Below are 55,187 nucleotides of genomic sequence, written 5' to 3' on the forward strand. Positions count from 1 at the left end.
ACCAAAACCAGTGGAAATAACACCAGCAAAAGCTGCACAAAATTTGAAACCAGCCAAAAACACCAAACCAATGCCACAGGGGCGGCACGATCCGGCAAATTCAACCAATTACATACATAATCGGTATCAACAAACTTGGCACACTATTGAGTTCTCAAACAACAGACACACCCGGCACCACCCAAACCAAACATTCAGGATCGCTCCGGAGCAACTTTTCAAACTTACCGGCGTTCAAAGAACTTTGCAAATCAGCGTTTCCGCGACCCGCGTCCCTCTCAACCACCCCCACCCGTTTCCGGCACCCAAACGAGCCACCAGATTTTGGTCTTTGTTTTAGGGGTTTGGCCGCCCGCGGTAACCAGCTCTTCGCTGTCTCCCTCGCGGCGACTCGGAAAACAATACACCCCCACCCACCCCACCGCAACCCGGCCCCACCACCCCACCAAAACCCCGGAAACACGCGCCAAAACCACCCACCAACCCACCCAGACACCCACCCGCCGTCGTAAATACTTCCTGTGTCCTGCAGCACAGGCAGAAGCCGGCCGTTCCGGCTGTGGGTTAACGCAAGAAAGGGCCGGCAACCGTGATGGTTGCCGGCCCTTTCCAAGCAGCTGGTATCAGCCTTGCGGGATTACCAGGAAGACTTGGTGATGCCCGGAAGTTCGCCCTTGTGGGCCATGTCGCGGAAGCGGACACGGGAGATGCCGAACTTCTGGAAGGTGCCACGGGGACGGCCGTCGATGATGTCGCGGTTACGCAGACGGATCGGGGACGCGTTGCGGGGCAGCTTCTGCAGGCCCAGGCGGGCTGCTTCGCGTGCTTCGTCGGTTGCGTTTTCGTCAACCAGGGTCTTCTTCAGTTCGAGGCGCTTGGCAGCGTAACGCTCAACGATGACCTTGCGCTGCTCGTTGCGAGCAATCTTGGACTTCTTAGCCATGTTTAGCGCTCCTCTCGGAATTCAACGTGCTGGCGGATCTTGGGGTCGTACTTCTTCAGGACCAGGCGGTCCGGGTCGTTACGACGGTTCTTGCGGGTTACGTAGGTGTAACCCGTGCCCGCGGTCGACTTGAGCTTGATGATCGGACGTACGTCCTTGTCCTTTGCCATTAGAGCTTCACCCCACGAGCCAGGATTTCGGCGACGACTGCGTCGATGCCGCGTACGTCGATGGTCTTGATGCCACGAGCAGAGACCTGCAGCGTGACGTTACGGCGCAGGGACGGAACCCAGTAGCGCTTCTTCTGGATGTTCGGATCGAACCGGCGCTTGTTGCGACGGTGCGAGTGCGAAATGCTGTGCCCAAAGCCCGGCTCGGCCCCGGTCACTTGGCAGTGTGCTGCCATGACTTCTCCTCAAGAATTGGATGTAATGATCCGCATATCTGCTGCTGGACCATGCTGCTAAGGGCGACCCAAAAATAAAGAAGGGCGAACGGTTAGTCACGCAACTTGAGCCCCTAACTACCGGCCACCCTGGAGAAAATACCGGGCAACCGGAGCAATTGCGCACGCTCCGCGCACTTAGCGCCTACCAAGTCTACGAGTTCGCGCAATTAAAGACCAATCCGGGGGAATTGGGTGTATAAGCAGGGCCCGACCGCGGCACCTTCCCGGGCGCCTAGAGCCGGGTCAGCCGGGGGTACTTGGACGAGAGGTTGTCTCCCGAGGATTTGCCTGTGACGCGGCGGACCACCCACGGGCCGGCGTATTCACGGAACCACTGGGCGTTGGCGCGGAGCGCTTCAGCGCCCTTCAGCTCCGGCACTGGCGTCATGGGCGGGATGTCAATGGAGTGGTCGTATTTGAGCACTTCCATGACCCGCTTGGCCATGTTGGCGTGCCCGGCTGCGGACATGTGCATGCGGTCCTTCGCCCACATGCCCCAGTCGTAGTACTCGCTAAAGCGCCAGTAGTCCACCAGCAGGGCCCCGTGATCACCTGCGATGCCGCGGACCAGCTCGTTGTAGATGGCTGTGCGGCCGCGCATCGTGCCGAAAACCTTGGAGCCGCGGGCGTCGAATCCAGTGAACATCAGCACTGTGGCCCCGGTGGCAGCCAGCTTGCGGATGCCGTCGTCGTACTCTGCCAGCAGGTCGTCGATGTCGATACGGGGGCGCAGAATGTCGTTGGCACCCGCGTAGATGCTCACCAGGGTGGGTTTGAGCTCGACGGCGGCGTCCACCTGCTCGGCCAGGATCTGCCGGAGTTTCCTGCCGCGGATGGCGAGGTTGGCGTAGCCGAATCCTGGGTCGTCGGCACCAAGCTGCTCTGCCACACGGTCAGCCCAGCCCCGGACGCCGTTGGGACGGGCGGGATCGTCGTCGCCCACGCCTTCGGTGAAGGAGTCGCCAAGGGCCACGAACCGGGAGGTGAAATCCATAGCGGTTAGTTTGCCATCCGTTGCCGGGAGCAACCAACCGGACGGGAGGCGTAGGTGCGGGTCCCTAGCTTTCGCGCAGGATCCAATGGTCCGCGTCCAGGCGGCCCACGACTTTTTCACCGATCCGGGCGAGGTCCAGGACGTCCTGCTCGGTCAGGGCGTCAAGGAAGAGGTTGCGTACCGATTCCACGTGGTCCGGGGCCAGGCCAACGATGGTGGCCATGCCTTCCTCCGTGAGGTGGGCGATGGTGACCCGGGCGTCGTGGGGGTGCGGCCGGCGCTCCACCCATCCGCGCTTCTGCAGCTTGGTCACTACGTGGGAAAGCCGGGACAGGGACGCGCTGCTCCGGGCCGCGAGCTCGCTCATGGGCAGGAACCGCTCGTCCGCCTCCGAAAGCATTGCCAGAACGGTGTAGTCGAAGAGCGAAAGCTTCCCGGCAGCGTGCAGCTTTGTGTCCAAGGCTGCGGGCAGCAGGGTGTTAATGCTCACCAGGGCCAGCCAGGCACGTCGTTCATCGGGGTTGAGCCACCGCGGTTCGGTCATCTCCATATTCTACGATTGATCTTTCAAGCTTCGCCGCCACCGGGTTCCGGTGCCGCAGGCCCCCGGTAGGCTATGGCGCATGTATGTTGTCTCCCTGACCTACCGGGTTCCGCAGGACATCGTCGATTTCCACAATGATGCGCACATCAGCTGGCTGCAAAAAGCTTTCGACGACGGCGTCTTCATCGCCGCCGGCCGGAAGGTTCCCCGGACCGGGGGACTGCTGCTGTCCCGGGCGGACCGTGCCACGCTGGACGCCAGCCTGGCGCAGGACCCGTTCTACACCAATGGCGTGGCCGACTTCGAAGTGGTGGAGTTCCACGCCGGCCGGGTGGCGCCAGGCTTCGAGAACCTCCTGGACAGTTAGGCGCCTTCTGCGGCTGCGGCGTTTTCTGCCGCCAGCTTCTTCAGCCCGCCTTTCCTGGGGACCTTAACCGGTTCGGGCCAGCGCGGGCTCAGTTGGTCCCCCAGCGTGACGCCGCGCAACTTGCGTCCGAAGAGCGGCAGGACCCAGTCGTTCACCCAGCGGCGCTGCCGCCGTTCCCACTCCCGCAGCGTGACAGGTGTTGGCGGTTCCCAGTCCTTGGGCCTGATTTTGTGCGGGACTCCCAGCTGGTCCAGTACCTGCCCGGCCAGGTACTTGTGCCCGGCCTTTGACATGTGGAGCCGGTCAGAGTCCCACATCCGGCGGTCGTGGAAGGCGTCGAGGCACCAGTAATCCACGAGGACCGCCCCGTACTTGGCGGCAATTTCCCGTACCCGTTCGTTGTAAAAGGAGTTGCGCCTCTTCAGCGGCTCGAGCAGCGCCGACACTTTGACGTCGAAGCCCGTGAACAGCACAAGGGTGGCCCCGGTTCCCGCCAGCTGACGGACGAACTCCTCATAGTCAGCCATCAGCACAGCCATGTCTGTCTTCAGGTCGAGGATGTCGTTGCCGCCGGCATAGAGGGTGACCAGCGTCGGCCTCATCCACAGCGCCGGCTCCAACTGCTCATCGATGATGTGCCGGAGCCGCTTGCTGCGGATGGCCAGGTTCGCGTACTTCCACCCGGGCTGTGCCTTGGCGAGTTTCTCTGCCACCCGGTCGGCCCAGCCCCGCACCCCGTTGGGCAGCCGCTCGTCCCGGTCCCCCACACCCTCGGTGAACGAGTCCCCCAGGGCAACGAACACCCGCCGCCCGGAGTCAGGAAGCAAAGGTTCATGCACCAGCCCAACCTAGCGGCGCAAGAAAAAGAAATCACGACGCCGGGATGAACAGTAAGTGAGCGCGCGTCCGGGTTTTAGCCGCCAGAAGTGAGCGGGCGTTTGGGTCCAACCGCTAAGCGACGGCAAGCCGGCAGTCACGGGGAGGCAAGGCAGGAGGCGGCTAGCCTTCGGCTTTGCCCTGCCTCCAGTACCCCATGAACGCAACCTGCTTCCGGTCGATGCCCACGTCGCGGACGAGGTACCGGCGCATGTCCTTGATGACGGCTGCTTCGCCGGCGATCCAGGCGTAGAAAGGCATGGCGCCCGCCGGCATGCCCGGGTTCTTGGTGGCAATGATCTCGGACGTTTCCATCCGGGACGGGGTCTCCCAGAGGATGTCCACGTCCACGTTGACGTCTTCGGGCTCGGGCCCGGCTCCGCCGTCCACTTCCTTAATCCCCACCCAGCCGGGTACGGGAACGGCTTTGCGGACCGCTTCCTGCAGCAGTTCGCCGTGCGGCCGGGACCGCCCGATCGAGGCCCCCCGCGCGAGCCAGGTGATCTGGATGTCGGCGGGTGAGGTGAGTTCCAGGAAGTCGCCCGCCTCGGGGACTTCGAGGAAGGCGTGGCCGGTCATGTACTCCGGGAGGCTTTGCAGGATGGCGGAGATGGCCGGGACAGCTGTCTCGTCGCCGGCCAGCAGGATCCGCTGGGCCAGGCCCGGCCGCCATTCGATGCCGGAGTAGATTTCGGCGGTCACGCAGTGCGCGGCGCGGTTGTTCGGGCCGATGATGGTGATGGCGTCCCCGGGCTTGGCGTTGCGGGCCCAGTTGGCAGCCGGACCGCCGTGGCCGTGGTCATCGAAATGCATGACGAAATCGACGTCGATCTCCGGGTACACCGCGTCAAGCCGGGCCTGCCGCACCGTGTAGGTGCGCATGGAACCGCGGACGGCGGGGTCCATCTCCAGCCATTCGCGGTACCACCCGGACGAGGCCATCTCGAAGGCCGGCAGCGGAAGCTGCGTGCCGTCCGCGGCGAGGGACGGGATCATGAGTTTGATCCGGAGGTCCAGGGTGTCCCCATGGACGCCGAAGTCCCGCAGCGAGTAGCCGCCGAACGTGATCCTGCGGAAGTTGGGGCTGAGTTCCTGGACCGAGGAGACGGTGACCTCGAACGCCAGGGTCATCGGCTCTGTATTCATGGACTGCGTGTTCATCGGCTTGGCGGACGCAGCATTTCGGGTCTTCATGAAACAAGCTCCAGTTCGGTGGGGACGTGGTGGCGGCCGATGGGGATGATCAGGGGTGTTCCGGACACGGGGTCGGGGATGACGCGGGAGTCGAGGTTGAAGACATTGCGGACCAGGCTTTCGGTGACTACCTCACGCGGGTTGCCCACGGCCACCACGGCGCCGGCCTTCATGGCGATGACGTTGTCCGCATACCGGGCGGCGAGGTTGAGGTCGTGCAGGACGATTGCGACGGTGGTGCCGCGCTTGCGGTTCAGGTCCGTCACGAGGTCCAGGACCTCCACCTGGTGGGCGAGGTCCAGGTAGGTGGTGGGCTCGTCCAGCAGCAGGACGTCGGTTTCCTGGGCGAGGGCCATGGCGATCCACACCCGCTGCCGCTGCCCGCCGGAAAGTTCGTCCACGTCGCGCCCGGCGAGGGCCAGCGTCTCGGTTGCTTCCAGCGCGCGCTGCACGGCGGCGTCGTCCTGGTCGCTCCAGCTGCGGAAGAAGCCCTGGTGCGGGTAGCGGCCGCGGCCCACCAGGTCGCGGACCGTGATGCCGTCCGGGGCGGTGGGGTGCTGCGGGAGGAGGCCGAGGGTGCGTGCCAGCTCCCGGGCAGGACGGGCGTGGATGTCCTTCCCGTCCAGCGTCACGGCGCCCGACGTGGGTTTGAGGAGCCGGGACAGGCCGCGGAGCAGGGTGGACTTCCCGCAGGCGTTCGCGCCCACGATCATGGTCACCTTGCCCTCGGGGATTTCCACGCTGAGGCCGTCCACCACGCAGCGCTGGTCGTATTTCAGCGTCAGGTCCTTGGCATTGAGAACAGCCACGTCAGGCATCCTTTCGGTTGGCCGTGACCAGGAGCCACAGCAGGAAGGGGGCGCCGAGTGCACCGGTGATGACGCCGACCGGCAGGACGGTGCCGTCCAGCAGCAGCGGGGCGAGGTTGGAGGCGAAGTAGTCTGCCGCGAGGACGATGAGCGCTCCCACCAGGGCCGACGCCGGGAGGCTGGCTTTGCCGGTGAAGCGGCGGGCTATGGGCCCGGCGAGGAAGGCGACGAAAGCGACCGGGCCGGCTGCCGCCGTCGCGACGGCCGCCAGCGTGACGGCGATGATCACCAGGGCGAGGCGGGACGCGTTGACGCGGACACCCAGGCCTGCGGCGGCATCGTCCCCGAGTTCAAGGATCCGCAGCGGCCCGGCGATGACGGCCACCGCGGGGATAAGGACCACCAGGGCGAAAAACAAGACACCTGCGCGGTCCCAGTTGGCGGAGTTCAGGGACCCGTTCAGCCAGACGAGGGCGTCGGCGGCGGTGCGGATATCGGCCCGGGTCATCAGGAAGTTGACCACCGCGTGGAGTGCGGCCGCGATGCCCACGCCGGCGAGGACCAGCCGGTTGCCGGCGGTGCTGCCGCGGCTGGTTCCGCGCAGGGCTCCTCCAGCGGAGATTGCGTAGATGATCGCGGCCACAGCCAGGGCACCGGCAAGGGCCGCGCCGGAGACCACGGCGCCTGACGCGCCGAAAACGACGATGGCGATGACGGCGGCGGCGCTGGCGCCGTAGCTGATGCCGATGATGTCGGGGCTGGCCAGCGGGTTGCGGAGCATTGTCTGGAACAGCGCACCGGCAAGGCCGAACGCGAGGCCGATCATGGTGCCGATGACTGCCCTGGGAAGCTTGTTTTCCATGACGATGAAGCTGGCACCGGGAATTTTTTCCCCGCCCGTCAGGTGCGCAACCAGGATCTTGAAGAAGTCCGGGATTGTGACGGTGTAGCTGCCGAGCAGGACGTACACCGCAAACAGGATGACGACGCCGGCAGCCAGCACGGCGGTCCGGTTCAGGAGCAGGCTGCCGCGGCGTTGCTCCATCTGGGTGAGGGTCACAGTCCGGCCCCTTTCCCCCGGCGGATCAGCCAGACGAACACGGGTGCACCCACCAAAGCGGTCATGATGCCGGCGGGAACCTCACCGGGGAGCAGCACAACCCGGCCGATGATGTCGGCCGCGAGCAGCAGCACAGGGGCGGCCACCAGGGAGAACGGCAGGATCCACCGGTAGTCGGGCCCGGTGAGGAACCGGACAGCGTGCGGAACCACCAGGCCGACGAAGGCGATCGGCCCGGCAAGGGCGGTGGCCGTTCCGCAGAGCAGGACGATGCCCAGGGCAGTGACAGCACGGGCCAGGCCCACGCGCTGGCCGAGGCCGCGGGCAATGTCGTCGCCAAGGGCCAGGCTGTTGAGGATGCGTCCGGTCAGGAGCACAATCGCGGCGCCCACGGCGAGGAAAGGTATCCCGGGCAGAACGACGGACCAGTCACGGCCGGCCACGCCGCCCACCTGCCAGAAGCGGAAGCGGTCCAGGGTGTCCTGGCTGGACACCAGGATGACGTTCATCAGCGAGTACAGTCCGGCGCTGAGTGCGGCGCCGGCCAGCGCCAGCTTCACGGGCGTGGCACCGTCCCGGCCAAGGGAAGCGATCAGGTACACCACGACGGCGGCAACCGCCGCGCCAATGAAGGCGAACCAGATGTAGCCGGAGAAGGTGGCGACGCCGAAGACGTAGATGCCGGTCACCACTGCCAGGGCGGCTCCGGCGTTAACGCCGATGATGCCGGGGTCGGCGAGCGGGTTGCGGGCGACGCCCTGCATGGCCGCGCCGGCAAGGCCCAGCGCACCGCCGGCGAGGAGGCCGAGCACGGTGCGGGGGATCCGGGCGTGGACTACTGCATGATCCCCGTTTGCGGGATCAAAGGAGGCCAGCGCCTCCAACGCGGTGCCGAGGGGAATGGCGCGGGCGCCGATGGCCAGGGACGCCCCGGCCAGGATGGCCAGCACGACGACGGCGGCCAGCAGCCAGGCGGCCCGCTTTCCCCCGGTAGCGGGGCCGCGGGAGGGACCCTTCGGTCCTTTCCCCCGCACCGCGGTGCCGGTGCCCCCTCCCCGGGAGGCCGCCGTCGTCGTACTGTGCGTCACGGAACGGTGCTTACTTCACTGCATCCGCAGCGGTGGCCAGCTGCGGCAGGAACGTGTCCAGCGACCACGGCAGGCTCAGCGGGGAGGCAGCGGAGATGGACAGCGTCAGCGTGTTGTCCGAATCTGCAACCAGGGCGCCGTTCTTGATGGCGGGGATCTGGCTCAGCAGCGGGTCGGCCTTGATGGCGTCCGCGGTGGAGGAGTCCGGAACCCAGGTCACGAAAACGTCGGATTCGAGCTCATTGGCCTTCTCGGCAGACCACGGGATGAAGAACTCCTTGGAATCCTTGGAGTTTTCCTCCACCACGGGGGCAAGCGTCATACCGATTTCGGAGAGGAACCGGGGACGGTTGTCGTTGGCCGTGTAGACGTTGACGCCGTCACCCTTGGCCGGCTCCAGGTTGCCGTAGATGAAGCTCTTGCCTTCGATCTGCGGGTACTTGGAGACCTTCTCCTCGATGGTGGCCTCGGTGTCCGAGATCAGCTTGGTGGCTTCGGCGTCCTTGCCGAGGGCCTTGCCGATGATGGAGGTGGAGTCCTGCCAGGAGGTGCCGTAGGCCAGTTCCGGATGGGCCACAACCGGCGCGATCTCGGTCAACTTCTTGTAGTCCTCCTCGGTCAGGCCCGAGTAGGCGGCCAGGATGACGTCCGGGGTGAGCTTTGCAATCTCGGTGAAGTTGATGCCGTCAGCCTCGGAGTACTGGACCGGGGCCTTGTCCGAGCCGAAGCCGGCGCCGAGCTCCTCGAGGGCTGCGTCTTTCCACGGGGTGGAGCCCTGCTCGTTGCCGCCCCACTCATTCTTGGGGACACCGACGGGAACAACACCCAGGGCAATGGCGACGTCGTCATTGACCCAGGAGACGGTGGCTACACGGGTGGGCTGCTTCTCAATGATGGTTTCACCGAATGCGTGTTCGATGGTGACCGGGAACTGCGAGCTGCTGGAGCTGGAAGGGCCGGCGTCCGTGGTGGAGGACGCGGGGCCGGTGGAGCAGGCCGAGAGGGTGAGCGCCGCTGCGGCCAGAACGGCCGTCGCCTTGCCGGCTGATTTGAACAGCGTGCGGCGTGTGGCACCAAGGCCTGTGAAGAGGGGGGAAGTCACGGAACTCCTTAAGTGAACGATGCGAACTTAAGTAAGGCTAGCCTACCCTCTGCTGCATTACGCAACGTTTACGTATCTTATTCCATGAATGAAGGACACAGGGACTGATGCGTGTCGCTGCCTTGGACAGGCGGTGTCCCATTTGGCAGGATGACACTGCTGGTTCCGCACAAGCGCCGACCAGCCTGCAGAAGAGATGGGAACCACGGAGAAATGTGCACGCGCATGGCCTTCAGCGCCGCCGCTGCCACGGGAAGCGGGGCGGCCGCTTTGGCCTGCTCCGAGGGAAATGACTGACCCCTTGTTTCCCTGACCCACGTCGGGTCCCATCTCTTACGAAAGTACAGCCATGCAATCAGTCACGCCCCAACAAATCCGGGCATCCTTCATCAATGCCAGCCGCTCCGAGGTGGCCAAACTCAACCTGCCCAAGGATTTCGACTCCCTTGGCTGGGACAACCTCGAGTTCCTGGGCTGGCGGGACGAGAAGATGCCCCTCCGCGGGTACCTGGTAGTCCCCGGCGCTAAAGGCCTGACCGGCATCATGTTGCGTGCCCCCGAAAGCGGCGCCCGGAAGAACCGCTCGGTGCTCTGCGAACTCTGCCGGGACGTCTTTTCCAAGGAGGACGTACTCCTCTGGGTGGCCAGGCGCGCCGGCCAGTCCGGACGCGATGGCAACACCGTGGGCACCCTTATTTGTGCCGACTTCCTGTGCTGCGGCAACGTGCGCAAGGAACCGCCGGCCAACGAGATCAATCCTGACCCGGCCGCCGTCGTCCTCCGCCAGATTGAAGGCCTAAAGGACCGCACCGCCCAATTCCTGGCCAGAGTCCAGGGTCAGTAGTCGGCGCGCAGGCCAGCCCTGCAGCGGAAGCCCTCCCCCAAGTGGGGGAGGGCTTCCCCGCCTGCCGGTCAGCGGTAAGAGAAGCTCATGAGCACGGACTTCAGGGCACGGCCTTCGGCACTCCAGTACCAGGCTTGCGCTGCCTCAGGACCCTCGAACCGCGCTTCATCGAACAGCACATCTGCGGTCAAAATGCGGTCGCCGATTCTGACAAGGCCGTATTGCACTTGGCCGTCCGGCGAGACGGGCGCTCCTGGCGTCAGGCCCATCCGGTAATGAGTAGCGCCATCAGTGCGATCAATAAAGAACGAAGAACTAGGCGTGGGAACAGAAGCGCCGATCAGTCCCGGCACCGGATCCGTCTCAATGATGTTCCTGGTGACGTTTCCGGCCGTGGCGTCACCGACCTGGCTGTAGTACACAGCGATCTGCTCCTTGCCGCTGGCATCCAAGACGGTCGCCGTCTCCACGGCGGGGGACGCTGACACCTGCTCATGCTTCACGCTCCAGCCTTCAGGATAAGCAAACGACAGGCGGCCATCTGCGAACGTGAAGGCTTCCGGTCCCGGGGGCACGAAGGACGAGGTGGCAGCGGGAACAATTGATGGATCGGGGCTCGTCGTGACAGTCGGGGCGGCCGGCGTTGCGGACGAGCCCCCGCTCGACGTGGCCGTTTGTGCGGATGACCCCGCGGTCTCCCCACTCCCCGCAGAAGTGCCTGCCGCGCAGCCCGCGAGGGACAGCGCCGCCGCAGTGATCGCGGCCAGGAGGAAGGATGCTCGGTGTTGTGGGTGCATCGGAATGCCTTTCAAGATGACGCCATCGTCCTCTTGGGGACAGTGCGGAACCCCAGTCTGTCCGCAGTACCTGTGGGAATTACTCAGGCGAGGTGAGTTGGTAGAGCCAGAGTGGCACAGCAAAAACAGCTGCTTCTAGAGCCTGAACAATAAATCCATCAATTTGTTATATGCGGTTTCGGATCAGCGCAGAACGATATCCACTGGGTTAGCCTCGGACCGCCAAGACCCCTCTTCACCGGGCCGGGGCTTGATCACCGGGGCCGTCAGGACGCCCGAACGGTTGGTGCGCCTGTCCCGGAGGATCTCAGTCACGGAGCCCAGGTGTCGGGACAGGTCGATCACGTTTTCCGGGGCGGCAAGCAGCAGCTGGAATCCGAACTCGTGCAGCGCCTTGATGCCGGCACCGGCGAATTCCTCGGAGGCCAGGACGAACGCCTCATCCATCATCACAGTGCCGTACGTGGTGAAGCCCTGTTCGGCGATGCCCAGCTGGTAGCTCAGCGCAGCGGCCATGATGAACGCGGTGAAGCGCTGCCGCTCACCGCCGGACATGGAGCCCGTGTCCGCATGCATGAAGACGTCGGTCTTCTTGCCCGTCTTTTTGCCCGACGGCGCGCCGGTCACCTCACGGTGCTCCTTGCACTGGATGAACAGGTGTCCGCGGACGTCCAGCACCTCGGCCCGCCAGCGCCGGTCTTCCGGCGCCTGCGAGCCCAACCGCTTCACCAGCGTCTCCAGCGACTTGTAGCGCGCGGTGAGCTCGTCGTCGTCGTTCTTTTCCGCTCCCGCGGCATCGGAACGGGAAGGCCGGGTGTGGCGGGCCTTGAGCGCGTTCTGGATGGCGTCCTTGAACTGCTTGGCCGTGGGCGGCAGGGTCTGCTTGATATCCAGTTCCAGGTAGCTGCCCTCATGGAAGTTCACCTGCGACAGGATGCCGTTGAGGGGCAGGATCCGGCTGGTGATGGAGCGGCGTTCCTCGTCCAGGAGGTGCAGCAGGGTGCTGAAGGACTCGTGCGTGCGCTGGTTGAAGAACTGCCGAAACTCCGCCTCCTGCGCCGGCAGCCCGTCGCTGACAATAGCGTGGTACCGGCTTTCGAACTCGCTGGCGGCGCCGATGGTGGTGCCATGGTCGGCGGAGATGGCACTCCCCCAGTCCCGCACGAAGCCCTCGAAGATCCGCGTCAGCCGCTCGGCGGTGGCCTGGCCCCGGGACTCGGCAGCATGCAGCTCCGCCAGCAGCGCCGTCCGCACCCGGTTGGCCAGGTTGTCCAGTTCGTGCATTTCGGTCACGTCGCCAAAGTCGGCGAAGTGCGGTTCCAGCGCGGCAACCGTGGCGTCCGACGGCGGCGCCTGGGCCAGGCGTTCACGTGCGCCTTCCAGCAGGGAATCGGCAGCGGTCAGCTGACGGTCCAGGGCCTTGTACTCGCTCTGCAGGACCGCGGCAGCCTCGGTGCTGGACTGGTGCTTCTGCCGCACCTCCTCAATGGTGGCACGCAGCGGTTCAAGGTCCGCCTGGGCGGCGAGGGCGTCCTTGAGCCGCTGCTCAATGCGCGCCAGTTCATCCGCTGCCACCGCCGCTGACACCTGTTCCCACGGGCGGTCGTCCTCCGCGATGCGGCGCAGGGCTTCAAGCTGGCGGCTCATGCCCTGGTGCGAGTCCTCACGGCTTTGCGCGAGTTCGGCGGCCTTGGCCACCTCTTGCCGGAGATCCTCCACCTGGCCGGCCACGAGTTCCAGCTTGGCGGCGTTGTCGAAGCCCAGGACATAATCCTGCCGGCTGGTGAAGCGGTCGTCCTTCTCCACGGTGTGGCGGTTGCGCTTGACCACGCCACCCAGGCTCAGGCCCTTGTCCAGGCCGGCCAGTTCGTCCGGATCCTCCACGCAGGGGTAGGCGAAGTCGAGTGCGATCCGTTCACGGATCCAGGCTCCGGCCTCAGCAGCCGCACCCGTGGCCAGGATGTCCAGCTTGGTGAGCAGGTCGCCGTCGCGCACGTCCTCCACGGCCAGTGCGCCGCCGGCCAGCGGCTTGGAGACATCCACTGCCCGCAACGCGCCGCGCACCTTGTTGTCATTCAGGTACCGCGTGACGGCGGCGAAGTGCTTGCCCGGAACCAGCAGCGTGGTGGCGAGGCTGCGGAGCGCACGTTCAGCAGCCGGCCGCCAACGCTCCTCCCCCTCAGCCAGGTCCATCAGCTCACCCGCGAACGGCATCCGCTCTTCCGGGATGCCGGTGGCGGCAGCAATCGCGGAACGGTTTTCGATGCTCGACGGCGGAAGCAGGGACTTGCGCGTCTTCAGCGAGACAAGTTCCTGCTCAGCCGCTGCCAGCTCGCGCTTCTTCGTCGCGTGGGCGTCGAAGGCCTCGAACCGCAGCTCCTGGAGGACCTGCGAATCATCCTTCAGCTCGGCCGACCGCGCCGCTGCCTGCTCATGCGCCTGCTCCCAGCCCCCAGCCGTCCACTCGAGCCGCAGCCCGGCGTCGGCGAGCGCCTGCTGGGCCGATTCTTCCACTTGCTGGCGGAGCTTCAGCCCCACCCGGGCGTTTTCAAGCGACTGCTCAATCGCGGAAATCGCGTTGCCGCCCTGGCTGTTGTAGTCGGTCTCCAGCTGGCGCAGTTCCTTGGCCAGGCCGTCCCGGACCGCGCGCTCGGCCCCAAGCTCTTTGGCCTTCGCCTGTGCCAGCTCCTTGAACCGGGCCAGTGTCTTCTCGTGGACCGTGACAGCCAGCCGCTGCTTGTACGCCTCGAACTCCTCGCCGGCGAGCTCCCGCAGCCGGTTCGCGTCAAGGAGCGACTGCGCATACTCGCGGTTCAGCCCTGGAACGGGAGCCAGCTGGTCGCGCTGCTGCCGCACATCCTCCAGCCGCTGCCGGATGGACATCAGGTTGCTGAACTCCTCCACCACGTCGTCAGCGGCGGCAAGTGTGGCCGGCGCATCCAGCACCTGGTCACGGAAGAACGTGTTCACGCTGCCGCCCAGCCCCTTGCCCGCCTGAATGACGCGCAGGAGCGGAAGCGCCTGGTCCGAGTTGATCCCCAGCAGCCTGCGGAAGCGCTCGGCGAAGGCCTTGTGCACGTCGAAAACCTGCGCGTGCGGGAAGGTCGTCTCAAGTACAGCCTTGGTGAACCGCTTGTCGGCGATGCCCTCCACAGCCTCCAGGTCCAGGGGCGTGCTGTCGATCAGGTAGAACCGGCCCACGCTGGACTCCGTGCCGTTCTTCGGCAGGTCGAACAGCGCCGAGACCGTCACCTTGGTGCCCGCGGCGTTGTCGAACGTCAGCGCGACGGCGGACCAGGTGGCACCCGGGCGCTGGAACGCACTCGCCGATCCCTCGCCCACGGCCTTGTCGCCCACCTTGCCGCGCATGTACGTGAACGTCGTCCGCTTGTCCTCCACAGCGCCGCCCGAACGCTGCGCCGCCGCCTCGTTGGACCGCGGCCGGGCATCGAACACCCGCAGCATGGCATCGAACAGGGTCGACTTTCCCACTCCTGAGTTGCCGGTGAGCAGCGTGCCGTCCCGGTCCACGTGCATCGTGTGCGCGCCGTGGAACGTGCCCCAGTTGACCACCTGCACCAGCGCAAGCCGCATCTGGCCCGGGTTGGTCACCTCACCCATCGGAAGCATGCTCGCGATACTCATTTGCCTTCTCCTTGGGGTTCCGGGGCCGACTCACCTATCGCGACGCCACCGGACACATGCTCTGCGTCCTCGGCAGCGTCCTCTTCCGCATCCAGATCCAGGAGGGGTTCTGTTCCTGACTGGTCTGCTGATGCGGCCACCAAAGCTTCGATGTGGGCCGGGATGTCGCCGATGTTTTCGAACGGGAGCGCCAGGGGCAGGGCGTTGGAGATCGTGTAGACGTCGTCCAGGCCTGTGGGAAGCAGGAGCTGGCGGGCCAGTAGTTTGGTGATGGCACGGGTGACGACGTCGGAATCGCGGAGGGCGTCCTGCTGGCCGGCGGGCTGGTAGTGGGCCACGAGGTCGGCGATTTCCTCGCGGGTGATGGTGGGATCCGTCTGCGCCGTGACGTGCCGGTCCAGCAGCAGGCGCAGCCGGAGCAGCACGATGGTCTCCACCCGGCTCAGTGCGCGCTGCTGCCGCAGGATGCTTGAGCGGGCGCCGCCGCCGATCACCTCGGGGTCCACCGGGCGAAGGACCGCGATTTTGCGCTCGTGGTCAAGCTGCATGGCCAGGAACAGTTCGGACAGCCGGCTCCGCAGGATCACCTGGTTGTCCAGCAGCACGGTCCACAGCTTCTCGTCCCGGCCGCCGTCGATGTACGGGCCTTTCAGGAGCTTCACCAGCGCCTGCCGCACTTTCATGGACAGCACTCCAGTGTCCCCCGGGAACAGGGCAGCACCGTCAACAAAGGTGTCGCGGGGAGTGACGCCGCCGATAACCGGGCTGGTCGCAGTCCCGGCAGGCTCGGCTGCCGGAACCGCCGTCGTGCTGTCTTCAGTCATCGTCAATCCTTTGCGAGCGTGACCACGGGCAGGTAGGCCCTGCGGGTGGTGCCGTCTATCTGTTCAAAGTCCAGGCCGTCGATGGCTTCGCGGTCAAAGTTCGCGCCGTCGTGGAGGGCCTGGGAGAGGAGCGCCCGGATGGAGTTGATGTGCTGCTCCTCCGGCGGCAGGTTTTGCCACGCCTCGGCAAGGGTGGCGGCTCCTGCCATGGCGGAGCGGATGGCCTGGGGTTTGGCCTTGCCCGTCCGCACGGATCGCACCCTGTCCGAGTCGCTGAAGGCGATGGGGTCCGCGAGTTTGGGCGGAGCGGCGAACTCGTCCGGGTCGAAGAGCTTCACCATGGAGAGGGATTCGAAGCCCGCGTTGTAGAGCACCGGGCCGGGCACCAGTCCCGGGCGGTCGCGCTCGTAGGGCAGTGACCGGATGGCCTGCTCGGCCTCGCGCAGCACCTGGCGCAGGCGGATGGACTGGCGGAAGTCGTCGCTCTGGATGTAGGTGTTGAGGCTTTCGCTGAGTTTGCCGTAGATGCGCTGGATCTGGCTGTGCTGCTGGCGCAGTTCTGCCACCAGGTTCTTCAGGGTTTCGCGGTCCTCGGCGGAAAGGTCGTCGGCGAACTGCCGGCTCAGCACCTCGCCGATGGCCGAGCGGAACCGCAGCTGCTGCTGGGGATCCTCAAGGAAGGCCGTGAACGAGCGGAAGGTCCTGCCCTCCGGGCTCTGGCGGAGCCGCTTGTCCGCCTCCAGCACCTGGGCCATGGTGGCGCCCTTGGTCAGGGATTCCTCGATGATCTGGTTGCGCAGCTCGCCCACCAGCTCCTCGATCCGGTCACGCATCTTCTTGTAGTCCGCCGGCAGGCTCGCGGCGAGGTCAAGGATGTTGCCGGCGACCTCCACCGCTTCGTCATCGTCCAGCAACCCGTCGAACTCGCCGCTGCTGATGTCCTGGATCAGCTGCTGGCGCTCCTCGATCTCCTCTTCAAGGGATTCAAGGCGGGCACTCTGGTCCGGGTTGGTCTCGTTGGCGAGCTTTTCCACGTCCCCCAGGAGGGTGCCCAGGCGGGAGCCGTTGAGGGTGGAGCGCTCACTGGACAGGCTGTCCAGGAAGGCGAGCACACGGGCGGCGGGCTCGGTAACTTCGTACACGATCTGGCCCGACTGGTTCCGGCGGGTCAGGAACTGGCGCCGCGTCCATTCGTCGCCGAAGGATTTGCCGTTGGCTCCGCCGCCCAGTCCGGGGTCCTGCCGGCGCAGCTCCTCGAGGAAGGAGTCGACGTCGGCGTGGAACTCCTCAAGCGGCAGCTGCGGACGGGTGCGGGTGAAGGATGCCTGCAGCACCGCGATCACCCAGGGCGCCGACCGCGTCAGGGCCCAGGCGGGCCCTTTGGTGAGGAGTTCGAGGTCCCGGAGCCGGGCGCTGATGGCGTCAGCGGATGACCTGGCGGAGCGGGGCACACACTCTCCTTGGGCTGTTTGCGGGGCGGGGGCAGGAACGGAAAACTGCCAGCTACAAGGTTAACCCAGCGGCCGCGACCCCTCCGTGACCTACTGCGCCGTAGGATTTCGATCCCATATCAACAGCGGTCTCCGCAGGCCGGGGCTCTGGCCCACCGCGAAGAAGTACCCCTACGCTTCTGCTACTGATCTTCGCCATCGCAACGCCGCAGCAGCAGGGGGATACATGCAGTTCGACCTAAGCACACTCGAAACCGGCACTCTGGTATTTATCGGAACGCTGGTCTTCGCGTTCATCCTGGCAGCTTTCGTCCTAGCCGCAGGGCTGGCGGCCCTGGTGCTGCTGGGCGTCGGCAGGCTGGCATGGGTGATGGTTGTGAACTCGCTCCTGGCAGTGGTCCACGGCATCAACGCGGGTTGGGACCGCCTGATCAACCACGCGTCAACAGTGGACGTAGCCGGAGAACTCCAGGCCCAGTCCACCCCTAGCACCGGAACTTACCCGCGGGTAATATTGAGAGACAGCTAAAGGGTTCTCCAACCCGGCGGATCCATGGCTTCACCGGCCACTCCGGCCAAGGAGATAACCCATGACCTCCGCCACTGAATTCCCGTCCACGGACGCCCCCGCCGAGGAAACTCCCGTACCGGCCGGCCATATTGGCTCCGGCGCCACGTCCGCCGATGCCCGGGCCGTCGCAGAAGCCGCCCGCCAGACAGACTGGGACCGCCCCAGCTTCGCCAAGGGCCTCTATTTGGGCAGCTTCGACCTCAGCCTGGTCCATCCCTGGCCCACCCCGGACCCTGCGGACGTGGAGCGCGGCGAGGCGTTCATGGCCCGCCTGACTGGGTACGCGCGGACCATGGACGGCCGCATCATTGAGCGTGAGGCGAAGATTCCGGACGAATACATCCGGGACCTTGCCGATCTGGGCGTCTTCGGCATGAAAATCCCGCAAGAGTACGGCGGCCTGGGACTTTCCCTGGTGTACTACGGACGCGCACTCGCCCTGCTGGGCAGCGTGCATCCCAGCCTCGGAGCCCTGCTCTCGGCACACCAGTCCATCGGCGTGCCGGAGCCGGTCAAGGTGTTCGGCAGCCCGGAACAGAAACGGGAGTACCTGCCGCGCTGCGCGGCCGGTGCCATCACCGCGTTCCTCCTGACCGAGCCGGACGTGGGCAGCGACCCCGCCCGGATGGGCAGCACCGCAACGCCAACGGACGACGGCGAGGCGTACCTCCTGGACGGCGTGAAGCTCTGGACCACCAACGGGGTCATCGCGGAACTGGTGGTGGTGATGGCGGTAGTTCCGGCCTATACCGCCGCCGACGGAACCAGGCACAAGGGCGGGATCAGCGCCTTCGTGGTGGACATGGACTCACCCGGCATCACCGTGGAAAACCGGAACACCTTCATGGGCTTGCGCGGGATAGAAAACGGGGTCACCCGGTTCCACCAGGTGCGCGTACCCACGGCCAACCGACTGGGGCGCGAAGGCCAGGGCCTGAAGATCGCGCTGACCACCCTTAATACAGGCCGGCTCTCCATCCCCGCGCTCTGCGTGGCGTCGGGGCGCTGGAGCCTGAAGATCGCCCGCGAATGGTCCAACGCGCGCACGCAATGGGGCAGGCCGGTCGGTGAACATGAGGCCGTGGGCAAGAAGGTTGCCTTCATCGCCGCCTCCGCCTTTGCCCTGGATGCCGTCTTTGAACTCTCCGCCGAACTCGCCGACGCCGGCCAGAAGGACGTGCGAATCGAAGCCGCCCTGGCCAAGCTGTGGGCAACCGAGATCAGCTGCCGGATCGCCGACGAACTGGTCCAGGTCCGGGGCGGCCGCGGCTTCGAGACCGCGGAGTCACTGGCAGCACGCGGCGAGCGGGCCGTGCCTGCGGAGCAGCAGCTGCGGGACCTGCGCATCAACAGGATCTTCGAGGGATCCTCCGAGATCATGCGCCTGCTGATCGCCCGGGAAGCCGTGGACGCGCACCTTGCCGCAGCGGGCGACCTCGCGTCCATGGACGCGAGCCTGTCGGACAAAGCGAAGGCCGCCGTCGGCGCCTCGGGCTTTTACGCCAAGTGGCTGCCTAAACTCGTGGCCGGAGCCGGCATGGACCCTCGGTCCTACGCGGAGTTCGGAAGGCTGGCCAAACAGTTGCGCTTCGTAGAGCGCTCGTCCCGCCGCCTGGCCCGTCAGACCTTTTACGGCATGGGCCGCTGGCAGGCCAAACTGGAGCGTAAACAGGCCTTCCTTGGCCGCGTGGTGGACATCGGTGCCGAGCTGTTCGCCATGACGGCCTGCTGCGTCCGCGCCGAAATGCTGCTGCACACGGCTCCGGAGCGGGCCGCGAGCGCCTACGAGCTCGCCGAGGCGTACTGCGAGCAGGCACGGGTGCGCGTGGAGGAATACTTCGACCAGCTGTGGCGTAACACGGACGATGCCGACCGCGCGCTCACGCGCAAGGTCCTCGCCGGGGACTACACGTGGCTGGAGGAAGGCGTCCTGGACCAGTCCGAAGGGACCGGACCATGGATCGCCGATGCCTCCCCAGGCCCCTCCAAAAAGGACAATCTGCACCGCCGGTACCGGTAAAACCGCAGGTCACAAAATAGTAAGCACGCTTGCTATCGCTGTGCGTCAATGGTTGAGTTGAAGCATGAGCAGCTCAACTGACCCAGAGAACCTGCCTCCGCGGCGCGCCCGGGAGGACGACACCCCGAGCGGGAGCCACCGCACCGCAGACGCGGACAGCCAGAGCACGCGCTCCTTCGACCAGGTGCCGGCAACGGACGCCGCGCCGGCCTCCACGTATTCGGAGCGACCTGCAGCCTATGCCGAGCGGGACTACACTCCTGCCGCCACTGCCCCGGCGGTGGATCCGAACCTCACTGACCAACAGACCGCAGTGGCGCGGGAAAAGGAACAGTTCGGCGGGATCAAGGTGGGCTCAGCCTTCTTCGGCTGGCTCACCGCCACCGGCATGGCAGTCCTGCTGACCGCCCTGGTGGCAGCCGCGGGAACAGCAGTTGGCCTCGCCAGCAACACGGATGTCAACGAAGCAGTGAACCAGGCGGCACAAAACCAGGGCACGGTTGGACTGGTGGGCATCATCGTCCTGCTGGTGATCCTCTTCCTGTCCTACTATTGCGGCGGCTACGTGGCGGGCCGCATGGCGCGTTTCGACGGCGCCAAGCAGGGCCTGATGGTATGGATTTGGGCGCTGATCGTGGCGATCCTCGTATCCATCCTGGGCCTCGTGGCCGGGCAGCAGTTCAATGTCCTGGCCAACCTGAACAGCTTCCCGCGCATCCCCATCAATGAGGGCCAACTGACCACCACCAGCATCATCGCTGCCGTCGTGGTTGCCGCCGTCGCCCTGGTGGGTGCAGTCCTGGGCGGACTCGCCGGCATGAGGTTCCACCGCAAAGTGGACCGGGCCGGGTTCACGCCGGACAGCGACTACGACGACGAGTAATTCAGTGGGTAAGCCGTGGCTTCAGCAGCACAGTCCCACACCTCAGGCGCTGACGTCCCCGTCTACGTAGTACCACCGGCCGTCTTCCCGGATGAACCTGCTGGCCTCGTGCAGGACTCCCCGCTCGCCGCCGTACCGGTAGTACGCCTTGAACTCGACCGTCCCTGCGGTGTCGAAAGGACCACCTCCGCTGGTGGACAGGATGTCCAGGCGGCGCCAGCCCATCCCCGGATCGGGCTCCAGGGTGGCAGGGGCGGTGTCCGGGTGCCAGGTACGCAGCAGGTAGTCCGCGTCCAGAAGCACGAACGCGCTGTAGCGGGACCGCATGAGCTGCTCCGCGGTGGCAGCCTCCGCCGCGCCGGAGTGGAAGCGCCCGCAGCACTGCGCGTACGGCTCCCCGGACAGGCACATACAGTTTTCCTGCCCCGCACTTTTTGTCATACCGGGATGCTGTCATATCCGGTAACAGCTTTGCTACAACCCCCGGCACACCGCCTCCGCCGGCGGCATGGAACACCAAAAATCCGTATGGTGGAGAAGGTGCCATGGCCCGGGCACAGTGGCAGAGGCGGGGGTTCCGCTGCCTGCAGAAAGGAGGGGTGACGTGGAAAACCCGGATACGCTCGTCCTCAACCTGACCTTCCTGGGCACGGTGGGCGTTGCCTTCCTGATGTTCTTTATCCTCTTTCTCCTGGGCGTCATCACCCTGGTGCTCGCGGGCGTGGGACGGCTGGCCGCCATAATCCTGATGGGCCTGTTCGGCTGGCGTCCGCGGAAGGAATCCATACCGCTTGTCCAGCTCTACGGCACCCGGCTGCAGGGCCGGAAGGATGCCGCCGACGGCGGTGCTGCCGCGGCATCAGCATCGGGCCCGGCGCGCCCGGGGCTGCTTGCCCGCACCTCCGGGAAACCCGCTGCGGGGCCGAACGGCGGGAGGCAGCCGCGCGATTGGCGCGCCGCTCTGAAGCCCGCACACCTTAAAACGGCGCTGCGCACCGCCGTCGACCATCACCCTGCGCTGACCGCCGCGCGGCGTGAACCGCCCGTCCTGGCCGAGGATTGGGCCTCCGCCGTGGCCGAGGCCGACGCCCGTGCCATCGCTCGGGCACGGGCAGCCGCGCCCGAGATCAAACTCTCCGTAAGGGACCTGCCGGATCCGAAGGTGCCGGCGGAGAAAGTGGCTGAAGTGGCCCCGCTGGTTGAGTCCTCCCTACACAACCACCGGCCTCCGCACGAGGTTCCACGGTCGTTCAAGAAACCTCCGCACCCGCCAGCCCTCGCGCCGTTGGACACAGGATCGCTCGTGTCCCTGACCGGCCCCCAGCAGATACTCAAGGAAACGTCGCCCGCCAGCGAACAGACGGATGGAAAAAAGCCCTTACCCTGAGCAACCATCTGGGCTAGCGTGAAACGCATGGAATTCAGATACCTCGGAAACAGCGGTTTCAAAGTCTCGGAAATCACGTTCGGCAACTGGCTTACCCATGGTTCCCAGGTGGAGAACGACGTCGCCACCCAGTGCGTGCGGGCGGCCCTGGACGCCGGGATCAGCACCTTCGACACGGCCGACGTCTATGCAAACACCGCGGCGGAGACCGTTCTGGGCGAGGCGCTGAAGGGCGAGCGCCGCGAATCATTGGAGATTTTCACCAAGGTCTACGGACCCACGGGCCCCAAGGGCAAAAACGATCTTGGTCTGTCGCGCAAACACATCATGGAATCCATCAACGGGTCGCTGCGCAGGTTGCAGACCGACTACGTGGACCTCTACCAGGCGCACCGCTACGACTTCGAAACGCCGCTGGAAGAAACCATGCAGGCGTTCGCGGACATCGTCCGGCAGGGCAAGGCACTCTACATCGGGGTCAGCGAGTGGACCGCGGACCAGCTTCGGGAAGGCCACGCCCTCTCCAAAGAGCTCGGCTTCCAGCTCATCTCCAACCAGCCGCAGTACTCCATGCTGTGGCGGGTCATCGAGGCCGAGGTAGTGCCGGCGTCGGAGGAACTGGGCGTGTCCCAGATCGTGTGGTCGCCCATGGCCCAGGGCGTCCTCAGCGGCAAGTACCTGCCCGGCCAGCCCGCGCCGGAAGGCAGCCGGGCCACGGATGAAAAGGGCGGAGCCAAGATGATCGAGCGCTGGATGCGCGACGACGTCCTGTCCGGTGTGCAGGACCTCAAGCCCGTTGCGGAGGAAGCCGGCCTCTCCATGCCGCAGCTCGCAGTCGCCTGGGTGCTGCAGAACCCCAATGTGGCGTCTGCCATCGTGGGTGCCAGCCGTCCGGAGCAGATAGCGGACAGTGTGGCGGCGGCCGGCGTGACGCTGGAGCCGGAGGTCCTGAAGAAAATTGACAACGCCATCGGCTCGCTGGCGGAACGCGACCCGGCAAAGACCCAGTCCCCGCCAAAACGGGAGGCGTAGGCCGGGAAGAGGCGTTGACGTGCCGGCGGTGCGGGCGTAGACCTGTGGCATGACCCAGACCTCCCGGCATGAGCAGCCCACCGGTCCAGATTCAGCACCCGTCCAGCCGGGGGCAGGCCCCACCACCGGCCCCCTGACCCGGGAAGAGCTGCAGCTGTCCGCCCGGAACCATTCGATGCCGCTGGAGGCACTTCGCAGGGATGTCACACCGCCGGGGCTCCACTACGTCCTGACGCACTTCGACATTCCGGACCTCGACGCCGGCTCCTGGCACCTGCGGATCAGCGGCGCGGTGGAGCGCGCGCTCGAGCTGAGCATGGCGGCGCTCCGCAAGGACCCCGCCATCACCGTACCCGTGACGCTGGAGTGCGCCGGCAACGGCCGGTCGCTCCTCTCGCCCCGGCCCATGAGCCAGCCCTGGATCCAGGAAGGAGTGGGCACCGCGCACTGGACAGGTGTTCCGCTCGCCTACCTCCTGGGCAAAACTGGCGTTCTCCAGAACGCCGTGGAAGTGGTCTTCAAGGGTGCCGATGCAGGGGTCCAGGGCGGCGTCCCCCACCACTACGCGCGGAGCCTGCCAATCCGTGAAGCGCTGCGTGCCGACGTCGTACTCGCCTACAAAATGAACGGCGCCGAACTGCCGCCCCAGCACGGCTACCCCCTCCGCCTGGTGGTTCCGGGCTGGTATGGGATGGCCAGCGTGAAGTGGCTTGAGTCCATCGAGGTGGTCACCGCCCCGTTCACCGGATACCAGCAACAGGTGGCCTACCGCTACCAGGACTCCGCGGACGACGCCGGCACCCCGGTTTCGCGGATCAGGGTGCGTTCGCTGATGGTTCCGCCGGGCGTCCCGGACTTCTTCACCCGCAAACGCATCCTGGCCCCGGGCCCGGTGCTGCTACAGGGCCGTGCATGGTCCGGCGGGGGCGCGGTGACAGGCGTGGAGGTGGGGATCGACGGCACGTGGCTGACCGCCCAGCTGGACAAGCCCGCCGGCGGATTCGCGTGGCGGAAGTGGACGCTGCCCTGGGTGGCGGACCCGGGCGAGCACGTCCTGTCCTGCCGGGCCACGGATGCCACCAGCGCCACGCAGCCCCTGGAGCAAAACTGGAACTACCAGGGGATGGGCAACAACATGGTGCAGCAGGTCAGCGTAACGGTGGAATGACCCAGCACTGAATGCCGGCGCGCACGGGGCTATACTCGGTGCCAGCCATGACCAGCCTTCCTGCCTCCCCCGCCAGCGTCCGTATTGATGCCTGGCTGTGGGCCATCCGCGCCTACAAGACCCGTTCCGCCGCCACAGCCGCCTGCCGGGCAGGACACGTCCGGCTGAACGGCAGCCCGTCCAAAGCCTCTGCCACTTTGGTGACCGGCGATACCGTGACAGTCCGGATGCCCGGATACGAACGCATCCTCGAAGTGCGGCGGCTCATCGCCAAGCGGGTGGGTGCGGAAGCGGCATCGCACTGTTTCACCGACCACACCCCGCCCCGGCCGCTCGCGCCGGCGCTGGGCCTCCCGCAGCGGGACCGGGGCACCGGACGGCCAACCAAGAAGGACCGCCGCGAGATGGAGCGGCTCCGCGGGCAGGCCTGACGAGCCGGCCAGGGACACCGAGCTCGTGCCCGTTGCGAACTCGTCTTGGCGTCAGCGGCCGGTCTTTGTGCGCGCCTGCACGAGGTTGGCGAACGGCAGCTTCCCGAATTCCTGCAGGAATGCTGCGTGGTAGTCGGCTTCCGCGTCGTTCAGCTGTTCGGGGGCCAGTTCCTTCCAGGCAATTGACAGCGATCCGGCATCGGTGAGCTGCCAGATGGCCCGGCCGTCCCAGTGCCCGGGCGGCTTTCCTTGCCCGAAGTCCACAAATTCCTGGATCTGGCGCCGTAGCCCCCGGTTGCCCTTACTACCCGGCCCCGCCTTTCCGACGTAAAGAACGACGGCGGCGTCCACCCACGCCGCGATAAGTGCGGCTTCGGGGAGGGACGGGTCCTTTTTCTTGAAGGTGCCGGCCGTGCTTTTCTTCAGGAAGCGCGGCTCGAAGCCTTCCGGGGCCACGACAGCGAAGAGCCCTGTCCCCTGCGGGACCCGCATGGTCTCGAGGTCACGGACAAGGCGGAAGCCGGCAAAGCCTTCGGCCTTCAGGCCCTTCCTGGTGAACTGCATAGTGTCATTCAACAGCACCTGCCGGCGCTGCTGCGTTCCGTTTTCCCGCGCGCACTTCAATCAACTGCTCCAGGTAGGGTGCCATGGCCCAAATTTTCCTGCCTACCCTCAGAGCGGAAGCGTAGAGTGGCCTAAGACGCCTGGTTCTGACCACCTTGCTGTGAGGGAGAGATCGTGACGATTGACTGGGATGAAAAGAAGGCCCTGCTACAGGAACCGAACATCGCGAAGGTAACCCAGCTTTGCGACGAACTTATGGAAAGGAAGCCCGGCTCCACCGTTCCGTACATTGATCCGGTGCACGACGAGGACGAATGCCGGATCGTCAGCCTGCAGGGCAGCCCCGGAAAAGGCACCGAGTCCGGTTTTGTGTCGCACAATAATGACGATGAGGCCGCGCGGCGGGCCACCCAGATCTACGAACTCGCTGAGCTCGACCCCCGCTATGTGATGCCGTGGAACGCCTATCCCTGGGTCCGGGAGCCCGGCAGCCCGTCAGCGCTGAGCGTGCAGGAGAAGACCGACGGCCTGCGCCCGTTCCGCCAGTTCCTCAAAATCAACTCCCGTGTCTCGGCGATCATCGCCCACGGCACCGACGCCTCCGCCTTCCTCACCCTCTACGAGAAGACCTACCACTCGTCACTGAAGAACAGCGGCATCAAGATCTACAAGGCAACCGCGCTCGGAGGCCGGGCGTTCGCCGTCTCCGAAGCCAAGCAGGAAGAACTCCTGGCAAAGAACGTCGAGATCTATAAAGACGCCATGCAGCGGGCCGGCATCCAGCACCTGTGACACCTGCCGCGCAGCGGATGGTGCTCGACTGGCTCCTGGCCGGCGACCCTGCCATCCGCTGGCAGGCCCTGCGGGACCTCGCTGATGCTCCTGCCGCCGAAGTCAGGGCCGAACGGAACCGCGTTGCCACCGAAGGCTGGGGTTCCCGTTTGCTCGCCCTGCAGGGAACGGACGGGCAGTGGGCCGGCGGCACCTACTGGCCGGCAGTCGACGATGATCCCGACAACCAGCCCTGGACCGCCACCACCTACAGTCTGTTGCTCCTGAAGGACTTCGGTCTGGTCCCGGGCAGCCCGCAGGCCCGCCGTGCTATCTCGCTCGTCAGGGACAACAGCCGCTGGGAAGAAGGCAACCAGCCGTTCTTCGAAGGTGAAGTGGAGCCCTGCATCAACGGCATGGCCACGGAGCTGGGCGCCTACTTCGGGGAGAACGTGGACAGCGTTGTGGAGCGGCTGACGGGTGACCAGTTGCCCGACGGCGGCTGGAACTGCGAGGCCGTCAATGGCTCCACACGCTCCTCATTCCACAGCACCATCTGCGTCCTCGAAGGACTGCTGGAATACGAGCAGGCCACCGGCGGGACGACCGCATCCAGGGCTGCCCGGGAACGGGCTGAAGACTACCTCCTGGAGCGCCGGCTGATGCGGCGGAAAGCGACCGCGGAGATCATCAGTGAGGACTGGCTTCGCTTCTCCTATCCCACCCGCTGGTTCTATGACGTCCTCCGCGGCCTGGACTACTTTCGGGCCGCGGGAGCTGCCCCGGACCAGCGCCTGGCAGAGGGCGTGGAGCTGGTCCGCAAGAAAGAGCAGCCGGACGGAACTTGGCTGCTGGAGAACACGCATCCCGGGAAGGTCCATTTTGCGCTGGAGGACGGCGATGGCAGCCCCAGCCGCTGGAACACGCTGCGCGCCCTTCGGGTTCTCCGTTGGTTCGACGGTCCTTGAGCCTCCACCAGGCGGGGTTTGCCTTACCCCTCAAGGAGACGCCGGCGGTGCTTCAGCTCCTTGACCCACGCCCTGGTGACCATGTCCGGGAAGGGTGAGCCGCCGTCGTCGTCCCTTTGTGAACCTTTGACGACGGCGAAGGCCGTTCCTGCCTCAAGGTCCGCTACCAGGGGTCCCGATGCTTTAAGGGCGAGCTCCAGCACCTGGGCGGCTGCGCGTTCGGGGAGTCCGAGCTCCGTGGCCCAGCCCAGGAAGTGGCGGCGCGAGATCCCTGTCCGCTTGCCGTTCAGGGTCAGCGCCAGGGTCTTGTCGCCGTAAACCACTGTGGAGGGAATGTCGTAGACCGGAGCGATCGCCCATTCGCCATGTGGCTGCTGGACCATGGAGACGTTCTTGGCGTGGAGGTCGCCGTTGCCGGTGAGCCATGCAAAGGCGCCCTGGAGGGCGAGGTTGCGGAGCGCGGGAAGCGGTGCCGAGCAGTGGTCCGCCAGCGCGTGGCAGACCTGTCCGTACCCTACGTTGTACTTGTCTGCCGGATAGAGCTTCAGAACCTGAGCGCCGTCCTCGACGGCGAGGCGCAGCACATCGTCCGGCCCGCCACCTGGACGCGGTATGCGGTCGAAGCGCTCCACCAGCAGGCCCGGCCGGCCGGCCACGTCCCGGATCAGCTGGACCCGGCTGAGCGGAATCCGGAGCTTGGCGGCGTAGCGGAACATGACCAGCTCGTTCTCCACCACGTGGGGGAATTCGGGGGCGTTGAGCTTGAGGATGAACCTCTTGCCTGCACTGGCCACCGGAAGCGAAATCATGCCTGCCGACAGCTTGTCCTGCACGCCGGCCAGCGCAACCGGGTCGATCAGGTCCGGATCGCCCAGCAACTGGTCGAAATCCACGGGCTGTTTCGGGTCCAGCTGCACCGCGTGTTCGTCGGGGTCCAGCGGTTCCCCGTGGCCCACGATCTGGACATCCCCCACCGGGTTTCCGCCGGCGGCGATGAGCAGGGACAGGTCGTCGTCCGCACTGGTTTTGATGGAACGCCGCAGCGCGTTGAGCCGGCGGCCCTCCGGCAGCAGCCCGGTGAAGTACGGCGGGGCGGCCCCGGCGGCGGACAGGACGGGCTCGCGGGTGAGCGGCAGGGAAGAGGCGACGGCGGGACCCCCGGACGCGAGATAGGCGGGGAGGTAGCTGAACCGGGTTCCGCCGTCGTGCCGTTCCAGCCTTGCTGCAAGGACGCCTGCCTTGTAAATATCGGCGATCCGGTGCCTCATGGTGCTGCGCCTTCAGCGCTTCCCGGTCCTGCTCGGACGCGGGCAGCGTGGCTGGCCCTGGTGGTGATGTCCAGCTCCAGCCCGAGCGTGTCAAGGACCGCGATCAGCGAATCCAGCTGGATGCTGGGCTTCCCCTGTTCCACGAAACGGATGAACCGTTCGGAGACACCCGCCATGTCGGCCAGGTCCCGCTGAGTGAGGCCGAGGGCGGTGCGGCGAGAGCGCACTTCGTTTGCCAGGGAATCTGTGAATCGCCGATCCATGACCGTCCTATAGGTACGTTCGTGCCGATTACTGCCGTATCTGGAAGCCTAGTCCCGAAGCGGCCCGAATGAAAGAGAGAACCGGCACGAACGTGCCGTTCGTTCGTGTCGCCAAGACTACGGCAACCTTGAGCCGAACTTGAGCTGAAGCTGAGGGGAAGCGCCCAACATTAAGGAGAAAGCTTCAGGGTTCGTCGAGGTCAAGCAAAGTGCCGCAGATTTCTGATGCGCCTATTCAAGGGGGACGTCGATCAAAAATCTAATCATTGCATCAGTCGCGGCGGCCGGTCTGGTGGCCGGCTCGGTGGCAGTTAGCGCGGCAGCTAACGCTGACAACGGCACGGTCGTCAGAATTGTGGACGGTGACACCCTGGTGGTGTCGATCAACAACGCGGATCACACAATCCGTCTGCTGAACGTGGACACACCGGAAACTAAGGACCCGAACCAGCCGGTCGAATGCCTCGGGCCGCAGGCTACTGATTACCTTGCGGGCGTCCTTCCGCCTGGCACCTCCGTGCGCCTTGAGTTCGACAAGACCCGGCACGACCGCTTCGGCCGCACCCTCGCAGGCGTATTCGCTCCCGACGGCAGTCTGGTCAACGCAGAAATCGCACGTAAGGGACTTGGCATACCGGTCCAGTATGACGGGAACGTCAGGTTCCTGCCGCCGGTGGAAGAAGCTTATGAGGAAGCCCGGACCGAGAAGACCGGGCTCTTCTCGGAGACCATCGATTGCACATTGCCCGCACAGCTCGCCCAAACTTCGCAGGCGCTCGAAGAAGCTGCCGGCGCTGCACCTGCAACGACTTCCTCCGCCGCCGGCGCGGCCGCCGCGGTGCTCGTGGCGGAACTGGCAACCGCCAAGTCGCTACGGGCAGTCTTTGCTGCAACCAAAGACGCAAACAGGGCCATCTACTGGGCTGGGCTTTCAGCAGCCGCCACCGCGGCTGCCTTGTCTACCCTCGACAGCAGGATTGCGCTGGGTGAAAAGAAGCGGGACGAATTCAAGTCCCTCCAAACAAACTTGGCGGCAGCGGAAAAGAAGGCAGAGGAAGAACGGCGTGCCGCTGAGGCGCAGGCAGCAGCAGAGAAGAAGGCCGCGGAGGAAAGGGCTGCCGCCGAGAAGAAGGCTGCCGACGAAGCTGCTGCCGCCGCAAAGGCAGCTGCGGAGGAAGCCGCCCGGCAGGCAGCTGCTGAAGCTGAGCGGCTAAGAAGGTTGCCCGCCCCGGCGCCGTATGTCCCACCTGCACCCCAGCCCTACGTTCCGCCTGCCCCAGCCCCCTATGTTCCACAGGCACCCTCCAAATACACCGGGCCGCGCTGCTATGCACCGGGCGGGAAAACCTGGACTCCCTGCTAACCGATAAAAGTGAAGTCCGAGAGTTCCCGAACTCTCCGACTCGCTGTTTTCAGCGGCGAGCCTCAGCACTCGGTCCGATCCTCCAAGAAGACCCGGAGAAGTCGCTACTCCGACAAGGCGACATGCAATTTGGCCTTGCCAATCACCGCGAAAAGATCCGCCTGCACTTTTCCCACCACCATGCCCGCGTCAGTCGACCCTGAGGCTGCTCCTACCCGCCGCCAAGACGGTTAGAAAAGCGGTGCGGTGTTCTTCTCCACAAGGGCGGGGTTCCCTACGGATTCACGCTTCTTCTTGAGGAACCCGGCCCGCTGATAGCGCTGGGCCATAATGAACCCTGCAGGCGTGCCATGCTCGTAGGACTCGACGAAGACCGCCTCCTGCCGCCCCTCGGACGTGGTCATGTAGCCATCCCAGGCTACTGCCACGCGGTCCGGAAGCGGCTCCTCTTTGACGGACTGCCTAGCTGCGGCAACGCCTGCCTCGAGCTGGTTCCCAACGAGGTAGCGCTGCAGGCTCCGTTGGCCCGCCTGCTCCCGGATGACAAAAGGCACCAGATCGGTGCCCGACGAGACCACTGAATCGATCGCGTGATCCAAAGCCATGAAAGCAAGCTCAACCAGTTCCTCTGAATATTCGTCCATGGCAGGAGGCTACCGGGCGGGCGCCTCAGACGGCAGGGTTTCCAGGGAGAAATACCCTAAGTTCATCTGACGCCTTCGGCCCCCGGAGAATTGACACCGTCTGTGACCGGTGCCATATTTGAAGCGTGAACCTGTCAGACAGCCGGACAGCAGGACAGCCTGCTCCGCTCCCCCTCACGCGGCTTAGCGCCGCCGAAGCGGTATTCAACGCCGTCCGCGGTGATATCGAGTCCGGGCAGATTCCGGTGGGCGGCAAGCTCAGCTCTGAAGCCACGCTTGCCCAGCAGTACGGGGTGAGCCGGTCGGTCATCCGCGAAGCGCTGCGCTCCTGCACGGCTATGGGCCTGACGGTCACCAAGACAGGCAAAGGCACGTTCGTGGTCGCCAACAAGGTGGCCAACGACCTCACACTCGGCCAGTACTCGGCGAGGGATCTTACCGAGGCGCGCCCGCATATTGAAGTTCCGGCAGCCGGGCTGGCTGCAGAACGCCGGTCTGACGAGGAGCTCGAAACCCTCCGCCACGTCGTGGGCGCCATGGCCACCGAAACGGATCCGGAGTCCTGGGTGGCCCTGGACTCCAGCTTCCACGCGACCATCGCGCGCGCCAGCGGCAACAAGGTCTTTGAAAGCGTGGTGGCGGACATCCGTGACGCCCTGGCCTACCAGTCGGAAACGCTGAACATGGTGGCCGACCGGCAGCACGCCTCCGACATTGAACACCAGCGGATCCTCGCAGCCATCGAGGCCGGCTCCGCTGCTGACGCGAGTGCAGCCATGGCCAACCACCTGCGCGCCGTGGGCGAGGCCCTCGACTCCATCCTCAACAACTAGCAACAAAGCAACCCCAAGGACCCCATGCCCTCCCCTGTGTTTTCCGCTGCCCGCATTGCTGGGCCGGCACCATCAAGCCTGCCGCAGCACACTCCCCTGGTCGCCGCCATCCGCGACGGAATGGTGGAGAGCGTCCACTACGGCTCGGCCATCGCCCTCGATGCTGAGGGTTCCATCCTGGCAGCAGCAGGGGACCCGGCAACCCCCTTCTACCCCCGGTCCTCACTCAAGCCGCTGCAGGCAGTCGCCATGGTCCGCGCCGGACTTGAGCTCCCGGCAGACCTCCTGGCCCTGGCCGCGGCCAGCCACTCCGGCGCGGCAGAGCACCGTGACGGCGCCCTGCGCATCCTCGAAATGCATGGCCTGTCCGTCACCGACCTGGAAAACAGCACCGACCTCCCCTACGGTGGGATCGAACGCGAAGACTGGCTGCGCAGCGGAGGCGGCGCCACCCAGCTCACGCAGAACTGTTCCGGCAAGCATGCCGCCATGGCCGCAACCTGCGTCATCAACGGCTGGCCCGTCCAGGGCTACCTGAACCCGCAGCACCCGCTGCAGCAACTCGTCCGGTCCACTGTCATTGAGCTGGCCGGTGAGGAGCCGTCCGCCGTCAGCACCGACGGCTGCGGCACCCCGCTCTTCGCGCTGACGCTGGGCGGCATGGCCCTCGCTTTCGGCCGGATCGCGCGTGCCGCCTCCTTCAAGACCGGAAACCACGACGGCGGCGCGGAAGCCGCCGTCGGCCTCGCCATGCAGCAGCACCCGGAAATGGTGGCCGGGGAAGGGCGCGACGTCACCGAGCTCATGCGGCTGCTCCCCGGAGCGGTGGCCAAGGACGGCTTTGAAGGTGTCCAGCTGGTGGGCCTGCCTGACGGTCGCGCCGTGGCCGTGAAAGTTTCCGACGGCGGCGACCGTGCCCGGATGCCGGCCACCGTGGCCCTGCTGGAAGCGATCGGCGTCGACACCGATGCGCTGGCTGGCATCGCCGCCGCACCAATACTCGGCGGCGGGCACCAGGTGGGCCTGCTGCAAGCCACCGACTTTTTGAGCAACAACCTGTCCAAACCCGACAACGAAGCCCTGTGAGGACTCCCATGACCATCATCGAATCCGCCGCCGACGCCACATCCGCTCCGACCACCCGGTCCGAGCATGACCTGCTCGGGGACAGGGACGTCCCGGCCGACGCCTACTGGGGCGTCCACACCCTCCGGGCCGTGGAAAACTTCCCCATCACCGGCCAGAAACTCTGCTCCAACATGCACCTGGTCCGTGGCCTCGCAGCGGTCAAGCTCGCCGCGGCACGCACCAACCGGGAGCTCGGGCTGCTGGACGCCGAACGCGCAGATGCCATTGAACAGGCGTGCCAGGACATCCTGGACGGACAACTGGCCGACCAGTTCGTCGTCGACGTCATCCAGGGCGGTGCCGGCACGTCGTCGAACATGAACGCCAACGAGGTCATCGCCAACCGCGCCCTGGAAATCCTGGGCCATCCCAAGGGTGACTACGCGCGGCTGCACCCCAACGACCACGTCAACCTTAGCCAGTCCACCAACGACGTCTACCCCACCGCCGTGAAGCTGGGCACCATCTTCGCGGCGCGGGAACTGGTGGACGCGCTGGCCGAACTTGAGGAAGCCTGCGCCGCCAAGGCCCTGGAATTCCGCACGGTGGTGAAGATGGGCCGCACCCAGCTGCAGGACGCCGTACCCATGACCCTGGGACAAGAGTTCGGCACGTACGCCATCACCATTGGCGAAGACCGGCTCCGCCTGGCCGAAGCAGAGCTGCTCATCCACGAGATCAACCTCGGCGCCACCGCCATCGGCACGGGCCTGAACGCACCGGCCGGCTACGCCGAGGCAGCCTGCCGGCACCTGGCCGAAGTCACTGGCCTGCCGCTGGTCACCGCCGTCGACCTCATCGAAGCCACCCAGGATGTGGGCGCCTTTGTCCACCTTTCCGGCGTACTGAAGCGCGTGGCCGTGAAGCTCTCCAAGATCTGCAACGACCTCCGCCTGCTCTCCTCCGGCCCGCGCGCCGGCTTCGGCGAAATCAACCTGCCGGCCGTCCAGTCCGGTTCCTCCATCATGCCCGGCAAGATCAACCCGGTGATCCCGGAAGTGGTCTCCCAGGTGGCCTACGAAGTCATCGGCAACGACGTCACCATCACCATGGCCGCCGAAGCCGGACAGCTCCAGCTCAACGCCTTCGAACCCGTCATTGTCCACAGCCTCCACAAGAGCATCTCCCACCTGGAAGCAGCCTGCCGCACCCTCACCGCACGCTGCATCCGGGGCATCACCGCCAACACCGAACACCTCCGCCGCACCGTGGAACAGTCCATCGGCCTGGTCACAGCCCTGAATCCCCACCTGGGCTATGCCACCGCCACGGCCATCGCGAAGGAAGCACTCGCAACCGGCAAGGGCGTCGCCGAACTCGTCCTTGAGCACGGGCTCCTGACCAGCGCCCAGCTCCAGGAACTCCTCAGCCCCGAACGCCTGGCAAACCTCAGCAAGTAGTCCCCGAACACCACGGACTTAGAAGGACACCCCCATGACAACTCCCCCCGTCACAGACCACACCATCCCGCCGCAGGCGCATGCATCGGAGCAGGCGCTGCACGCGGAGGACAAGGGCTACCACAAGAACCTGAAGCCCCGGCAGATCCAGATGATCGCGATCGGCGGCGCGATCGGTACCGGCCTGTTCCTGGGCGCCGGCGGCCGGCTCAACGCGGCCGGACCGTCCCTCGTCATCGCGTACGCCGTGTGCGGATTCTTCGCGTTCCTGATCCTGCGCGCCCTGGGCGAACTGGTCCTGCACCGGCCCTCCTCGGGCTCCTTCGTCTCCTACGCCCGTGAATTCTTCGGCGAAAAAGCAGCCTTTGTCTCCGGCTGGTTCTACTGGATCAACTGGGCCACCACCACCATCGTGGACATCACCGCCGCAGCCCTCTACATGAACTTCTTCGGCAACTACATCCCTTGGATGGCAGCCGTCCCGCAATGGGCCTGGGCCCTGATCGCCCTCGTCGTCGTCCTCGCCCTGAACCTGGTCTCCGTCAAGGTCTTCGGTGAAATGGAATTCTGGTTCGCCCTGATCAAGGTCGCAGCCCTGGTCATCTTCCTCATCGTCGGGACCTACTTCGTCATCTTCGGCACCCCCGTCGACGGCCAGCAGGTTGGCTTCAGCCTCATTACCGATAACGGCGGCATCTTCCCCAACGGCCTGCTGCCCATGATCATCCTCATGCAAGGCGTCCTGTTCGCCTACGCCTCCATCGAACTCGTCGGCACCGCCGCCGGCGAAACCGAAAACCCTGAAAAGATCATGCCCAAGGCCATCAACTCCGTGGTCTTCCGCATCGCCGTTTTCTACGTCGGCTCCGTCATCCTCCTGGCCCTGCTGCTGCCCTACACCTCCTACGAAAAGGGCGTCAGCCCCTTCGTCACCTTCTTCGGCTCCATCGGCATCCAGGGCGTGGACGTCATCATGAACCTCGTCGTCCTCACCGCCGCCCTGTCCTCCCTCAACGCCGGCCTCTACTCCACCGGCCGGATCCTGCGCTCCATGTCCGTCAACGGCTCCGCCCCCCAGTTCGCCTCCCGCATGAACAAAGCCGGCGTCCCCTACGGCGGCATCGCCATCACCGCCGGCGTGTCCCTGCTGGGCGTCCCGCTGAACTACCTCGTGCCCGCCGAAGCCTTCGAAATCGTCCTCAACGTCGCCTCCGTGGGCATCATCATGACCTGGGCCACGATCGTCCTGTGCCAGATCCAGCTCAAGCGCTGGGCCGACAAGGGCTGGCTCAAGCGCCCCTCCTTCCGGATGTTTGGCGCCCCCTACACCGGCTACCTCTCGCTGCTCTTCCTCGTGGGAGTGCTGGTGATGGTTTTCATCGAATCACCGCTCACCATGCTGGTCACCGCCATTGCGTCCATCCTCATGGTCTTCGGCTGGTACGCCTGCCGCAAACGCATCCACGAAATCGCCGCAACCCGGGACGGCCACACCGGTCTCTCCCCCGTGGTCGCAAACCCGCCCGCGGAGACGTTCATGAAGTAACCCTTCCAAACGTCCGACGGCGGCACCTCTGGATCCACAACCATGGAACCGGAGGTGCCGCCGTCAGGGTTTAAGGGGTTGGCCGGAAGGCTACCGCGACGGCTTGACCACCATCGCTGAGCCTCCGCCGCGCCTGACTGGTTCGGCTGCGGCCACAGTGCTGCCGTCAGGGCGGAACTCGATGGCTGTGGCAGCGCCGATTTCCGCGGCGGAGGTGCCGGGGGCCCCTGCAGCGGCAAAATTGTGCCCATACCGCGTGGCAAGGTCCTTTCCATAAGGCGCGTCAATGAACGCCTGTTCAGCGGTCACATTGGCTGTGTTGCGCTGGGAGGCACGCGGAGCTGCCAGGGCGTCCTGAATGTTCATACCGAGGTCGATCCTGTTGATGAGCGTCTGCAGGACGGTGGTGATGATGGTTGAACCGCCTGGTGACCCGAGCGCCAGGAACGGTTCGCCGTCCTTGAGCACAATGGTCGGCGACATGGATGAGCGCGGCCGCTTCCCAGGCTCGATGCGGTTGGGGTCCGTCTCGCTGTAGACAGGCGAGAAGTCCGTGAGCTCGTTGTTCAGGATGAAGCCGCGGCCGGGAACCGTGATGCCCGATCCGCCTGTCTGCTCGATGGTGAGCGTGTACTCCACCACGTTGCCCCACTTGTCCGAAACCGTGAGGTTGGTGGTGTTGATGTTCTCGGTATCCGGTGCGTGGTTCAGCGCCGTCGGCTTGGCCGGGCACACGCCGTCGTACGAATAAACGTCACCTGCCGCGACAGGCTTGGTTGCTGCCCTGTGCGGGTCAATGGCGCAGGACCGTTCCTTTCCGAAGACAGGGTCCAGTAGTTCATCGGTGGGAACATCCACAAACGCGGGGTCACCCACGTACTTTCCGCGGTCAGCAAAAGCAAGGGCACTGGCCTCAAGATAGTGGTGCAGAGCACGGGCCGTGTTGTCGTTGCCCTTACCCTCGCCCTTGGCCAGCTCGCCGAGGTCAAACACCTCGAGGATGTTCAAAGCCTCACCCACGGTTGTGCCGCCACTGCTGGAAGGTGCCATGCCGTAGACATCGTAGCCGCGGTAGTTCACGTGCGTGGGGTCCTGATCCAGGACCTTGTAGTCGTCCAAATCCTCCGCTGTCATAACACCCGCAGGTCCGGGGACGGCGTTTGGGTCCGTACTGCTGGGCGCGTTCCGGACTGTAGACACAATGTCCTCTGCGATCGGGCCGTCATAGAACTCGTCCATGCCCTCATGCGCAAGGAGTCGATACGTCTCGGCTACATCCTCGTTCTTCAGAATGCTCCCCACCGCAGGTGCATCATTGTCTGGACCGGTGAGGAACAGTTCCCGGGTGGCTTCAAACGGAAGGAACCGGTCCCTGTTGTCGAGCGTCTGCTGCCTGAAGGTCGCATCCACAACAAAGCCGTCTTCAGCAACCTCGATCGCGGGCTCCAGCGTTTGCCCCAGGGTCATGCTGCCCCAACGGTCCAAGGCACGTTCCCAGGTGGCTGGGGTTCCAGGGACACCGACGGAAATTCCGCTGGTTGCCTGCTTACGGAAGGGGTAAGCCTCCCCGGTGGCCTTGTTGATGAATGCGTCCCTGGGCATAGCGGCGGGCGCAGTCTCCCGGCCGTCGATGGTGTCGACATCCCCGCTCTTGGCCTCGTAATAAACAAAATAGCCGCCGCCTCCGATGCCGGCGCTATAGGGCTCCGTGACACCGAGGGTGGCGGCCGCGGCGACGGCGGCATCCACAGCGTTCCCGCCCTTGCGCAGGATCTCGATCGCTGCGGCAGAGGCGTCCACATCGACGGTACTGACGGCGCCGCCATAGCCGGTGGCCGTCGGGGTCTTCTCGAAAACGTCCTTCTGCCGCTCGTGCGCAGAGGCAGGGCTCATGATCGCCCCGGTGGTCACGCTCATCGCCAGCGCTGCCGTTACGGCAGCAAACCGGCGTCCCAGATATGGCATGGTTGCTCCTGAATGGGGTGCGGGTGAGGTGAGCCACACGTTACTCCTCGGATATGGGGCTCTCAACGCCCCCGGCTACCCTGCGGGCACGCCGGCCTACCCTTTGTTGGTGGCATCCTGGCATTGTCGGCGGTACACCAACGGGGCACGTGCCCGCCGGTCCTGCACCTCGCCCACGGCACGCAGTTCGAGAGCGCCGTAATGCAACGCCGCCGCAACCTTCCGCCCGCCGCCGTTCGCTAAGCTCGGCAGTGGCACGGACATGCCGGCTCAATGACGAACCACCCGGGAGATTAGGCGGATATGACCAACTGGCGCATCAGGGATTTCCATTCGGCCGACCTGGACGGGATCCTGCATCTCTGGGAAACCCTGAAGGAGAGCAACGTCGAGCCGGTCTACGCCCTCTCAGAGGTGCTCGCATCCTGCGAAAAGGACCATGCCGTGGTGGCGGTGCAGGGAGAGCAGGTGGTGGGCGCCGCCGTCGGACGCGCCGCGCACGACCAGGGCTGGATCGTTTTCCTGGCCACCCTCCCCGAATACCGCGGCCGCGGGATCGGCACCTCGCTGCTGGCCGCCGTCGAAAACCGGATGGCACCCCACGGACTGAACAAGCTTTCGGCGCTGATGCCGGATTCCGAAACGCGCGTGGAAGCATTCCTGGGCCGCGGCTTCGCGCTTAAGAAGAACCTGCGCTACTTCGAGCGGACCATCCCCGTCCAGCGGCAGGAGCTGGGGGCGCTGGGCCAGCTGGGCGGCCGGGTCCTGGCCCGCGACCTGTGGGAAAACGTGGCCGGCATGCACCGGGAGAAGGAACTGCTGGAACGCCGGCTGGTGCTCCCGCTGGCCGAGGCGGACCTGGCCGATGAATTCGGCGTGGTGCCGCCACGCGCCGTCGTCCTCTTCGGCCCGCCCGGCACAGGCAAGACCACCTTCGCGAAGGCCATCGCCTCCCGCCTGGAGTGGCCGTTCGTTGAGGTCTTCCCGTCCCGCCTGGCCGCCGATCCCCAGGGTCTGGCCGGGGCGCTGCGCGAAACTTTCCTGGAGATCGCGGAACTGGAACACGCGGTGGTGTTCATCGATGAAGTGGAAGAGATTGCCTCGCAGCGGTCCGGTGAACCGCCGTCGCCGCTGCAGGGCGTCACCAACGAACTCCTGAAGATCATCCCTGCCTTCCGCGAACAACCGGGCCGCCTGCTGGTGTGCGCCACCAACTTCATCCGGGCGCTCGATTCGGCGTTCCTGCGGCACGGCCGGTTCGATTACGTCATTCCCATCGGCCTGCCCGACCGCCACGCACGCGAAGCCATGTGGCAGCGCTTCATCCCCGCACCCGTGGTGGACGACGTGGACGTCGAGCTCCTGGTGGAGCGCACGGAGGGCTTCTCCCCCGCGGACATCGAGTATGCGGCCCGCAGCGCGTCCCAGCGCGCCCTGGAAAAGGCGGTGTACGACGACGGCGGGCTGGCCTCCGGAGCGAGGCCGTCCGTCCGGGAAGCGGTGCGGAAAGGCCCGTCCACCCAGGACTACCTGGATGCCATCGCCGAAACCCGCACCACCGTCAGCAAGGAGGTCCACCAGGACTTCCTTGAGGACATCGATGCCCTGGCCCGTGTCTGAGAAGGGGCGGCTACATCTGGACGGAATGGGATGGCGTGCGGCGGTTCGCCGAGGACTTCGCGGCTGCCCTGGGGCAGAAGGCGGTCCAGAGTAATCTTTGAGGCATGTCCTCAAACCCTCTCCGGCATGCCTTCGCGCGCATGGGCGGCCGTGACCCGCACGAAAAACATCGGGCCGCGACGCCCCTGGAGCTCTTCTTCGACCTGACCTTTGTCATCGCCTTCGGGGTGGCGGGCAGCCAATTCGCCCACGAAATTGCCGAAGCCCACTTTGTGGAGGGCCTCATGGGGTTCTCCTTCGCGATGTTTGCGGTGATCTGGGCCTGGATCAATTTCACCTGGTTCGCCAGCGCCTACGACACAGACGACTGGGTGTTCCGGGTGGTCACCATGGTCCAGATCGTCGGGGTGCTGATCCTCACGATGGGGATCGAGCCGATGTTCCACTCCATTGTGGAGGGACGGCACGTGGACAACCGGGTGATCGTGGCCGGCTACGTGATCATGCGGCTTGCCCTTGTGACGCAGTGGATCCGGGCGTCCCGCCAGGATCCTGCCCGCCGCCGGACGTGCCTGCGCTATGCCAGATACCTGGCTCTCGTACAGCTCGGCTGGATCGCCGTGCTCATCGTGGACACCGATGTTGCCACAACATTCCTCCTGGTCATCCCCCTGATCGCATTGGAGATGGGCACTCCCTATGCCGCGGAACGCGATGACAGGACTCCGTGGCATGCACACCATATCGCCGAGCGGTACGGCCTGCTGGCCATCATCGCCCTCGGTGAGTGCCTGATTGGGGCGATCGAAACCCTGCGGGCCATCGTGGCGAACCACGGCTGGAGCGTGGACGCGGCGCTGGTGGGCTTTGGCGGTACGGCCCTGGCTTTCGGCATGTGGTGGGTGTATTTCATGCTCCCGGCCGGACGGGCCCTGCACCTGCAGCGGCACCACTCGTTCCTCTTCGGCTACGGGCACATTCCGCTCTTCGCGGCTATCGCGGCCACCGGCGCCGGGCTCCACGTGGCCGCCTACTACATCGACCATGAGGCCCACATCAGTGCCGCAGCGGCCGTCGCCTCCATTGCCGTGCCGGTTGCCGTCTTCAAACTCACACTGACGTGGCTGTACAGCGCCATGATGGGCCCGGACCGGACGGTGATTGCCGTTGCCGTCGGGATCATGGTGGTCCTGGCCGGGGCCGTTTGCCTGGCGGCGTCGGGGGCATCGGTCCCGGTGTGCATGCTGGTCATCGTGCTGGGGCTGGCAGCGTCCATTGTCATCGATGAGCGCCGCGGAACAGAGCGGCTGCACCATGCGATGCAAAGGCTGGAAGCAGGAACTACCGCTCCTCAGCGTTAGCGTCAGCCGATGCGGCGCCGGCGTCCGCTTCACCATAGGAGAGATTCTCGTAGTCGGTGGTGTCTTCCTCGTCCAGGCGGTCGTCCAGCTCCTCCAGCAGCCACGGATTCACCCGGGCCAGGATCTTGCGGACCTCCTCCACCTCGACGGCGGCGTAAAGCACGGGCCGGGCGTCGCGGTATTTGGTGACCGGCGGTTTGTCCGGCCATTTTTCAGCAAGAGCCTTTACCCTCTCCGGCAAGGAGTTGTGGGCGTTGTCCGCAATCTTGACCAGGGCGGCGTCGTGGTCCTGGGCGATCTCGCGAATCCCGGCCTGGTAATCGTCCGGGTTGCTATGGAGCCGGTTGGTGACCCGCTCAATGATCTCCACGGCGCGCTCGGACACGCCCATCTCCAGCAAGGCCTGCCGGGTGATCGGAGTGTCCTCTGCGATATCGTGCAGGTATCCCGCGATCCGGATATCGTCGTCGAAGTCCGCCAGGGCGTCGCCCACAGCCAGGACGTGTTCCCGGTAAGGCCTCTTCAACTTGTCCTTCTGCCGGTTGTGGGCCACCTCGGCCAGGACCTTGGCAGTCTCTACGGTGAACCTGGGGGCCGGGCTGTGGTCCGGAAAATGGTCATCTAACATCCCCCAAGCCTACGGGCCGCTCCAGATCCAGGGCTCCCGCGGCAGTGCGGCCGGATTAAAGGCTGCCAGCGCCTTTTCAAGGGTGCCGGCGGGAAGGTTCAGGGAGGCGAGCAGGCGGTCCCGCACGGCATCAGCGGAAATGCCCGCCCCGGCAAGGTCGGCAAGCGTCACCGCCCCGTCCCGCTTTGCCAACCGGGCGCCGTCGGAGTTAACCACCAACGGGACATGGGCATATTCCGGTAGGGGAATATGCAGCAGGGATGCCAGATAGGCCTGCCGGGGGGTGGAGGGAAGCAGATCGTCGCCACGGACCACCTGGTCCACGCCCTGGGCGGCATCGTCCACCACCACGGCCAGGTTGTAAGCCACCACGCCGTCGTTCCGGCGCAGGACAAAGTCGTCCACCACGCCAGTACATCCGCCGTGCAGAATGTCGTGGACAGTGAACTCCTGGACCGCAGACCGCAGGCGGATGGCCGCAGGACGGATGGAGCGCTTGAACTCCAGCTCCGCGGGGCCCAGGTTCCGGCAGGTACCCGGGTAGGCTCCTTGCGGAGCATGCGGGGCCGACGGCGCCTCCTGGATTTCGCGGCGTGTGCAGAAGCACTCGTACGTCAGCCCGGCATCGCCGAGCCGCCGGATGGCATCCTCGTAGAGCCGGCCCCGGGCAGTCTGCCGGACCACGCCGCCGTCCCACGTCACGCCGATCGCCTCAAGATCCCGCAACTGCACTGCCTCCGCGCCGGCCCGCGCGCGGTCCAGGTCCTCAACCCGGAGCAGGAAGCTCCGCCCCGTGGAACGGGCGAACAGCCACGCCAGCATGGCGGTGCGCAGATTGCCCACATGAAGCTCACCGGAAGGACTGGGGGCGAAGCGGCCGGCTGAGGTCATGGATCCAGCCTATGCGGACAACACAAGAGCCCCTCAGCTACCGATTGCTACGGAAATCCGATGATCGGTGGCTCAGGGGCTCTTGCCGTGAAAGGTGCGGAAAGACGATGCGTGAACAAGAGTCAATCAGCGGCGGCCTCCTTGCGGGAGGCGGTCTGCAGCGCCCGGGTGGTGTGCCGGAATGCCGTTGGCCTGCGGGGTCCGGCGGTGGCCGTTGCCCAGTTGCCAATATTTCAGCAGACGCCCTACAGTTGGTGCAACCGGCGCGGGTTGTACTGGTCAATCCGATCAATCCTCCCGCGCTTCCGAGACAGGAACTGATCAGATTGCAGGAACTGGACCCCACCGACAAGCGGATCCTTCGCGCCCTCGACGAGGACCCGCGCGTTCCCATCATGGTGCTCGCCCAGCGGTTGGGGCTGGCGCGCGGAACGGTGCAGACCCGGCTGGAACGCATGGCAGCCTCCGGCGCGCTCCGTCCCAACAGCAGCAGGGTGCTGCCCGCCGCCCTGGGACGCGGAGTGGCCGCATCCGTCAGTGCCGAGCTCGACCAGAGCCACCTCAACGAGGCCATCGCGGCCCTGCGCGAAATCCCCGAGGTCCTCGAATGCCACGCCCCGGCCGGAGATACCGATCTGCTGATCAGGGTTGTGGCCGCCAGCCCGGACGACCTTTACCGGGTTTCCGAGGAGATCCGGCTGTGCCCGGGCATTGTGCGCACCTCCACCAGCATGTTCCTCCGGGAAGTCATTCCCTACCGCACCACGGGGCTGCTCGCCGCGGACTGACCAGGCTGCCCGCCGCCCCTACAACGAGCATCGGGAACCTCTCCCCATCGCCGCCTGCCACCCGTCCCGGTTAGGCTGGCAGCCGGGACATCCGATCAGGGGGAATCATGGCGGGGACGTTTTATGGCGGCGACGTGGCGCAGCTCCGGCGGCTGGCGAAGGAGCTGGCGAGCGGTGCCAACAGGCTGAACGCCCTCAGCCAGCAGTTGGGCAGCAGCATCGGCACCGGGCTGTGGAAAGGGCACGACGGCGAGCGGTTCCGGAGCGAGTGGACCTCGTCCCACGTGAAGCTGCTCAGGTCGGCCACAGCCGGGCTGGAATCGGCGTCGAAGGTGCTGCTCGCCAACGCCGACGAGCAGGAAAAGGCCAGCACAGGAGGGGCCGGCGGCGGGCCAGGCGGGGACCCCGGCGGCCCGGGCGGTTCCGGCGGTGGGACGGCCCAGGAACTGACAGACACGCTGAATTCCATGACACCAGAAGAACGTAAGCAGTACCTGCAGAGCGGCGCGTTCAAGCGGTGGGCGTTGGCAAACCCGGAGGCGGCGAAGGCCGCCCTGGACGCCGCTGCGGATTCGGGCACGATCCCCGTCAACTCCAGGGGGTACCAGGAGTTCCTCAGCTCCTACTGGAACCAACAGGCAATGCTGGACATGGGCATCGATCCTGCAGACTGGGACACCTCCAAGGGCACGGAACACAACTGGGAAACCATTGCAAAGGTCTACGACTTTTACGGCCAGGCGTACCTGGCCAACCCGGACCTGCAATGGGCGGGCATGGCCAACATGATCGGGCCGTCGTTCGCCGGAGGTTTCCGCGACATGGCAATGCTTCGCGACCTCGCCCAGCAAATCGCCGATAATCCAGCCTCGGACATCCCGCTTCCCGTCCTGGACCAGATCGAACAGCTGGCGGGCATGACGGATGAAGAGATCCGTTTCTACGAAACCAGCATGCTGGACATGAACAAGGAAATCTTCCTGGACCAGGCGCGTCAGCACCAGGCATACCTGAGCGGCGGCATTGACGAGATCAACCGCCTCCGGGATTCCGGCGTCATCGACGTGTCCACGGCCAACGCCTGGGCCCAGATCGATTCCGGCGATCCGGAGCTGGTCCAGAAGGGCAATACAACCCTCCTGTACCGCGAACAGAACGAAATCATCGCGGACGACTACGACAACATGCGCGGCCATCCCGGCGGCGAGGCCGTGACCTACATGGTGACCCTCGCCGGCGAGCCTTCGATCCCGGGCGCCCGAAGCTATCCGGAGGTGTTCCCCTACACGTTCAGTGTTGAAAGCCCCGGCCCGGAGAACATTCCGCTGACAAGCTGGGACAACCCCGCGCAGTTCCGCACCGACTTCACCACCGGCTTCCCGGACGGCAACATCGCCGATGCGGGCCAGCGCTGGGGACTCATCCGGCAGGACACCCTGCCTGCGTACCAGAATCTTCTGGCCACCGATCCGGACCGGGCGGCGCAGATCATCGGTTCGGACTTCGATGACCGGGTGCATCAGTACCGGCCCACCAACAACATCCCGGGCATCATGGACAGGTTCCTGGACGGCTTTGACGCGGAGGTCCACCAGTGATGCACACCAGCCCCGCCGCCACCAGGCACGTACGGCACCGTCCCGCCGTCGTACTTCTTATGCTGCCGGCGCTGGCAGTTGGCCTTGCCCTCAGCGCCTGCCAGCCCGCCAACCCTGTTCCAGCCACCTCAACAACAGCCGGGAGCACCGTGAAAACCTCCGAATTCTCCACCCTTGACGCTGCCGGAGTGGACGCTATCCGGGAAACCAAAACTGCCCGCCTGGACATGAGTTCGGGCCGCCTTGAGAAGGAGGCCGTGCGTGTTACCCAGGACAGCTACGGGCCCGAGATCAACACTCGGGACTCGGGCAAGATCAGCCTGAGCATCGTGACCCCGAACGGCGAAATAACCGCGGAGACGGACCGCATCCGTTTCAACACCACGGACACGCAGACGGACTTCAGTGAAGTGACCTACTTCCTCACCGCCGGTTCGCCGGAGGAGTACTTCGCCTTGATCCGGGACGGTGTAGAGCGGTACGGGATCTCCGAGGCCTCGGCAGAGGACTGGATCAGCAGCACGCAGGCAGACCCGGATTCAAAAAGCGACTTCTCCATTACGCCAGGCACGGCCACGGGACTGACCGTCAACTACGACTTGAGGTACGACGGCGGCAAGGATACGCAGGTGATCATCGTCCACATCCTGCCTGCCGGGTGAGCGGACGGCTATACCGGCGGGCCGGCGTTCGACTTCAGGTTCTTCATCACCAGCGTTGACGTGAGACGTTCGACCCCGGGCAGGGACGTCAGTTCGGCGTCGTAGAAGCGCTGGTACGAGGGCAGGTCCTCGGCAATGACCTTCAGCAGGTAATCCGGGGAGCCGAACAGCCGCTGCGCCTCCACGATGTTGGGATGGTCCGCCACCCGGTTCTCGAAAATCTCCATGGTGGGCCTGTCCACCTGCCGGAGCGTCACGAACACGATCGCCTCAAACCCCAGGCCCACTGCGGCGGGGTCGATGTCCGCCTTGTACCCCCGGATAATTCCAGACTTCTCCAGGTCGCGCAGCCGCCGGTGGCAGGGTGCCACCGTCAGGCCCACCTTGGCGGCGAGCGCGGTGGCAGTCATCCTGCCATCCTCCTTGAGGTGGCGCAAAATATTCCTGTCAACAGCGTCAATCACGCAAAAATCATACTCCAGGGGCCGGGTGGCGGGCGAAAAGAAGAAAGCACTTACGGGCCGAAAATCCCTATCGTTTCTCCTGAGAGAACCGACAGGAGAAACACCCATGAATCCGGAGCTGTTCCTGGCCTTCATCCTGGTGGCGGCCGCCCTCGCCTGCACCCCCGGAGTGGACTGGGCGTACACCATCACCGCGGGCCTGCGGCAGCGCAGCTTCGTTCCGGCGGTGGCCGGGCTCTGCGGCGGGTACGTCCTCCACACCGTCCTGCTGGTGGCGGGACTGGCGGCCCTGCTGGCCGGGATGCCGGGGGTCCTGGGATGGATCACCCTGGCTGGCGCCGCCTACCTCATGTGGCTGGGCATCAGCACCCTGCGCTCGTGGCGCGGCGCCTCCTTCAGCGCGGCAGACGCCGTTGTCCGTCCTGCCGGAAGCCAGCTCCGCACCTTCCTCCAGGGCATGGGCACCAGTGGAATCAACCCGAAGGGGCTCCTCTTCTATGTGGCCCTGATCCCCCAGTTCGTCAGCGCCGAGGCCTCCTTGCCGGTGCCGGTGCAGTCCGGACTGCTGGGCATGACCTTCGTGGCGCTGGCGGGGCTGGTGTACACCGCCGTCGCACTGCTTTCCCGGACGCTGCTGCAGAGCCGGCCCGGGGCAGCCCGGGCCGTGACCCTGGCAAGTGGGGTCATCATGGTGCTGCTGGGTGTGGTCCTGCTGGGCGAACAGCTGGTGCCGCTGCTCGCCGCCGCATCTAGTCCCCGCTGAGCTTCTTCCAGTCCTGTTCCCAGATCCTGCGCATCTCCTCGTCCTTGCGGATGGGAATGGGTGCGGCGATCTCGCGCTGCGGCTCGGGATCCGGCCGGCGCCTGCCCCAGTCGCGCGGGTTCAGCGACCGGCGGCTGGACTCCAGGACCAGCAGTGCCCGGTCCGTCAGGGCATCGTTGCGCAGCACCATGTGCGTCTTTCGCCGGCGCAGGACCTCGCCGATGGCCTCATGGGCGGCCCCAAAACGGCCCTCCCGTCGCAGGGCGCGCGCCCGCACGAGGAGCAGCGCCGCGGAGAGGTCATCCGCGTTCAGCAGTCCTTCCGTCCAGTCGATCACGGTCCGGCTGCGTCCCAGCGTCAGCGCCAGCGAGCAGCGCGCCAGTGCCATGGGGAGCGACGGCGGCAGGCCGGTCAGTGCGTCCAGCGCCGCTTCCGTCCGGCCGGTTTCGCGCAGCGAGTGGGACAGGGCGAGGAACACGGATTCCTCGCTGAAGAGGACGGGTATCTCCACGCGCTCCGCAAGTTCGATCTGAGTAACGATCCTGGTGAGGTACGTGGACGAGTAGCGGTTCGCATCCTCGTCATTGCGGATGGTGAGCCCGCGGTGCAGGAGCTCGGAGGCGCGCAGGTAGCCGCCGTGCTTGTAGGCCAGCAGCCCGGCCATCAGGTAGCACAGGCCGGCCCAGCCGGGATAGGCGCGCGCCAGCGTGATCAGCCGCTCAGGCTCCCGGCTGGCGAAGACGGCCTCGTGGACGGCCTTGGCGGGCTTGGGCAGGAGGAGCTTCAGGCGGGGGACGTCGCCGTCGATGGACAGCAGGGCGGGGTTCCTGCCTCCCAGCACGCCGCTGAGCAGGCCTCCCACTCCCCCGGCCAGATCGTGTACGGGAGTACGGAGCTGCGGGTTCCCGAAAGGGGTGAGGTCCCGGCTGTCCCAGTAGATCGGTGCAGTGTCCCCGGCGGTCATCTTTCCATGCTAACCGGGACGAAGCGGCGGATTGGCCCCTTGTCCCGCTTCCTGATATGGGGAAAGGTAATAAGCATCCTTAGCAGTTGTGGACACCAGTAAAGGAGAATGCCATGCAGATCGACAAGTCCCAGATCCTTGAGTTCCTGCGGTCCCAGGGAGACCACGAAAAGGCAGACCGGGCGGACACGGAACTTCCGGACCAGGTGGATACGGACCAGCACTCGGACCTGCTGGCGAAGCTTGGCATCAACCCGGCTGACCCGCTGGGCAAGCTTCCGGGCGGGCTGGGGGACAAGCTCGGCGGCCTGGGACTGTAGCGGGCGCCGGTCAGGCCCGTTCCATGAACCACTCGGTGAATGAGCTGGCACGGCCGGTGCCGTCAAACCGGATCACCCACAGGTTGTCATAGGTGGGCCGGCCGCCCGAATAGGTGGTGAGCCCCTGGACGAAGGCGGTATTGCCGTCGGTTCCCAGCAGTTCCCAGCTGAACGTCCAGTCCCCCGGCTCGTCCCGGGCGGCCAGCCAGCGGTCCACGATGTCGTCCCGGCCCACCCAGGGGTCCGGGTCCGCGGGCCGGGTCTCGTACCGGGCGTCGGGTGTGAACAGCGCGCGGATGTCTTCGGGCAGGTTGCTGCTCCAGGCCGCCTGATACTTTTCCACCCACGCCTGGACCTGTTCCAGAGCTGAACTTGGCTCGATCATGCCTCCGTTTTACGCGGCAGAAATCCCGGCTGCAAGCTGTTCAGCCGCCGGCCGCTGCAATCCACACCCCGATGACCCAGGTGCTGGCCGCGAGGGACGCAAGCCCGAACTCGGCCAGCATGCCCAGCCCGGTGGCTTTGAGGGCAGCCCAGCTGGACGTGGCCGCCCGGCCGATGTTGCGGGTGCGGAGGAACTCGCTGATCAGCAGGCCCGCCGCGAAACCGACGAAAAGTCCCACCACAGGGACGATGAACATGCCCACCACCCCGGCCACCAGCGCGGCCCCGATGCTGCGGCTCGGGATGGCATGCTCCTTCAGCTTCCGTCCGGTGAGGACGGCGCTGGCGCCCATGCCGGCGGCAACGAACAGAATGGCAACCGCAAAGACCACCCAGCCCGCCATCCCCGCGCCGCCCCAGATGGCCCAGGCCAGGAGGCCCGCTCCGATCAGGATGCTGCCTGGAAGCACCGGGATAATGGTGCCGGCCACACCCACCAGGATGGCCAGGCCGCACAGGATGGTCACCACGGTCTCGGAGCTCATGCACCCCAGTTTATGGCCGCTGCCCTTAACCCCCGACGGCGGTGCCTCCTGTCGCAAGGAGGCACCGCCGTCGTTACTTCACAAGGGAGGAATTACCCTGCTGCCGCAGCGGCAGCAACGGCCGCGGTGACGGCGGCGGCAACCCGCGGATCCAGCGGGCTGGGGACAATGTAGTCCGCGGACAGGTCCTCGGCGGCAAGTTCGGCGATGGCCCGCGCTGCCGCCAGCTTCATGGCGGGGGTGATGCGGCGGGCGCCGGCATCCAGGGCACCCCGGAAGATGCCGGGGAAGGCCAGGACGTTGTTGATCTGGTTCGGGAAATCACTGCGCCCGGTGGCCACCACGGCGGCGTACTTCACGGCCACCTCCGGCAGCACCTCGGGATCCGGGTTGGAAAGGGCGAACACGATGGAGTCCTGGTTCATGAGCGCGAGGTGGTCCTCGTCCAGCTTCGAGGAAGAGACACCGATGAACACGTCGGCGCCGGCGAGTGCCTCAGCCGGGCCGCCGGAGACGCCGCGCGGGTTGCTGCGGCCGGCGATATCGGCCTTCTTGCTGGTGGTGTCCGCGGCCAGCTCCGCGCGCTGGCTGTTGATGACGCCGCGGGAGTCCAGCAGGACGACATCGCTGATGCCGGCGGCCAGCAGGATCTCGGCGACGGCGATGCCGGCGGCACCTGCACCGGATACGACCACCTTGAGGCTTTCCAGGCTGCGGCCGGTGACCTTGGCGGCGTTGGTCAGCGCGGCGAGGGCCACCACGGCGGTGCCGTGCTGGTCGTCGTGCATGACGGGGCAGTCCAGTGCTTCGATGAGCTTTTCCTCGAGTTCGAAGCAGCGCGGGGCGGCGATGTCCTCAAGGTTGACGGCGCCGAAACTGGGGCGGAGCCGGACCAGGGTTTCCACGATTTCGTCAACATCGCTGGTGTTGAGGACCAGGGGGATGGAGTCCAGGTCGCCGAAGGTCTTGAACAGTGCGGACTTGCCCTCCATGACGGGCAGGGAGGCACTGGGGCCGATGTTGCCCAGGCCCAGGACAGCGGTGCCGTCGCTCACCACGACCACCAGGCGCTCGGCCCAGGTCAGGGTGCGGGCGAGTTCCGGCTGCTTGTGGATGGCACGGCTTACTTCGGCCACGCCGGGCGTGTAGGCGATGGACAGGTCCCGCTTGTTGGACAGCGGCGCCGTGGTGCCGATGGTCAGCTTGCCGCCCTGGTGGGCGCTGAAGATCTCATCCTCGGTCAACGGGGTGGCAGCGGAATCGTCAATGGCTGTGATTGCGTCAATGGACACGTCGTTGTCTCCTGGTGCTCGCCGTGCGCACACGGCACATGGAAGCCCGGCGCCCGGGCGGGCGCAGGCAAAGGGAATGGTGCGACAGGAAACCCAGGGGTGGCGGGTCCGCGGGAGCGTGGGGATGTTTTGTTCCTCCCTGTTGCTCCGGTGACCCCATGGTAGGCAGCGGTTTTCCGGGTTCCGCGACGATTTGACACGGCCAACGCGTGCCAAAACGCTTGATCGGGAAAAGTTGTGACTCACGTCACGAGATAAAGGCGTACTTATTGGCTGATTGGTCTAGGCCGGTTACGCGCTTTGGGAGAGTGTGAACCCGGCTTCGGCCCCCGGAGAGAGGCGGGCGCAGGCCTTTTTGAGGTCCTCTTCGGCTTCGAAGAGGGAAAGGCGCCGGTTCCGGACGGACTGGACCAGACCAGTGACAGTCAGGAGCAGGACGCGCGCAGCAACAGCGTCCGTGGCCGCAGCGCCCACCACCTTCTCGCCCAGCACGTCGATTTCCCGCAGCAGCGCGGTGGTGTCGCGGTCCGGATCGTAGATACCGCGGCTCAGGCACTGTTCCACGGCTGGCTGCATGACCCGCATATGGAAGATTTCCATTACCAGTCCGGGCAGGGCGCGGCCGCGGAACCGGGCAGACCCACTTCGGGTGCCGGCCTGTAATTCATCCAGCTGGTGCCGGTACAACGCCAGCATCAGGTGGGTGGGGGACGGAAAATACCGGTACAGCGTGCCCAGCGGCACATCAGCCTTGGCTGCCACCTCCGCGAGTTCCACCGACTCCAAGCCCTTGCGGGCAAACGCGGCCGCGGACTCCAAAATGCGGGTATAGCGGAGCCGTTGGCGAGGAGCGGAGGGCCTGGCGGCCATGGGCGGATGGTCTGAAATGGTTTCGGGCATCAGCATTCCGGGGTTGTGATCCTGTAGTGCAGCAGCCGGGAGCGTCCCCATCCCGAGTCCGCCTGCAGTCAGGGATCAACTATACGACACGGTTGTATGACGTATTTGTCAGTGGCCTTACTACCCGGTCTTCCGCCGGTTAGGCCACGCTCTTGATCTTGACCACGAAGACGGCCCCCAGAAGGCCGATGATGGCTGCCATGACGAAGAGTGTTGAGTAGCCGCCCCACCGGGTGACGGCCAGGAGTGCCAGGGTGGGCGCCACCACCTGGGGCAGCGAGTTGGCAACGTTGATCACGCCCATGTCCTTGCCGCGGTCCAGGGCCTGCGGCAGAACCTGGGTCAGCAGCGCGAAGTCCACGGCCAGGTACGCGCCGAAGCCGACGCCGAGGACGGCTGCGCCGGCCAGTGCGCCCGGCCAGACCGGGAAGAACGCCATGATGAGGCCCGCCATGGCAATGATGGCGGAGGATCCGATAACGAATGGCTTCCGCCTGCCGACCCTGTCGCTCCAGGGACCGGCTACTACGGCGGTGACCATCACCATGACCGCGTAGATTCCCGTCAGGACCAGCACACCGGTGGCCGGGTCCTCGTGGCCGATGATGTCCCGCAGGAAGAAGAGCAGGTAGACGATGGTCAGCTGGTTGCCGACATTGACCAGGAATCGGGTCAGCCACGCCCAGGCGAAATCCGGATACAGCCGGGGGCTGATCCAGAATCCCACAAGGAACTCCTTGATCCGGAACCGACGCAGCACCCCCTTGTGCAGGACGGGATCGTTCCGGTGGAAGAGGTACGGCAGCACGGACAGCAGCAGGGCGGCGGCGCACAGCCAGTAACCCACCATGAAGTTTCCGGAGACGACGGCGCCGAAGACCGCTCCGGTGAGGATGCCGAGGGTCTGGCCCATGGCCGCAAGTCCGCCCACTCCGCCCCGCTGGAGTACCGGGACGCGGTCCGGAACTGCCGCGGTGATGGCCGCGTAGGCGGCGTTGGCGCCCAGCTGGACCAGGCACCAGAAGAGCACCATGAGGGCAACAGTTGGGGACACGGACATGGCCAGCAGCGCGGCGGCTGCCAGCACTGCGCCCGCCAGCACCCAGGGGGCGCGGCGGCCAAAGCGGGAGGTAGTGCGGTCCGAGAGTGCGCCGAAGAGCGGATTCGCCACCAGGGACACCGCTGCACCGCAGGCCGTGACCAGCGACAGGATGGCTTCCTTGCTGGGCGCATCGATACTGATGGCCTGCTGCCCGATGAAGACGTTGATGGGGCCGAAGAATGCTGCGTTGATGCCGACGTTGACCAGCACCAGCCCGGTGACCCACCGGGCTGTGACCCTCTGCGTGGGCTCGGCGAGCGCCGCCGCCGGACCGTCAGGCCCGGCACCGCGTTCCAGTGGCGCGGGTATATCGGACCTGTTCATGACTTGTTCCCCCGGGACGGACGGCTGACGACGGAATCAGACTATCGTGGGCAGCAACAGCGCCGCGTGCCGCCCCGGCGGCAGCCCGCAACCCCGCCACAAGACCAGGAGAACCGATGGCTCCAGCAGCAGAAGAACACTCAGTTTCCACCGTCAACACCGCGGACCTGTACGACGAGCGCGGCGACGAGCTGGCGTCCGTGGCACTGCAGTTCCAGTCCTTGGGCGGACGCTCCCACTTCAGCGGGCGCATCCGGACCATCCGCTGCTTCCAGGACAACGCCCTGGTCAAGTCCACCTTAGCCACGCCGGGCGACGGCAATGTGCTGGTAGTGGACGGCGGCGGTTCTTTGGGCACGGCCTTGATGGGGGACATGATCGCCGAAAGCGCCGTGGCGAACGGCTGGGCCGGCGTCGTGATTCACGGGGCCATCAGGGACCGTGAGGCCATCGCACAACTTGAGCTCGGGGTGAAGGCGCTGGGCAGCAACCCGAGGAAGAGCGCCAAAGCCGGCGCGGGCGAGGTGGACGTGGACGTAGTGGTGGACGGCGTGACTTTCCGGCCCGGCGCCATGGTGTGGTGCGATCCGGACGGCATCCTCGTGGAGCGTTAGCAAAAGAATCTCCAGCATGGGGAATAACCGGCGGGCGTACGATAGTTACTGAAAGCAACTATCCCTGCCGGCCATTTCCCCACCCTTGGAGTTTCCATGCCCAAAGCCCCCGCGGCGCGACCTGCCGGAGAAGCGCTGACGCAGCGCCAGATCGTGACCGTGATGGTGGGACTGATGCTGGGCATGTTCCTCGCCTCGCTGGACCAGACCATCGTGTCCACCAGCATCTACACTATCGCCAATGACCTGGACGGCCTGTCGCTGCAGGCCTGGGCAACCACTGCCTACCTCATCACGTCCACGGTCAGCACGCCGCTGTACGGCAAGCTGAGTGACATCTTTGGCCGGCGGCCCCTCTACCTCATTGCCATCGCCATCTTCCTAGTTGGCTCGCTGTACGCCGGCTCGGTCAACTCCATGACCGAGCTGGCCTTCGCCCGCGGCGTCCAGGGCCTGGGTGCGGGCGGCCTGCTGGCGCTGGCGCTGACCATCATCGGCGACATCGTCTCGCTCAAGGACCGGGCCAAGTACCAGGGCTACTTCATGAGCGTGTTCGGCATCTCGTCGGTGCTCGGTCCGGTGGTGGGCGGCGCGTTCGCCGGTTCCTCGAACATCCTGGGCTTTGACGGCTGGCGCTGGGTGTTCTTCATCAACCTGCCCATCGGCCTGGCGGCACTGGCCGTGGTGTTCCTGTTCCTGCACCTGCCGGCAAAGCACGTCAAGCAGAAGATCGACTACTGGGGCGCCGCCGCCATCACCCTGGCGATTGTGCCGCTGCTGCTCGTGGCCGAACAGGGCCGCAGCTGGGGCTGGACGTCCCTGAACTCGTTCCTCTGCTACGGACTCGGCGTGGCGGGCATCGCCTGGTTCCTGCTGGCCGAAAAGCGGGCCGGCGACTCCGCCCTGATCCCGCTGCGGCTTTTCCGGAACACCACCTTCGGGCTGTCCTCGCTGCTCAACTTCATCATCGGCATCGGCATGTTCGGTGCCATCGCCATGCTGCCGCTGTACCTGCAACTGGTGAAGGGGCTGACGCCCACCGAGGCCGGCCTCATGATGATCACCTTCACCGTGGGCATCCTGACCGGGTCCATCACGGCCGGGCGGACCATTTCGGCGTCGGGAACCTACCGGATCTTCCCTGTCATGGGCACCGGCATCCTCACCGCGGCGGCCGTGGTGATGGGCTTCTCGCTAGGCGTGGAAACCGCCCTGTGGGTTCCGGGCGTCATCGCCGTCTTCTTCGGCGTGGGGCTGGGTTTCTGCATGCAGCCGCTCACGCTGGCCATGCAGACCTCGGTTCCGCCGCGGGACATGGGCGTGGGCACCTCCTCCGCGGCCTTCTTCCGGTCCATGGGCGGCGCGGTGGGAACGGCCGTGTTCATCTCCCTCCTGTTCAGCCTGGCTGCCCGCCGGATCGCTGACAGCATGAAGTCAGCGATGGCCGATCCCGCTTACCTGGCCGTGCTGCAGGACCCGGCCGTCGCCGCGGACCCGGCCAACGCCAAGCTCTACGAGTTCTTTCGTGACGGCGCCTCCAACGAGTCCCTGAACGACACCAGCTGGCTGCACACCGCGAACAGCGTGCTGACCCGGCCCATCACCGAGGGCTTTGCCTACTCCATCGATGTGGTGATGTTCACCGCCGCGGCCCTCACCGGCATCGCGTTCCTGATCAGCTTCGCGCTCCCCAACAAGAAGCTCACCGACCAGAGGGCGGCCTCTCCGGAGGCGGCAGCCGCGGCAGCGCACTAACTGCCCCCGGCAGAAGGAGGACGACGACGGCGGCGCGGCCCGCCGTCGTCGTCCCCTATTAAGGGGCGCAGGCTGCCAAGTGGAACCTAGGGCGGTGACGTGCCACACTGTTTAGCGCGTGTGCGCCGGCCCTTCTTGCCGGTACCGCAGCCGACGACGTCCGCACCGCATTCCACCAAACCCAAACCCAGGGAGAACCATGCCCACTGCCCAGGAGCAGACCACCGCCCGGATACCGCAGCGGGTGATCTGGCTGGCGCTTGCAGGGGCGGTGGGCGGATTCCTTTTCGGCTTCGACTCGTCCGTAGTGAACGGTGCCGTCGACGCCATGAAAGACGAATTCGCGCTGTCCGAGGCGGTGACCGGGTTTGCTGTCGCCATTGCCCTGCTGGGCTGTGCCGCCGGCGCCTACCTCGCCGGCAAGGTGGCAGACCGGTACGGCCGCATCCCCGCCATGAAGCTCGGCGCCCTGCTCTTCCTGGTCAGCGCCCTCGGCACCGGATTCGCGTTCAGTATCTGGGACCTGATCTTCTGGCGCCTGGTGGGCGGACTGGGCATCGGCCTGGCCTCCGTGATCGCGCCGGCCTACATTTCCGAGATCTCGCCGCGCAAGATCCGCGGCCGGCTCGCGTCACTTCAGCAGCTGGCCATCACCACCGGCATCTTCGCCGCCCTGCTCTCCGATGCCTTGTTCGCGACCAGCGCCGGCGGCGCGGACCAGGCGTTCTGGCTGGGCATCGAGGCCTGGCGCTGGATGTTCCTGGCCGCGGCCCTGCCGGCCGTGGTCTACGGCTGGGTTGCCTACACGCTCCCGGAGTCCCCGCGTTTCCTGGTGTTCCTGGGCAAGGAGGACGAGGCCCGCAAGGTCTTTGACGCGATCGCTCCCGCAGAGGACACCGACCGGCACATCCGCGACATCCGGGAAGCCATCGAGGAAGACAAGCTGGCCGGCCAGAAGGGCTCGCTCCGCGGCAAGGCGTTCGGGCTGCAGGCGGTGGTCTGGGTGGGTATCATCCTCTCC

56 protein-coding genes (1 of these 56 running past the window's edge) are annotated in these 55,187 nt (G+C 65.8%); 26 read left to right on the forward strand and 30 right to left on the reverse strand.

Going from position 1 to position 55,187, the window contains the following annotated elements; translation table 11 throughout:
* Window positions 1-637: 637 nt before the first annotated feature.
* From rpsN to AC5RT3_RS07650, 5 genes are all read right to left on the reverse strand, one after another.
* A complete protein-coding gene (gene rpsN, locus AC5RT3_RS07630) occupies window positions 638-943 on the reverse strand; it encodes a 30S ribosomal protein S14 (RefSeq protein WP_009358853.1) in 306 nt (101 codons plus the stop codon).
* A 2-nt stretch (window positions 944-945) separates the two neighbouring features.
* A complete protein-coding gene (gene rpmG / locus AC5RT3_RS07635; protein WP_003798558.1) occupies window positions 946-1,113 on the reverse strand; it encodes a 50S ribosomal protein L33 in 168 nt (55 codons plus the stop codon).
* Window positions 1,113-1,349 (reverse strand): 50S ribosomal protein L28, encoded by a 237-nt coding sequence (rpmB, locus tag AC5RT3_RS07640; protein WP_009358852.1) that lies wholly within the window; start codon window positions 1,347-1,349, stop codon window positions 1,113-1,115. Before rpmB ends, rpmG begins: the two co-directional genes overlap by 1 nt.
* Before the next feature lie 274 nt (window positions 1,350-1,623).
* Window positions 1,624-2,385 (reverse strand): SGNH/GDSL hydrolase family protein, encoded by a 762-nt coding sequence (locus AC5RT3_RS07645; protein ID WP_494123914.1) that lies wholly within the window; start codon window positions 2,383-2,385, stop codon window positions 1,624-1,626.
* 64 nt (window positions 2,386-2,449) lie between these two features.
* Window positions 2,450-2,929, reverse strand: coding sequence for a MarR family winged helix-turn-helix transcriptional regulator (locus AC5RT3_RS07650; RefSeq protein ID WP_494011584.1), 480 nt, complete (start codon window positions 2,927-2,929; stop codon window positions 2,450-2,452).
* Window positions 2,930-3,008: 79 nt separating this feature from the next.
* Here AC5RT3_RS07650 and AC5RT3_RS07655 point away from each other — a divergent pair, with 79 nt between their 5' ends.
* Window positions 3,009-3,296 (forward strand): YciI family protein, encoded by a 288-nt coding sequence (locus AC5RT3_RS07655; protein ID WP_494123915.1) that lies wholly within the window; start codon window positions 3,009-3,011, stop codon window positions 3,294-3,296.
* Here the strand turns inward: AC5RT3_RS07655 and AC5RT3_RS07660 are convergent.
* The 6 genes from AC5RT3_RS07660 to AC5RT3_RS07685 form a co-directional block, all read right to left on the reverse strand.
* Window positions 3,293-4,138, reverse strand: a complete 846-nt coding sequence (locus tag AC5RT3_RS07660) for an SGNH/GDSL hydrolase family protein (protein WP_494123973.1) — start codon at window positions 4,136-4,138, stop codon at window positions 3,293-3,295. The two genes, AC5RT3_RS07655 and AC5RT3_RS07660, sit on opposite strands and share 4 nt — an antisense overlap.
* Before the next feature lie 157 nt (window positions 4,139-4,295).
* Complete coding sequence (locus tag AC5RT3_RS07665; protein ID WP_494123916.1) at window positions 4,296-5,366, reverse strand: siderophore-interacting protein; 1,071 nt, start codon at window positions 5,364-5,366, stop codon at window positions 4,296-4,298.
* The gene (locus AC5RT3_RS07670) at window positions 5,363-6,175 is read right to left on the reverse strand and encodes an ABC transporter ATP-binding protein (protein ID WP_494123917.1); all 813 of its coding nucleotides are present in this window, start codon (window positions 6,173-6,175) and stop codon (window positions 5,363-5,365) included. Before AC5RT3_RS07670 ends, AC5RT3_RS07665 begins: the two co-directional genes overlap by 4 nt.
* A gap of 1 nt (window position 6,176) precedes the next feature.
* On the reverse strand, window positions 6,177-7,220 hold the full coding sequence (locus AC5RT3_RS07675) for a FecCD family ABC transporter permease (RefSeq protein ID WP_494123974.1): 1,044 nt from the start codon (window positions 7,218-7,220) through the stop codon (window positions 6,177-6,179).
* 11 nt (window positions 7,221-7,231) lie between these two features.
* Complete coding sequence (locus tag AC5RT3_RS07680; protein WP_494123975.1) at window positions 7,232-8,269, reverse strand: FecCD family ABC transporter permease; 1,038 nt, start codon at window positions 8,267-8,269, stop codon at window positions 7,232-7,234.
* A gap of 64 nt (window positions 8,270-8,333) precedes the next feature.
* Window positions 8,334-9,425, reverse strand: coding sequence for an iron-siderophore ABC transporter substrate-binding protein (locus AC5RT3_RS07685; protein ID WP_494123918.1), 1,092 nt, complete (start codon window positions 9,423-9,425; stop codon window positions 8,334-8,336).
* A gap of 349 nt (window positions 9,426-9,774) precedes the next feature.
* Between AC5RT3_RS07685 and AC5RT3_RS07690 the strand changes: the two genes are divergently transcribed.
* Window positions 9,775-10,269, forward strand: coding sequence for an FBP domain-containing protein (locus tag AC5RT3_RS07690; protein ID WP_494123919.1), 495 nt, complete (start codon window positions 9,775-9,777; stop codon window positions 10,267-10,269).
* 68 nt (window positions 10,270-10,337) lie between these two features.
* On the opposite strand, the gene AC5RT3_RS07695 is transcribed toward AC5RT3_RS07690, so the two are convergent.
* The 4 genes from AC5RT3_RS07695 to AC5RT3_RS07710 all read right to left on the reverse strand — a co-directional run bounded on the left by AC5RT3_RS07695 (window position 10,338) and on the right by AC5RT3_RS07710 (window position 16,986).
* On the reverse strand, window positions 10,338-10,772 hold the full coding sequence (locus AC5RT3_RS07695; protein WP_494123920.1) for a hypothetical protein: 435 nt from the start codon (window positions 10,770-10,772) through the stop codon (window positions 10,338-10,340).
* Between the two features lie 477 nt (window positions 10,773-11,249).
* On the reverse strand, window positions 11,250-14,711 hold the full coding sequence (locus tag AC5RT3_RS07700) for an ATP-binding protein (protein ID WP_494123921.1): 3,462 nt from the start codon (window positions 14,709-14,711) through the stop codon (window positions 11,250-11,252).
* Entirely contained in the window at window positions 14,708-15,535 is an 828-nt protein-coding gene (locus tag AC5RT3_RS07705) for a DUF4194 domain-containing protein (RefSeq protein WP_494123922.1), read from the reverse strand. The genes AC5RT3_RS07700 and AC5RT3_RS07705 overlap by 4 nt, the downstream gene beginning before the upstream one ends.
* 2 nt (window positions 15,536-15,537) lie before the next feature.
* A complete protein-coding gene (locus AC5RT3_RS07710) occupies window positions 15,538-16,986 on the reverse strand; it encodes a DUF3375 family protein (RefSeq protein ID WP_494123923.1) in 1,449 nt (482 codons plus the stop codon).
* A gap of 226 nt (window positions 16,987-17,212) precedes the next feature.
* Between AC5RT3_RS07710 and AC5RT3_RS07715 the strand changes: the two genes are divergently transcribed.
* From AC5RT3_RS07715 to AC5RT3_RS07725, 3 genes are all read left to right on the forward strand, one after another.
* A complete protein-coding gene (locus tag AC5RT3_RS07715; protein WP_494011572.1) occupies window positions 17,213-17,515 on the forward strand; it encodes a hypothetical protein in 303 nt (100 codons plus the stop codon).
* Between the two features lie 61 nt (window positions 17,516-17,576).
* Window positions 17,577-19,577 carry an acyl-CoA dehydrogenase family protein gene (locus tag AC5RT3_RS07720; protein WP_494123924.1) on the forward strand — a complete coding sequence of 667 codons (2,001 nt, stop codon included), beginning with the start codon at window positions 17,577-17,579 and terminating at the stop codon, window positions 19,575-19,577.
* Between the two features lie 64 nt (window positions 19,578-19,641).
* Window positions 19,642-20,460, forward strand: a complete 819-nt coding sequence (locus AC5RT3_RS07725) for a TIGR04086 family membrane protein (RefSeq protein ID WP_494123925.1) — start codon at window positions 19,642-19,644, stop codon at window positions 20,458-20,460.
* Window positions 20,461-20,502: 42 nt separating this feature from the next.
* Here AC5RT3_RS07725 and AC5RT3_RS07730 read toward each other — a convergent pair whose 3' ends face one another.
* Window positions 20,503-20,901 (reverse strand): YchJ family protein, encoded by a 399-nt coding sequence (locus tag AC5RT3_RS07730; RefSeq protein WP_494123926.1) that lies wholly within the window; start codon window positions 20,899-20,901, stop codon window positions 20,503-20,505.
* Between the two features lie 163 nt (window positions 20,902-21,064).
* Between AC5RT3_RS07730 and AC5RT3_RS07735 the strand changes: the two genes are divergently transcribed.
* From AC5RT3_RS07735 to AC5RT3_RS07750, 4 genes are read left to right on the forward strand one after another with little or no spacing between them, the layout of a single operon-like run.
* The gene (locus AC5RT3_RS07735; RefSeq protein ID WP_494123927.1) at window positions 21,065-21,847 is read left to right on the forward strand and encodes a hypothetical protein; all 783 of its coding nucleotides are present in this window, start codon (window positions 21,065-21,067) and stop codon (window positions 21,845-21,847) included.
* A 27-nt stretch (window positions 21,848-21,874) separates the two neighbouring features.
* On the forward strand, window positions 21,875-22,879 hold the full coding sequence (locus AC5RT3_RS07740; protein WP_494051854.1) for an aldo/keto reductase family protein: 1,005 nt from the start codon (window positions 21,875-21,877) through the stop codon (window positions 22,877-22,879).
* 49 nt (window positions 22,880-22,928) lie between these two features.
* Window positions 22,929-24,047 carry a sulfite oxidase gene (locus AC5RT3_RS07745; RefSeq protein WP_494103776.1) on the forward strand — a complete coding sequence of 373 codons (1,119 nt, stop codon included), beginning with the start codon at window positions 22,929-22,931 and terminating at the stop codon, window positions 24,045-24,047.
* A 47-nt stretch (window positions 24,048-24,094) separates the two neighbouring features.
* Entirely contained in the window at window positions 24,095-24,478 is a 384-nt protein-coding gene (locus tag AC5RT3_RS07750; protein ID WP_494011565.1) for an RNA-binding S4 domain-containing protein, read from the forward strand.
* Window positions 24,479-24,529: 51 nt separating this feature from the next.
* Here AC5RT3_RS07750 and AC5RT3_RS07755 read toward each other — a convergent pair whose 3' ends face one another.
* On the reverse strand, window positions 24,530-25,042 hold the full coding sequence (locus tag AC5RT3_RS07755) for a hypothetical protein (RefSeq protein ID WP_494103775.1): 513 nt from the start codon (window positions 25,040-25,042) through the stop codon (window positions 24,530-24,532).
* A gap of 174 nt (window positions 25,043-25,216) precedes the next feature.
* Between AC5RT3_RS07755 and AC5RT3_RS07760 the strand changes: the two genes are divergently transcribed.
* On the forward strand, window positions 25,217-25,834 hold the full coding sequence (locus AC5RT3_RS07760; RefSeq protein WP_494051857.1) for a uracil-DNA glycosylase family protein: 618 nt from the start codon (window positions 25,217-25,219) through the stop codon (window positions 25,832-25,834).
* A 17-nt stretch (window positions 25,835-25,851) separates the two neighbouring features.
* Entirely contained in the window at window positions 25,852-26,781 is a 930-nt protein-coding gene (locus AC5RT3_RS07765) for a prenyltransferase/squalene oxidase repeat-containing protein (RefSeq protein WP_494052011.1), read from the forward strand.
* Window positions 26,782-26,804: 23 nt separating this feature from the next.
* Here AC5RT3_RS07765 and AC5RT3_RS07770 read toward each other — a convergent pair whose 3' ends face one another.
* Window positions 26,805-28,049: a type II toxin-antitoxin system HipA family toxin gene (locus AC5RT3_RS07770; protein WP_494123928.1), complete on the reverse strand. Its 1,245-nt coding sequence runs from the start codon at window positions 28,047-28,049 to the stop codon at window positions 26,805-26,807.
* Window positions 28,046-28,312: a helix-turn-helix transcriptional regulator gene (locus tag AC5RT3_RS07775; protein WP_494011561.1), complete on the reverse strand. Its 267-nt coding sequence runs from the start codon at window positions 28,310-28,312 to the stop codon at window positions 28,046-28,048. The genes AC5RT3_RS07770 and AC5RT3_RS07775 overlap by 4 nt, the downstream gene beginning before the upstream one ends.
* A 304-nt stretch (window positions 28,313-28,616) precedes the next feature.
* Here AC5RT3_RS07775 and AC5RT3_RS07780 point away from each other — a divergent pair, with 304 nt between their 5' ends.
* Window positions 28,617-29,675, forward strand: coding sequence for a thermonuclease family protein (locus AC5RT3_RS07780; protein WP_494123929.1), 1,059 nt, complete (start codon window positions 28,617-28,619; stop codon window positions 29,673-29,675).
* A 230-nt stretch (window positions 29,676-29,905) separates the two neighbouring features.
* Here AC5RT3_RS07780 and AC5RT3_RS07785 read toward each other — a convergent pair whose 3' ends face one another.
* Window positions 29,906-30,319: a hypothetical protein gene (locus AC5RT3_RS07785; RefSeq protein ID WP_494011559.1), complete on the reverse strand. Its 414-nt coding sequence runs from the start codon at window positions 30,317-30,319 to the stop codon at window positions 29,906-29,908.
* 125 nt (window positions 30,320-30,444) lie between these two features.
* Here AC5RT3_RS07785 and AC5RT3_RS07790 point away from each other — a divergent pair, with 125 nt between their 5' ends.
* From AC5RT3_RS07790 to AC5RT3_RS07805, 4 genes are read left to right on the forward strand one after another with little or no spacing between them, the layout of a single operon-like run.
* Complete coding sequence (locus AC5RT3_RS07790) at window positions 30,445-31,152, forward strand: FadR/GntR family transcriptional regulator (protein ID WP_494051870.1); 708 nt, start codon at window positions 30,445-30,447, stop codon at window positions 31,150-31,152.
* Between the two features lie 24 nt (window positions 31,153-31,176).
* Entirely contained in the window at window positions 31,177-32,238 is a 1,062-nt protein-coding gene (locus AC5RT3_RS07795) for an asparaginase (RefSeq protein WP_494123930.1), read from the forward strand.
* 8 nt (window positions 32,239-32,246) lie between these two features.
* Window positions 32,247-33,680 (forward strand): aspartate ammonia-lyase, encoded by a 1,434-nt coding sequence (gene aspA / locus AC5RT3_RS07800; RefSeq protein WP_494123931.1) that lies wholly within the window; start codon window positions 32,247-32,249, stop codon window positions 33,678-33,680.
* 34 nt (window positions 33,681-33,714) lie between these two features.
* On the forward strand, window positions 33,715-35,226 hold the full coding sequence (locus AC5RT3_RS07805; RefSeq protein WP_494123932.1) for an amino acid permease: 1,512 nt from the start codon (window positions 33,715-33,717) through the stop codon (window positions 35,224-35,226).
* A 90-nt stretch (window positions 35,227-35,316) separates the two neighbouring features.
* On the opposite strand, the gene ggt is transcribed toward AC5RT3_RS07805, so the two are convergent.
* Window positions 35,317-37,191 (reverse strand): gamma-glutamyltransferase, encoded by a 1,875-nt coding sequence (gene ggt / locus AC5RT3_RS07810; RefSeq protein ID WP_494123933.1) that lies wholly within the window; start codon window positions 37,189-37,191, stop codon window positions 35,317-35,319.
* 303 nt (window positions 37,192-37,494) lie between these two features.
* On the opposite strand from ggt, the gene AC5RT3_RS07815 reads away from it, so the two are divergent.
* Both AC5RT3_RS07815 and AC5RT3_RS07820 read left to right on the forward strand, forming a co-directional pair.
* Complete coding sequence (locus AC5RT3_RS07815; RefSeq protein WP_494123934.1) at window positions 37,495-38,811, forward strand: ATP-binding protein; 1,317 nt, start codon at window positions 37,495-37,497, stop codon at window positions 38,809-38,811.
* 104 nt (window positions 38,812-38,915) lie between these two features.
* The gene (locus AC5RT3_RS07820) at window positions 38,916-40,172 is read left to right on the forward strand and encodes a low temperature requirement protein A (RefSeq protein WP_494123935.1); all 1,257 of its coding nucleotides are present in this window, start codon (window positions 38,916-38,918) and stop codon (window positions 40,170-40,172) included.
* Here the strand turns inward: AC5RT3_RS07820 and AC5RT3_RS07825 are convergent.
* Both AC5RT3_RS07825 and gluQRS read right to left on the reverse strand, forming a co-directional pair.
* The gene (locus tag AC5RT3_RS07825) at window positions 40,153-40,800 is read right to left on the reverse strand and encodes an HD domain-containing protein (protein WP_494123936.1); all 648 of its coding nucleotides are present in this window, start codon (window positions 40,798-40,800) and stop codon (window positions 40,153-40,155) included. The two genes, AC5RT3_RS07820 and AC5RT3_RS07825, sit on opposite strands and share 20 nt — an antisense overlap.
* Window positions 40,801-40,809: 9 nt before the next feature.
* Window positions 40,810-41,691 carry a tRNA glutamyl-Q(34) synthetase GluQRS gene (gene gluQRS, locus AC5RT3_RS07830; RefSeq protein ID WP_494123937.1) on the reverse strand — a complete coding sequence of 294 codons (882 nt, stop codon included), beginning with the start codon at window positions 41,689-41,691 and terminating at the stop codon, window positions 40,810-40,812.
* Between the two features lie 326 nt (window positions 41,692-42,017).
* Here gluQRS and AC5RT3_RS07835 point away from each other — a divergent pair, with 326 nt between their 5' ends.
* From AC5RT3_RS07835 to AC5RT3_RS07845, 3 genes are all read left to right on the forward strand, one after another.
* Window positions 42,018-42,479 carry an Lrp/AsnC family transcriptional regulator gene (locus AC5RT3_RS07835; protein WP_494103765.1) on the forward strand — a complete coding sequence of 154 codons (462 nt, stop codon included), beginning with the start codon at window positions 42,018-42,020 and terminating at the stop codon, window positions 42,477-42,479.
* A gap of 107 nt (window positions 42,480-42,586) precedes the next feature.
* Window positions 42,587-44,077, forward strand: a complete 1,491-nt coding sequence (locus AC5RT3_RS07840; protein WP_494123938.1) for a WXG100 family type VII secretion target — start codon at window positions 42,587-42,589, stop codon at window positions 44,075-44,077.
* Window positions 44,077-44,739, forward strand: a complete 663-nt coding sequence (locus AC5RT3_RS07845) for a hypothetical protein (protein ID WP_494123976.1) — start codon at window positions 44,077-44,079, stop codon at window positions 44,737-44,739. The genes AC5RT3_RS07840 and AC5RT3_RS07845 overlap by 1 nt, the downstream gene beginning before the upstream one ends.
* Window positions 44,740-44,747: 8 nt before the next feature.
* Here AC5RT3_RS07845 and AC5RT3_RS07850 read toward each other — a convergent pair whose 3' ends face one another.
* A complete protein-coding gene (locus AC5RT3_RS07850; RefSeq protein WP_494011546.1) occupies window positions 44,748-45,203 on the reverse strand; it encodes an Lrp/AsnC family transcriptional regulator in 456 nt (151 codons plus the stop codon).
* Window positions 45,204-45,309: 106 nt separating this feature from the next.
* Here AC5RT3_RS07850 and AC5RT3_RS07855 point away from each other — a divergent pair, with 106 nt between their 5' ends.
* On the forward strand, window positions 45,310-45,966 hold the full coding sequence (locus tag AC5RT3_RS07855; RefSeq protein ID WP_494123939.1) for a LysE family translocator: 657 nt from the start codon (window positions 45,310-45,312) through the stop codon (window positions 45,964-45,966).
* On the opposite strand, the gene AC5RT3_RS07860 is transcribed toward AC5RT3_RS07855, so the two are convergent.
* The gene (locus AC5RT3_RS07860) at window positions 45,953-46,930 is read right to left on the reverse strand and encodes a hypothetical protein (protein WP_494123940.1); all 978 of its coding nucleotides are present in this window, start codon (window positions 46,928-46,930) and stop codon (window positions 45,953-45,955) included. The two genes, AC5RT3_RS07855 and AC5RT3_RS07860, sit on opposite strands and share 14 nt — an antisense overlap.
* Before the next feature lie 113 nt (window positions 46,931-47,043).
* Here AC5RT3_RS07860 and AC5RT3_RS07865 point away from each other — a divergent pair, with 113 nt between their 5' ends.
* Entirely contained in the window at window positions 47,044-47,250 is a 207-nt protein-coding gene (locus AC5RT3_RS07865; protein ID WP_494123941.1) for a hypothetical protein, read from the forward strand.
* Window positions 47,251-47,260: 10 nt separating this feature from the next.
* Here AC5RT3_RS07865 and AC5RT3_RS07870 read toward each other — a convergent pair whose 3' ends face one another.
* The 5 genes from AC5RT3_RS07870 to AC5RT3_RS07890 form a co-directional block, all read right to left on the reverse strand.
* A complete protein-coding gene (locus AC5RT3_RS07870; protein WP_494011542.1) occupies window positions 47,261-47,635 on the reverse strand; it encodes a nuclear transport factor 2 family protein in 375 nt (124 codons plus the stop codon).
* Window positions 47,636-47,675: 40 nt separating this feature from the next.
* Window positions 47,676-48,179 carry a DUF456 domain-containing protein gene (locus AC5RT3_RS07875; protein ID WP_494103763.1) on the reverse strand — a complete coding sequence of 168 codons (504 nt, stop codon included), beginning with the start codon at window positions 48,177-48,179 and terminating at the stop codon, window positions 47,676-47,678.
* 92 nt (window positions 48,180-48,271) lie between these two features.
* Window positions 48,272-49,471, reverse strand: coding sequence for an NAD(P)-dependent malic enzyme (locus tag AC5RT3_RS07880; RefSeq protein ID WP_494123942.1), 1,200 nt, complete (start codon window positions 49,469-49,471; stop codon window positions 48,272-48,274).
* A 291-nt stretch (window positions 49,472-49,762) separates the two neighbouring features.
* Window positions 49,763-50,371 (reverse strand): TetR/AcrR family transcriptional regulator, encoded by a 609-nt coding sequence (locus tag AC5RT3_RS07885; protein ID WP_494051879.1) that lies wholly within the window; start codon window positions 50,369-50,371, stop codon window positions 49,763-49,765.
* Between the two features lie 139 nt (window positions 50,372-50,510).
* Window positions 50,511-51,797: an MFS transporter gene (locus AC5RT3_RS07890; RefSeq protein ID WP_494103762.1), complete on the reverse strand. Its 1,287-nt coding sequence runs from the start codon at window positions 51,795-51,797 to the stop codon at window positions 50,511-50,513.
* A 116-nt stretch (window positions 51,798-51,913) separates the two neighbouring features.
* Here AC5RT3_RS07890 and rraA point away from each other — a divergent pair, with 116 nt between their 5' ends.
* The 3 genes from rraA to AC5RT3_RS07905 all read left to right on the forward strand — a co-directional run.
* Window positions 51,914-52,411 carry a ribonuclease E activity regulator RraA gene (rraA, locus tag AC5RT3_RS07895; protein ID WP_494051881.1) on the forward strand — a complete coding sequence of 166 codons (498 nt, stop codon included), beginning with the start codon at window positions 51,914-51,916 and terminating at the stop codon, window positions 52,409-52,411.
* Window positions 52,412-52,507: 96 nt separating this feature from the next.
* Window positions 52,508-54,166, forward strand: a complete 1,659-nt coding sequence (locus AC5RT3_RS07900) for an MDR family MFS transporter (protein ID WP_494123943.1) — start codon at window positions 52,508-52,510, stop codon at window positions 54,164-54,166.
* A gap of 199 nt (window positions 54,167-54,365) precedes the next feature.
* On the forward strand, window positions 54,366-55,187 hold the 5' portion of the coding sequence (locus tag AC5RT3_RS07905) for a sugar porter family MFS transporter (RefSeq protein ID WP_494051883.1). It continues 618 nt past the right edge of the window; 822 of the gene's 1,440 nt are visible here — the first part of the coding sequence; it begins with the start codon at window positions 54,366-54,368; its stop codon lies off the right edge, out of view.

The organism is Arthrobacter sp. Y3221159, assembly GCF_059089885.1.

Bases quoted from the DNA above. Each gene is read 5' to 3' on its own strand.
- AC5RT3_RS07665 (WP_494123916.1), bottom strand. From the start codon at position 5,366: ATGAAGACCCGAAATGCTGCGTCCGCCAAGCCGATGAACACGCAGTCC.
- AC5RT3_RS07675 (WP_494123974.1), bottom strand. From the start codon at position 7,220: ATGGAGCAACGCCGCGGCAGCCTGCTCCTGAACCGGACCGCCGTGCTG.
- AC5RT3_RS07715 (WP_494011572.1), top strand. From the start codon at position 17,213: ATGCAGTTCGACCTAAGCACACTCGAAACCGGCACTCTGGTATTTATC.
- AC5RT3_RS07725 (WP_494123925.1), top strand. From the start codon at position 19,642: ATGAGCAGCTCAACTGACCCAGAGAACCTGCCTCCGCGGCGCGCCCGG.
- AC5RT3_RS07865 (WP_494123941.1), top strand. From the start codon at position 47,044: ATGCAGATCGACAAGTCCCAGATCCTTGAGTTCCTGCGGTCCCAGGGA.
- AC5RT3_RS07690 (WP_494123919.1), top strand. From the start codon at position 9,775: ATGCAATCAGTCACGCCCCAACAAATCCGGGCATCCTTCATCAATGCC.
- AC5RT3_RS07770 (WP_494123928.1), bottom strand. From the start codon at position 28,049: ATGAGGCACCGGATCGCCGATATTTACAAGGCAGGCGTCCTTGCAGCA.
- AC5RT3_RS07645 (WP_494123914.1), bottom strand. From the start codon at position 2,385: ATGGATTTCACCTCCCGGTTCGTGGCCCTTGGCGACTCCTTCACCGAA.
- AC5RT3_RS07755 (WP_494103775.1), bottom strand. From the start codon at position 25,042: ATGCAGTTCACCAGGAAGGGCCTGAAGGCCGAAGGCTTTGCCGGCTTC.
- AC5RT3_RS07825 (WP_494123936.1), bottom strand. From the start codon at position 40,800: ATGTTAGATGACCATTTTCCGGACCACAGCCCGGCCCCCAGGTTCACC.
- AC5RT3_RS07750 (WP_494011565.1), top strand. From the start codon at position 24,095: ATGACCAGCCTTCCTGCCTCCCCCGCCAGCGTCCGTATTGATGCCTGG.
- AC5RT3_RS07785 (WP_494011559.1), bottom strand. From the start codon at position 30,319: ATGGACGAATATTCAGAGGAACTGGTTGAGCTTGCTTTCATGGCTTTG.
- AC5RT3_RS07875 (WP_494103763.1), bottom strand. From the start codon at position 48,179: ATGAGCTCCGAGACCGTGGTGACCATCCTGTGCGGCCTGGCCATCCTG.
- AC5RT3_RS07650 (WP_494011584.1), bottom strand. From the start codon at position 2,929: ATGACCGAACCGCGGTGGCTCAACCCCGATGAACGACGTGCCTGGCTG.
- rpsN (WP_009358853.1), bottom strand. From the start codon at position 943: ATGGCTAAGAAGTCCAAGATTGCTCGCAACGAGCAGCGCAAGGTCATC.
- AC5RT3_RS07775 (WP_494011561.1), bottom strand. From the start codon at position 28,312: ATGGATCGGCGATTCACAGATTCCCTGGCAAACGAAGTGCGCTCTCGC.
- AC5RT3_RS07860 (WP_494123940.1), bottom strand. From the start codon at position 46,930: ATGACCGCCGGGGACACTGCACCGATCTACTGGGACAGCCGGGACCTC.
- AC5RT3_RS07840 (WP_494123938.1), top strand. From the start codon at position 42,587: ATGGCGGGGACGTTTTATGGCGGCGACGTGGCGCAGCTCCGGCGGCTG.
- rpmG (WP_003798558.1), bottom strand. From the start codon at position 1,113: ATGGCAAAGGACAAGGACGTACGTCCGATCATCAAGCTCAAGTCGACC.
- AC5RT3_RS07885 (WP_494051879.1), bottom strand. From the start codon at position 50,371: ATGCCCGAAACCATTTCAGACCATCCGCCCATGGCCGCCAGGCCCTCC.
- AC5RT3_RS07845 (WP_494123976.1), top strand. From the start codon at position 44,077: ATGCACACCAGCCCCGCCGCCACCAGGCACGTACGGCACCGTCCCGCC.
- AC5RT3_RS07870 (WP_494011542.1), bottom strand. From the start codon at position 47,635: ATGATCGAGCCAAGTTCAGCTCTGGAACAGGTCCAGGCGTGGGTGGAA.
- AC5RT3_RS07765 (WP_494052011.1), top strand. From the start codon at position 25,852: ATGGTGCTCGACTGGCTCCTGGCCGGCGACCCTGCCATCCGCTGGCAG.
- rraA (WP_494051881.1), top strand. From the start codon at position 51,914: ATGGCTCCAGCAGCAGAAGAACACTCAGTTTCCACCGTCAACACCGCG.
- ggt (WP_494123933.1), bottom strand. From the start codon at position 37,191: ATGCCATATCTGGGACGCCGGTTTGCTGCCGTAACGGCAGCGCTGGCG.
- aspA (WP_494123931.1), top strand. From the start codon at position 32,247: ATGACCATCATCGAATCCGCCGCCGACGCCACATCCGCTCCGACCACC.
- AC5RT3_RS07745 (WP_494103776.1), top strand. From the start codon at position 22,929: ATGACCCAGACCTCCCGGCATGAGCAGCCCACCGGTCCAGATTCAGCA.
- AC5RT3_RS07740 (WP_494051854.1), top strand. From the start codon at position 21,875: ATGGAATTCAGATACCTCGGAAACAGCGGTTTCAAAGTCTCGGAAATC.
- AC5RT3_RS07795 (WP_494123930.1), top strand. From the start codon at position 31,177: ATGCCCTCCCCTGTGTTTTCCGCTGCCCGCATTGCTGGGCCGGCACCA.
- AC5RT3_RS07890 (WP_494103762.1), bottom strand. From the start codon at position 51,797: ATGAACAGGTCCGATATACCCGCGCCACTGGAACGCGGTGCCGGGCCT.
- AC5RT3_RS07855 (WP_494123939.1), top strand. From the start codon at position 45,310: ATGAATCCGGAGCTGTTCCTGGCCTTCATCCTGGTGGCGGCCGCCCTC.
- AC5RT3_RS07720 (WP_494123924.1), top strand. From the start codon at position 17,577: ATGACCTCCGCCACTGAATTCCCGTCCACGGACGCCCCCGCCGAGGAA.
- AC5RT3_RS07805 (WP_494123932.1), top strand. From the start codon at position 33,715: ATGACAACTCCCCCCGTCACAGACCACACCATCCCGCCGCAGGCGCAT.
- AC5RT3_RS07900 (WP_494123943.1), top strand. From the start codon at position 52,508: ATGCCCAAAGCCCCCGCGGCGCGACCTGCCGGAGAAGCGCTGACGCAG.
- AC5RT3_RS07705 (WP_494123922.1), bottom strand. From the start codon at position 15,535: ATGACTGAAGACAGCACGACGGCGGTTCCGGCAGCCGAGCCTGCCGGG.
- rpmB (WP_009358852.1), bottom strand. From the start codon at position 1,349: ATGGCAGCACACTGCCAAGTGACCGGGGCCGAGCCGGGCTTTGGGCAC.
- AC5RT3_RS07700 (WP_494123921.1), bottom strand. From the start codon at position 14,711: ATGAGTATCGCGAGCATGCTTCCGATGGGTGAGGTGACCAACCCGGGC.
- gluQRS (WP_494123937.1), bottom strand. From the start codon at position 41,691: ATGACCTCAGCCGGCCGCTTCGCCCCCAGTCCTTCCGGTGAGCTTCAT.
- AC5RT3_RS07815 (WP_494123934.1), top strand. From the start codon at position 37,495: ATGACCAACTGGCGCATCAGGGATTTCCATTCGGCCGACCTGGACGGG.
- AC5RT3_RS07730 (WP_494123926.1), bottom strand. From the start codon at position 20,901: ATGACAAAAAGTGCGGGGCAGGAAAACTGTATGTGCCTGTCCGGGGAG.
- AC5RT3_RS07655 (WP_494123915.1), top strand. From the start codon at position 3,009: ATGTATGTTGTCTCCCTGACCTACCGGGTTCCGCAGGACATCGTCGAT.
- AC5RT3_RS07820 (WP_494123935.1), top strand. From the start codon at position 38,916: ATGTCCTCAAACCCTCTCCGGCATGCCTTCGCGCGCATGGGCGGCCGT.